General features: G+C 69.8%; 44 protein-coding genes and 4 tRNA genes. 29 read left to right on the plus strand and 19 right to left on the minus strand.

All coding sequences use genetic code 11. The features are described 5' to 3' along the window. The first annotated feature begins 445 nt into the window (after positions 1-445). Entirely contained in the window at positions 446-1,354 is a 909-nt protein-coding gene (locus HHX35_RS21190; RefSeq protein WP_182900488.1) for an RNA polymerase sigma-70 factor, read from the plus strand. 21 nt (positions 1,355-1,375) lie between these two features. Here HHX35_RS21190 and HHX35_RS21195 read toward each other — a convergent pair whose 3' ends face one another. Both HHX35_RS21195 and HHX35_RS21200 read right to left on the minus strand, forming a co-directional pair. Beyond that, entirely contained in the window at positions 1,376-1,933 is a 558-nt protein-coding gene (locus HHX35_RS21195) for an EF-hand domain-containing protein (protein ID WP_220505704.1), read from the minus strand. A gap of 137 nt (positions 1,934-2,070) precedes the next feature. Beyond that, the gene (locus HHX35_RS21200; protein WP_182900490.1) at positions 2,071-7,584 is read right to left on the minus strand and encodes a metallophosphoesterase; all 5,514 of its coding nucleotides are present in this window, start codon (positions 7,582-7,584) and stop codon (positions 2,071-2,073) included. 423 nt (positions 7,585-8,007) lie between these two features. Between HHX35_RS21200 and HHX35_RS21205 the strand changes: the two genes are divergently transcribed. The 5 genes from HHX35_RS21205 to HHX35_RS21225 all read left to right on the plus strand — a co-directional run bounded on the left by HHX35_RS21205 (position 8,008) and on the right by HHX35_RS21225 (position 20,245). Further along, on the plus strand, positions 8,008-15,582 hold the full coding sequence (locus HHX35_RS21205; RefSeq protein ID WP_182900491.1) for a type I polyketide synthase: 7,575 nt from the start codon (positions 8,008-8,010) through the stop codon (positions 15,580-15,582). A gap of 65 nt (positions 15,583-15,647) precedes the next feature. Next, the gene (locus HHX35_RS21210) at positions 15,648-16,610 is read left to right on the plus strand and encodes a 3-oxoacyl-ACP synthase III family protein (protein ID WP_182900492.1); all 963 of its coding nucleotides are present in this window, start codon (positions 15,648-15,650) and stop codon (positions 16,608-16,610) included. A 4-nt stretch (positions 16,611-16,614) separates the two neighbouring features. After that, entirely contained in the window at positions 16,615-18,330 is a 1,716-nt protein-coding gene (locus tag HHX35_RS21215; RefSeq protein ID WP_220505705.1) for a fatty acid CoA ligase family protein, read from the plus strand. After that, positions 18,327-19,316 carry an NAD-dependent epimerase/dehydratase family protein gene (locus HHX35_RS21220; RefSeq protein WP_182900493.1) on the plus strand — a complete coding sequence of 330 codons (990 nt, stop codon included), beginning with the start codon at positions 18,327-18,329 and terminating at the stop codon, positions 19,314-19,316. The genes HHX35_RS21215 and HHX35_RS21220 overlap by 4 nt, the downstream gene beginning before the upstream one ends. Beyond that, positions 19,313-20,245: an alpha/beta fold hydrolase gene (locus tag HHX35_RS21225; RefSeq protein WP_182900494.1), complete on the plus strand. Its 933-nt coding sequence runs from the start codon at positions 19,313-19,315 to the stop codon at positions 20,243-20,245. The genes HHX35_RS21220 and HHX35_RS21225 overlap by 4 nt, the downstream gene beginning before the upstream one ends. Here the strand turns inward: HHX35_RS21225 and HHX35_RS21230 are convergent. Together HHX35_RS21230 and HHX35_RS21235 are read right to left on the minus strand one after the other, a co-directional pair. Next, positions 20,210-21,358 (minus strand): low temperature requirement protein A, encoded by a 1,149-nt coding sequence (locus HHX35_RS21230; RefSeq protein WP_182900495.1) that lies wholly within the window; start codon positions 21,356-21,358, stop codon positions 20,210-20,212. The two genes, HHX35_RS21225 and HHX35_RS21230, sit on opposite strands and share 36 nt — an antisense overlap. A gap of 107 nt (positions 21,359-21,465) precedes the next feature. After that, positions 21,466-22,263: a hypothetical protein gene (locus HHX35_RS21235; RefSeq protein ID WP_182900496.1), complete on the minus strand. Its 798-nt coding sequence runs from the start codon at positions 22,261-22,263 to the stop codon at positions 21,466-21,468. An 88-nt stretch (positions 22,264-22,351) separates the two neighbouring features. Here HHX35_RS21235 and HHX35_RS21240 point away from each other — a divergent pair, with 88 nt between their 5' ends. The 8 genes from HHX35_RS21240 (at position 22,352) to HHX35_RS21275 (ending at position 30,488) form a co-directional block, all read left to right on the plus strand. Then, positions 22,352-22,672: a PadR family transcriptional regulator gene (locus tag HHX35_RS21240; protein WP_182900497.1), complete on the plus strand. Its 321-nt coding sequence runs from the start codon at positions 22,352-22,354 to the stop codon at positions 22,670-22,672. Next, entirely contained in the window at positions 22,669-23,580 is a 912-nt protein-coding gene (locus tag HHX35_RS21245; protein ID WP_182900498.1) for a hypothetical protein, read from the plus strand. The genes HHX35_RS21240 and HHX35_RS21245 overlap by 4 nt, the downstream gene beginning before the upstream one ends. Positions 23,581-23,614: 34 nt before the next feature. Then, complete coding sequence (locus tag HHX35_RS21250; RefSeq protein WP_182900499.1) at positions 23,615-24,511, plus strand: hypothetical protein; 897 nt, start codon at positions 23,615-23,617, stop codon at positions 24,509-24,511. After that, entirely contained in the window at positions 24,512-26,236 is a 1,725-nt protein-coding gene (locus tag HHX35_RS21255) for a peptidoglycan-binding protein (RefSeq protein WP_182900500.1), read from the plus strand. After that, entirely contained in the window at positions 26,229-26,903 is a 675-nt protein-coding gene (locus HHX35_RS21260; RefSeq protein ID WP_182900501.1) for an ABC transporter ATP-binding protein, read from the plus strand. The genes HHX35_RS21255 and HHX35_RS21260 overlap by 8 nt, the downstream gene beginning before the upstream one ends. 1 nt (position 26,904) lies before the next feature. Then, complete coding sequence (locus HHX35_RS21265) at positions 26,905-28,083, plus strand: ABC transporter permease (RefSeq protein WP_182900502.1); 1,179 nt, start codon at positions 26,905-26,907, stop codon at positions 28,081-28,083. Between the two features lie 300 nt (positions 28,084-28,383). Continuing rightward, the gene (locus tag HHX35_RS21270; protein ID WP_182900503.1) at positions 28,384-29,919 is read left to right on the plus strand and encodes a S8 family serine peptidase; all 1,536 of its coding nucleotides are present in this window, start codon (positions 28,384-28,386) and stop codon (positions 29,917-29,919) included. Between the two features lie 365 nt (positions 29,920-30,284). Next, a complete protein-coding gene (locus tag HHX35_RS21275; RefSeq protein WP_139577431.1) occupies positions 30,285-30,488 on the plus strand; it encodes a cold-shock protein in 204 nt (67 codons plus the stop codon). Between the two features lie 301 nt (positions 30,489-30,789). Here the strand turns inward: HHX35_RS21275 and HHX35_RS21280 are convergent, their stop codons facing one another. Beyond that, entirely contained in the window at positions 30,790-31,098 is a 309-nt protein-coding gene (locus tag HHX35_RS21280) for a hypothetical protein (RefSeq protein WP_182900504.1), read from the minus strand. 440 nt (positions 31,099-31,538) lie between these two features. Beyond that, on the minus strand, positions 31,539-32,945 hold the full coding sequence (locus HHX35_RS21285) for an alpha/beta hydrolase (protein WP_182900505.1): 1,407 nt from the start codon (positions 32,943-32,945) through the stop codon (positions 31,539-31,541). Between the two features lie 335 nt (positions 32,946-33,280). Here HHX35_RS21285 and HHX35_RS21290 point away from each other — a divergent pair, with 335 nt between their 5' ends. After that, the gene (locus tag HHX35_RS21290) at positions 33,281-33,634 is read left to right on the plus strand and encodes a helix-turn-helix domain-containing protein (protein WP_259405254.1); all 354 of its coding nucleotides are present in this window, start codon (positions 33,281-33,283) and stop codon (positions 33,632-33,634) included. 55 nt (positions 33,635-33,689) lie between these two features. Continuing rightward, a complete protein-coding gene (locus HHX35_RS21295; RefSeq protein WP_220505706.1) occupies positions 33,690-34,250 on the plus strand; it encodes a carboxymuconolactone decarboxylase family protein in 561 nt (186 codons plus the stop codon). A gap of 717 nt (positions 34,251-34,967) precedes the next feature. On the opposite strand, the gene HHX35_RS21300 is transcribed toward HHX35_RS21295, so the two are convergent. The 5 genes from HHX35_RS21300 to HHX35_RS21320 all read right to left on the minus strand — a co-directional run bounded on the left by HHX35_RS21300 (position 34,968) and on the right by HHX35_RS21320 (position 37,645). Beyond that, positions 34,968-35,044 (minus strand) — tRNA-Phe (locus HHX35_RS21300). A 20-nt stretch (positions 35,045-35,064) separates the two neighbouring features. Continuing rightward, a tRNA-Asp gene (locus tag HHX35_RS21305) sits at positions 35,065-35,139 on the minus strand. 108 nt (positions 35,140-35,247) lie between these two features. Beyond that, positions 35,248-35,320: transfer RNA gene (locus HHX35_RS21310), tRNA-Glu, on the minus strand. Next, entirely contained in the window at positions 35,321-36,892 is a 1,572-nt protein-coding gene (locus HHX35_RS21315; protein WP_310739203.1) for a metallophosphoesterase, read from the minus strand. Between the two features lie 117 nt (positions 36,893-37,009). Next, positions 37,010-37,645, minus strand: coding sequence for a TetR/AcrR family transcriptional regulator C-terminal domain-containing protein (locus HHX35_RS21320; RefSeq protein ID WP_182900507.1), 636 nt, complete (start codon positions 37,643-37,645; stop codon positions 37,010-37,012). 68 nt (positions 37,646-37,713) lie between these two features. Between HHX35_RS21320 and HHX35_RS21325 the strand changes: the two genes are divergently transcribed. From HHX35_RS21325 to HHX35_RS21340, 4 genes are all read left to right on the plus strand, one after another. Continuing rightward, positions 37,714-38,661, plus strand: a complete 948-nt coding sequence (locus HHX35_RS21325; protein ID WP_182900508.1) for an ATP-binding cassette domain-containing protein — start codon at positions 37,714-37,716, stop codon at positions 38,659-38,661. Then, complete coding sequence (locus HHX35_RS21330; RefSeq protein WP_310739204.1) at positions 38,658-39,488, plus strand: ABC transporter permease; 831 nt, start codon at positions 38,658-38,660, stop codon at positions 39,486-39,488. The genes HHX35_RS21325 and HHX35_RS21330 overlap by 4 nt, the downstream gene beginning before the upstream one ends. 12 nt (positions 39,489-39,500) lie before the next feature. Beyond that, positions 39,501-39,842: a metallopeptidase family protein gene (locus tag HHX35_RS21335; RefSeq protein WP_030512067.1), complete on the plus strand. Its 342-nt coding sequence runs from the start codon at positions 39,501-39,503 to the stop codon at positions 39,840-39,842. Between the two features lie 211 nt (positions 39,843-40,053). Next, positions 40,054-41,346 (plus strand): MFS transporter, encoded by a 1,293-nt coding sequence (locus HHX35_RS21340; RefSeq protein ID WP_182900509.1) that lies wholly within the window; start codon positions 40,054-40,056, stop codon positions 41,344-41,346. Position 41,347: 1 nt separating this feature from the next. Here the strand turns inward: HHX35_RS21340 and HHX35_RS21345 are convergent, their stop codons facing one another. Further along, positions 41,348-41,767 carry a PspC domain-containing protein gene (locus HHX35_RS21345; protein WP_139577446.1) on the minus strand — a complete coding sequence of 140 codons (420 nt, stop codon included), beginning with the start codon at positions 41,765-41,767 and terminating at the stop codon, positions 41,348-41,350. Positions 41,768-41,852: 85 nt separating this feature from the next. Here HHX35_RS21345 and HHX35_RS21350 point away from each other — a divergent pair, with 85 nt between their 5' ends. Then, on the plus strand, positions 41,853-43,010 hold the full coding sequence (locus HHX35_RS21350) for an acyl-CoA dehydrogenase family protein (RefSeq protein WP_182900510.1): 1,158 nt from the start codon (positions 41,853-41,855) through the stop codon (positions 43,008-43,010). Positions 43,011-43,172: 162 nt separating this feature from the next. After that, positions 43,173-43,247: transfer RNA gene (locus HHX35_RS21355), tRNA-Lys, on the plus strand. Between the two features lie 63 nt (positions 43,248-43,310). On the opposite strand, the gene HHX35_RS21360 is transcribed toward HHX35_RS21355, so the two are convergent. Beyond that, positions 43,311-44,615 (minus strand): tyrosine-type recombinase/integrase, encoded by a 1,305-nt coding sequence (locus HHX35_RS21360; RefSeq protein ID WP_182900511.1) that lies wholly within the window; start codon positions 44,613-44,615, stop codon positions 43,311-43,313. A 299-nt stretch (positions 44,616-44,914) separates the two neighbouring features. On the opposite strand from HHX35_RS21360, the gene HHX35_RS21365 reads away from it, so the two are divergent. Next, positions 44,915-45,751 (plus strand): HAMP domain-containing sensor histidine kinase, encoded by an 837-nt coding sequence (locus HHX35_RS21365; protein WP_182900512.1) that lies wholly within the window; start codon positions 44,915-44,917, stop codon positions 45,749-45,751. A 571-nt stretch (positions 45,752-46,322) separates the two neighbouring features. Then, a complete protein-coding gene (locus tag HHX35_RS21370; protein ID WP_259405256.1) occupies positions 46,323-47,273 on the plus strand; it encodes an STAS domain-containing protein in 951 nt (316 codons plus the stop codon). Positions 47,274-47,409: 136 nt separating this feature from the next. On the opposite strand, the gene HHX35_RS21375 is transcribed toward HHX35_RS21370, so the two are convergent. Beyond that, positions 47,410-47,661, minus strand: coding sequence for a hypothetical protein (locus HHX35_RS21375; protein WP_182900513.1), 252 nt, complete (start codon positions 47,659-47,661; stop codon positions 47,410-47,412). Between the two features lie 270 nt (positions 47,662-47,931). On the opposite strand from HHX35_RS21375, the gene HHX35_RS21380 reads away from it, so the two are divergent. Both HHX35_RS21380 and HHX35_RS21385 read left to right on the plus strand, forming a co-directional pair. Next, entirely contained in the window at positions 47,932-49,026 is a 1,095-nt protein-coding gene (locus tag HHX35_RS21380; protein ID WP_310739205.1) for a ferredoxin reductase, read from the plus strand. Positions 49,027-49,037: 11 nt separating this feature from the next. Further along, on the plus strand, positions 49,038-50,147 hold the full coding sequence (locus HHX35_RS21385) for an acyl-CoA desaturase (RefSeq protein ID WP_182900514.1): 1,110 nt from the start codon (positions 49,038-49,040) through the stop codon (positions 50,145-50,147). A gap of 109 nt (positions 50,148-50,256) precedes the next feature. Here HHX35_RS21385 and HHX35_RS21390 read toward each other — a convergent pair whose 3' ends face one another. From HHX35_RS21390 to HHX35_RS21400, 3 genes are all read right to left on the minus strand, one after another. Continuing rightward, the gene (locus tag HHX35_RS21390) at positions 50,257-51,963 is read right to left on the minus strand and encodes a SpoIIE family protein phosphatase (protein WP_182900515.1); all 1,707 of its coding nucleotides are present in this window, start codon (positions 51,961-51,963) and stop codon (positions 50,257-50,259) included. Positions 51,964-52,507: 544 nt separating this feature from the next. Next, positions 52,508-53,182, minus strand: a complete 675-nt coding sequence (locus HHX35_RS21395; RefSeq protein ID WP_220505708.1) for a hypothetical protein — start codon at positions 53,180-53,182, stop codon at positions 52,508-52,510. 31 nt (positions 53,183-53,213) lie between these two features. After that, on the minus strand, positions 53,214-53,375 hold the full coding sequence (locus HHX35_RS21400) for a hypothetical protein (RefSeq protein ID WP_182900516.1): 162 nt from the start codon (positions 53,373-53,375) through the stop codon (positions 53,214-53,216). A 545-nt stretch (positions 53,376-53,920) separates the two neighbouring features. On the opposite strand from HHX35_RS21400, the gene HHX35_RS21405 reads away from it, so the two are divergent. Together HHX35_RS21405 and HHX35_RS21410 are read left to right on the plus strand one after the other, a co-directional pair. Then, positions 53,921-54,757 (plus strand): MBL fold metallo-hydrolase, encoded by an 837-nt coding sequence (locus tag HHX35_RS21405; protein WP_182900517.1) that lies wholly within the window; start codon positions 53,921-53,923, stop codon positions 54,755-54,757. Positions 54,758-54,949: 192 nt separating this feature from the next. Next, positions 54,950-55,201, plus strand: a complete 252-nt coding sequence (locus HHX35_RS21410) for a winged helix-turn-helix domain-containing protein (RefSeq protein ID WP_310739206.1) — start codon at positions 54,950-54,952, stop codon at positions 55,199-55,201. A 132-nt stretch (positions 55,202-55,333) separates the two neighbouring features. Here HHX35_RS21410 and HHX35_RS21415 read toward each other — a convergent pair whose 3' ends face one another. Continuing rightward, a complete protein-coding gene (locus HHX35_RS21415) occupies positions 55,334-55,687 on the minus strand; it encodes a hypothetical protein (RefSeq protein WP_182900518.1) in 354 nt (117 codons plus the stop codon). An 809-nt stretch (positions 55,688-56,496) separates the two neighbouring features. Here HHX35_RS21415 and HHX35_RS43625 point away from each other — a divergent pair. After that, positions 56,497-56,898, plus strand: coding sequence for a helix-turn-helix domain-containing protein (locus tag HHX35_RS43625; protein ID WP_259405257.1), 402 nt, complete (start codon positions 56,497-56,499; stop codon positions 56,896-56,898). A 297-nt stretch (positions 56,899-57,195) separates the two neighbouring features. Here HHX35_RS43625 and HHX35_RS21425 read toward each other — a convergent pair whose 3' ends face one another. After that, positions 57,196-57,402, minus strand: a complete 207-nt coding sequence (locus HHX35_RS21425; protein WP_182900519.1) for a cold-shock protein — start codon at positions 57,400-57,402, stop codon at positions 57,196-57,198. Between the last annotated feature and the right edge of the window lie 269 nt (positions 57,403-57,671).

The following is a 57,671-nucleotide window of genomic DNA, read 5'->3' on the forward strand; positions in this document are numbered from 1 at the left end:
GGAGAATGTCCGCCTGCCAGCCGCGTACGCCGCCGATGCGGGCAGCGGGAGTGGAATCGCGATACGGCAGGTATCCAGTCATGTCAGCCTCCTGGATCCGTTCGACTCGCCCGGTTTGGGCGATTACGACGGCAACCGTCCCCCCGCCCGGGATCGATAAACACGGGCGCCACCTCCGGATCTCGATTCTCGCGAAGCGAAGAGCCGTCAATCATGCTCCCGTTAAATCCCCCGAAAGAAACGACGGCAGACGGGAATGCCAGCGGAGATCAATTTCACCCGAAGGCAATTCGCAGCCTTTCGAGATAGATCCCAGGGCTGACGACTAAAGGACACGACCGGATCACCACCACCCGCGTCACGAAGCGCGATCCCCTGTCGAAGCCCCGGGCGGGCAGATGCAAAGCTGTATAGGTCCATCCGCCGGCGGAACGGGGCCATCACCATGGGGGATATCGGTGCGGGGGGCCATCGCGGCGGGACCGAAGACCTCGACCAGGCGGCGGCCACCTTCGAGAGCGTGCGGCCACGCCTGTTCGGAATCGCATACCGGATCCTGAGCAGTGCCACCGAGGCGGAAGACCTGTTACAGGACGTCTGGCTGCGCTGGCAGGCCTACGACCGCAGCACCGTGGCCGATCCGGGGGCGTTCCTGGCGACGGTGACCACGCGCCTCGCCATCAACGCCCTCCAGTCCGCGCGGGTCCGCCGCGAGAGGTACGTCGGCCCGTGGCTTCCCGAACCCGTCGACACCAGTAACGACCCTCACCTCGGCGCCGAGCGAGGCGAAGCCCTCGGCTTCGCGGTCCTGCTCCTGCTGGAGAAGCTCTCGCCCACCGAACGCGCGGCCTACGTGCTGCGGGAAGCGTTCGACTATCCCTATCGGCAGATCGCCGAGATCATCGAGGCGAGTGAGGTCGCGGTGCGGCAACTCGTCAGCAGGGCACGCAAACGCATCGTCTCCGAGCGCCGAGCACCGGTGAAGCGAGCCGACCAGCGCAGGCTGCTCACCGCCTTCGTCGCCGCCGCCCGCTCAGGCGACCTGGCCGCGTTGGAAGAGCTCCTCGCCGCGGACGTCATCAGTTACTCCGACGGCGGCGGCGCCGTACGGGCCTCGCGCATCCCCGTGATCGGCGCGTTCCGGGTCGCGAAGTACATCAGAGCGTTCGCGGACCGGTTCTGGGCCGGGGTCGAGGTGGAATGGGCCGACGTGAACGGGCAGGCGGCCGCTTTGCTGCGCCACGACGGCGAGCTGTTCACCGTCCTCACCGTCAACGCCTCCGACGAGGGCATCGACCAGGTGCTGTGGATGATGAACCCCGCCAAGATCGCCGCACTGTCCGCCGCGAGCTGACCCGGTGACGCCGGCCCTGGGCTATTCCACCGGCGCGCCGAAGACGTAGGTCCCGGGAGCGTTCGGGTCGTCGCCCGCCCAGAACTCCGTCCAGAGGGTGCGGAACTCGTCGCGGGTGAGGTGGCCGTCACCGTCCAGGTCCAGGCGCGGGAAGATCTCGTCGGTCGCCGCCGGCGTCCCGTTCCACGTCTCGACGAGCACGCCGTATTCGGAACGGGAGATGAGGCCGTCCCCGTTGAGGTCGACGGCCTCGAACATCGCGTCGGCGGTGGCGGAGACGGCGTCCGCCCTGTCGCCGAGGCCTTCCACGACGAGGAGCACCTCGTCGAGGGTGACGGCGTTGTCGCCGCCGGGGCCGGAGGCGGCACGGAGCACCGGCCACCAGCCGGTCATGACGGAGGCGAGTCGCTCCGGATCGACGGATCCGGCGACGGCCGTCCAGCGGCGGGCGAGCGCCTGGAAGTCGGCCTCGGTCAGCCGGCCGTCTCGGTCCACGTCCATCGCACGGAAAACTCCGCTGACCTTTTTCCGCTGGAACTCACTGGCCACGTCTGCCTCCGCGGTTCGGGGAGACTCCATGTTGCCAAGGCGTCACTTTTGGTGACCATACACAGTAGGTGACTAATCCGTTACAGCAATGGCGCCCGCGGCCGAAGCCGGCGGGCGCCATGCGTTCCGCGGTCACCGCAGAGGCCGTGGCCTCTCCGGCCGGTACGTCACGGAGTGACGGTCACTTGGACCGCCGGGGCCGTGCCGATCTGGACGTCCAGGACGACCGGCTTGCCGGCGAGGAGAGCGGCGCGGGCCTCGTCACGGAGGTTGAGCTTCAGATCCCTGGTCGTGCCGGGCTGCAGCGTGACCTTCTTGGTGTCGAGAGGGTGGCCGTCGTGGGAGACGTCGACCTGTTCCCGGCACTTGTCCGCACCCGCGCAGACCAGGGTGATCGTCGCCTGGGCGGGGGCGTTCCCCTTCACCTTGACCGTGGCGGTGACGGTGTCGTGGAGCACCCGCATCGCCGGGGTCTCGGGCGCCCGCGGGAGGAGCGAGGCGACGTAGCGTGCCGTGTCGCCCGAGGTGTTCAGCGCGAGGGTCGTCCCGCCCGGCTGGTTCGCGAGCACGGTCAGCGTCGCGTCGCCCTGCTCGTCGAGGGGCACCTCTCCGAGGTAGGCGATGTCGTCCTCGGCCGGAGCCGACGCCGAGGCGCCGGCCTTCAGCAGGAGGACCGACAACTGCTTGGCCCCCGCGACGGTCCCGGCGGACACCGTCACGGTGACGGTGCCGTCGTCGTTCACGACCGCCTCGTGGCGGATGCCTTCGGTCTCGGTGGCTCCGGCCGCCGACGGGACCGCGGTGGTGAACGCGACGGGCCGCGCTGCGGCCTCGACGGTCTCCCCCACGGCCGCGGTCGCCTGAGCCTCGGGTACGGGTGTCTCGGTCGCCTCGGTGGCGGGTGCCGCCGCGCCGCGCAGAACCGGTCGCCCGAGGCCGGCGTCCCACTGCCACACCGACTCGAAGTCGAAGCCGAGCTTGCCGGCCCAGAAGGCCTGTCCGGCCGCCTCGTCCCGGGTCGCGGTGGCGCCGTTGAGCGTGGCCGGGCCGGTCGCGGTCTCGGTCTGGGATTTGGCCTCGACCGTCTCGACCGCCCAGTTGTCGCTCAGCGTGGCGACGTTGTTCGACAGCACCCGGCCCAGGAAGCGGTGCGCCCAGGACGGTGCGGTGACCGTCGGGTTGAGCGCGATCGAGTCGCGGATGGTGGTGCCGGTGTAGCCGTAGCCCGCCACACCGCCGTCGTTGCGGCTGTCCGCGGTGACGGCGCCCGTGGAGAAGACCCGCTCCGTGGTGGAGCCGGCCAGGGCCACGCCGATCACGCCGCCCGCCTCGGTGGTGCGCACGTGCACGTTCGCCGTGGAGTAGGCGTCGCGCACGACGCCCTGCGAGTCGCCGACGAGACCACCCGCGCGCGAGCCCGCGGTCACGGATCCGGAGACCCACACGCGCTCGATGGTGCCGGTGCTGCTGTTGGCCAGGATGCCGGCGCGAGCGGTGGTGGTGTCCACGGTGGCGTCGAGGACCGCGAGATCGTGGACGTGCCCGGAGATCTGGGCGAACAGGCCACCGGTGGTGGAGGTCAGGCCCTTGACGGTGTGGCCGGCGCCGTCCAGTTCGCCGGTGAACGGCCCCGGCAGGCTGGTGAACGGCCTGCCGGTCAGGTCGAGGTCGGCGGCGAGCACGTAGTCGTAGGACGGATGCCGCCCCATCAGGGCCAGGTCCTCGACGCTGTCGACGACGTAGAAGCCGCGCTCGTCCGCCGGCAGCCCGGGCGCCGGGACCGGCTCGAGCGTCTCCGGCGCCATCCGCAGGGTCGGGCGCCTGGCGACGTCGTTCCACTGCCAGACGGCCGCGAAGTCCCAGCCGCGGTCCTCGTAGAAGGCCTGCTTCTGGATCTCCGCGGGCGCGACCACGTTGCCCTTCTGGTTGTCGGCCGCGGGCGGGTCGGTCAGCGACTGCCCGCTGATCGGCACGGACCGGCTGACGTGGTTGTCCTCGAGCGTGGCGGTCTGCCCGGTGTAGACGCGACCGACGATGGCGTGCGCGTAGCTCGACGCGGAGATGTTCGCGTTCAGCGCGACCGTGTGGCGCACCTGGGTGTCGGTGTAGCCGTAGGCGGCCACGCCGCCCGCGGACGCGCTGTTCGCGACGACCGCACCGGTGGCCAGGACGTTCTCGGTGACCGACCCGCCGACGGAGACGCCGACGACGCCCCCGGCGTACTGGGTCGTGGCGTGCACGTCCACCGTGGAAACACTGTCACGGACCGTGCCGAAGTGGTGGCCGGTGATGCCGCCGACGTAGCTGTTCGCGGTCAGCGACCCGTCGGCGCGAACCCGCTGGATCGTGCCGTGGTTGGCGTCGGCGACCAGACCGGCGGTGGAACGGTCGGTGGTGACGTCGCCCTGGACCACCAGGTCCTCGATCGTGCCGTGGTTGTCGGCGAACAGGCCCGGCCCCTGGTCGGCCAGGGCGGCCAGCCCGGAGACGGTGTGCCCGTCGCCGTCGAAGACGCCCGTGAAGGTGGTCGTCCGGCCGATCTGCGCACGGGCGAGCCCGGTCAGGTTCAGGTCGGCGGTCAGCCGGTAGTGACCTGCCGGGTCGTTGTCGACCTTGGCCAGGTCGTCGGGCGAGTCGATCAGATAGGGGGACTGCTCGGTGCCCTCACCGGCCAGGCCCTCGCGCAGGGTCACGGCCGGCTGCAACGGCTTTCCGGACGCCAGGGAGTCCCAGGTGAACAACTTCACCGTCGAGCTCGGCGCCACCGGCAGCGGCGTGTCGAAACGGACGTACTGCTCGCGACCGCGGTGGTCGAGCGTGACGTCGGCGGTGCGCACGTCGATCATCCGCTGCTGCGCGTTGTCGTACGTCGCGGCCATGACGGTGACCTTGTCCAGGCTGCCCGGGGAGGACAGGAGGCCCACGCCCTTCAGCTCACGGTTCTCGATCTCGGCCGAGGAGATCTTCCAGGAGCCGTGCGGCTTGGCGACCGTCACCTCGTCGACCACGCGCCCGTCGATCGTGTACGTCGACAGCCGCAGGCCGGCGTCGGTCACCTTCAGGACGCCGCCCATCTGGACGTTCTCGTCGAAGACCTTGTCGTCCCACCAGAACTTCCGGTTGTCGTAGAACTTGGGGCCGGACGACCCCATGGTCACGAACGTGGTGCCCGCGGCCTCCTCCTCGGGGGTCGTGGCCAGGCGTCCGTCGTAGATCGTGGACCGCTTGTAGACGTGGTCGTGCCCGCCGACGTACAGGTCGACGCCGAGCCGGTCGAGCACGCGCGTGACCTTGTCCCGGTCGATGTCCATGCCGCCGTCGTCGGCGTGCTGGCCGCCGTAGTAGGAGAAGTGCCCGACGACGACGTTCCACGTCGCGTCCGACGCGCGGACGTCGTCGACCAGCCAGCTCAGCTGCTCGTCCAGGCGCGTGTTGGAGTTCAGCACGGAGAAGTGGATGTCACCGCGGTCGAAGGAGTAGTTGCTCTCGCCGATCACGCCGTTGCGCGGCAGCGCGAACATGTTGGTGAAGATCGCGTTCGGCTGCCCGCCGACCGCGTCGTAGTCGGGGTCCTCGTACGTCTCGTGGTTGCCGGCCACGCCCGCGTACTGCAGGTCGAGCGGGGACAGGAAGGAGCCGGCGATCTCGGCCCACTTCTCGCCCCGGCCGCCGCGTTCGACGAGGTCGCCGACCTGGATCACGGTGCCGCCGCCCGGCGTCTCGCTCTTCAGCCGGTCGAGCACCCTTCCCGGCAGTTTGAGGTCGTCGGCGTCGCCGTCGGGCACCTGCACGTCGCCGAGGATGTAGACGGGCTCTCCCTCGGCGCCACCCGCGAGGAACCTGCCGCGTACGCCGGTCCAGGCCGGTCCGTCGGGGGCGGCGGGGGCGCGGCCGTCGCGGGCCACGCCGAACCGGAACCGGTAGGTCGTGCCGACCTTCAGGCCGGTCAGCCGGAACTCGTGCGAGCGCAGCGTCTGCCCGGTGATGGAGTGCTGGTAGACGGGCTCACCGTTGCCGATCGTGTCGACCTCGTACGGACGGTCGTTCGCGGAGGTCAGCACCTCGGCCGTGGACCAGTCGTCAGAACCCTCGGGCAGGACCTGTGCGTAGACCCGCTCGACGTCGCGGTCGGTGGTGACCGCGATGCCGGCGGAGCCGGGCTCCGCGCCCACGGACGCGTTGCCGCCGAAGCGGAAGACCCCCGCCGGGTCCGGCGCCTTCTGGGACACCTGGATCCGGAGCAGCTCCGCGTCGGTGTTGCCGAGGTTGTCGGTCGCCTTCACGACCACGAACGCGTCGTCGTACGAGCGGATCCGGAAGGCGCCGCCGGAGACCGGCACCTCGCCCGCGGAGTCGAACACCTCGTACGTGACCGCCGGCTGGGTGCCGGAGTCGTCGGTGGCCGTCGCCTGCGGCAGCGTGATCGTGTCGCCGTACCGCGCCGTGGCGGGGAAGCCGCCCGGGACGGTGATCCTCGGGGCGTAGTTCGCGCCGCGGGTGGTCTTCCCGATCCAGATCGGGGCGGAGACCAGGAAGTCGCCGTCGGCCTGGTCGGCGCGGACGTAGTAGAAGTCGCCGTCCCGGACGTCCAGCGTGGTCTTCAGCGTCAGGTCGTTGCCGCCGACCTTGCCGAAGTCGTGGGCGACGGCGCCGCCGTTGGTGAGGAGGCGCGCGGAGGTGAAGGAGTCCTTGGCGTCCGGGTCGGTGAGGCGGAGCTCGACGTCCAGGGTGGCGGTGTCGCCCGGCAGGATCGAGCCCATGAGCGCACCGTTGCCGCCGAACGCGAGGACCGCGTTGGTGTCGGCCGTCGAGTAGAGGCTGCGGTCGCGCATCGCCGCGTACAGGGCGTCCAGGGAGTGCCCCTTGGCCCACACGCCGGTGATCGACGGGTTCCCGGACACCCAGGTCGCGGAGTGCTCGTCGCCGTTCCACGTCGGGGCCAGGTGCCAGCCGGCGTCCAGCGCCTTCTGGAACTCGCCCACCGCGTCGGCGGACTTGACCTCGATGAGGTCCATCCGGTCGTCGGCGACCGGGTCGAGGCCCTTGAAGCCGAAGAAGTCGCCCTTGTCCTTCGTGGACGGGTGGTTGAACTGGCCGATCGCGTCCGGGTCCTGCTTCAGGCGGGCCAGGAACGTGAAGTAGTCGTACTTCATGTCGCCGGTGCCGAACACGTTGCCGTACCCGTCGACGCTGCCCTTCTCGGTCGCCCGCGCCGTCACGTGCCAGTCGGTGTCGAACACGTTGATGTGGCCGGTGCCGTCGTACCAGGTGTTCTCGATCGCCGGGACCGCGACCAGGTCTTTCTGACCGGCGTTGAATTGTGCGGCGCTCTCGTGCAGGTAGCGCCACTCGGCGGAGTCGGCGTCCCGCCAGTCGTCGACGAAGTCGTCGCCGTTGCGGATGTCCCACATGACGTCGTGCTCGGTCACCGCGAAGAAGTCGGCGCCGGTCTCGTCATGGACATGTTCGTAGGCGTCCGGCGGCAGTTCGGCGCCGTCGCTCACGGAGGTGTGCGCGTGGAACTCGCCGGTGTACAGGGATTTGCCGAGGTAGGTCGGGCGATCCTCGCCGGCCGCCGCGGCCGGGGAGGCCGGTGCGGAGACCAGTGCGCCGGCTGCGAGCGCGATCGCCGAGATCGCACCGGGCCAGATGAGTGTTCGTGGTGCGCTGCTGCGCGTCATGTCTCTGCCGTTTCACGTGGTTCTAGCGTGCCGATCACAGAAATCACGGCAGGTGAAACGATCAGCGTCGCTCGCGTGTAGCGAAGGTGAAGCGGCAAAGAAACCTGACAATTCTCACATTTCGGATGCCCAGGACAAAGCGCTGAGCGCCGGACAGTCTCGTCACGGTCTCACCGGTCCAGCAGCCTGCTCGGCTGTGGAAACCGACGCGCCAGGCACTTCTGCGCAGGTTTTCCACATACCGCACATAACATCCTTCTCTTGGATAAATACGCAGAGTGCCTATTCATATACGAGGAGTTGTGATGGCATAGTGCCCGATCCGCCTAGCTCTGTGCCAGGCGCGCTAGGTGGACCCTGGCCGAGACAGCAAGCCGACCGGCGAAGCGCCGAGTCGTGGTGGACCTGAGCAGGAAGGGCGACATGAGCGCGGACGACCCGACAGCGGAGCAGGCATGGCCGGAGCACGCGGCGGCGGTGGTGGGCGTGGGCTGCCGCCTGCCCGGTGGGATCGTGAACCTGGACGGGCTGTGGCAGGCGTTGCGGCAGGGCGCCGATCTGGTCGGCCAGATCCCGCCGAGCAGGTTCGAGGCCGATCGGTTCGTCGACGACACCATGCCGAGGCCGAACAGGAGTTACACCCGGGCCGGGGGCTTCCTCGACGAGGACATCACCGCCTTCGACGCCGCCTACTTCGGCATCTCCCCCAAAGAGGCCGCCTCGATGGACCCGCAGCAGCGGTTACTCCTGGAGATGGCGGTCGAGGCCCTGGACGACGCGGGCATCGATCCGGCGGTGCTGGCAGGCACGGATACCGGTGTGTTCATCGGCATCTCGGATCCCGCCTACGGCACGATGCAGGCGTTCGAGCCGGGCGCCATGGGCCCGTACTCGATGTCGGGGGGAACCCTGTCCATCGCGGCCAACCGGCTGTCGCACTTCTTCGACCTGCGCGGTCCGAGCATGAGCATCGACACCGCGTGCTCCTCGTCGTTGACGGCCGTGGAGCGGGCCTGGCGGTCCCTCGCGGAGGGATCCAGCCGGGTGGTGCTGGCCGGCGGGGTCAACCTGCTGCTCAGCCCCGGCCCCTTCATCGGTTTCAGCCAGGCGTCGATGTTGTCGCCGACCGGCCGATGCCGGGCGTTCTCCGCCGACGCCGACGGGTTCGTACGCGCGGAGGGCGGCGGCGTGGTGGTGCTCAAGCGCCTGGCCGACGCGATCGCCGACGGGGACCGCATCCACGGCGTCATCGTCGGCGCCGCCGCCAACAACGACGGCCACACCATGGGGCTGGCGTTGCCGAACGCCGAAGCGCAGGAGGCCCTGTTACGGCAGGTGTACACCACGGCGGGCATCAGCCCCGACGAGATCGTGTACGTGGAGGCGCACGGCACCGGCACCCAGGCCGGCGATCCGGCCGAATGCCAGGCGCTGGGGCGGGCGCTGGGCCGCCGGCGCACGCGCGGAGTCCTGCCCATCGGCTCGGTGAAGTCCAACCTGGGGCACCTGGAGCCCGCCTCCGGCATGCCGGGGCTGTTCAAGGCCCTGCTGGTGCTCCGGCACCGGATGATCCCGCCCTCGTTGCACGCCACCACGCTCAACCCCCGTATCGACTTCGACGCCCTGGGGCTGAGCGTCACCGTCGAGCCGCGACCGCTGGGCGAAGCAGGCGAGCGGCCCGTGGCCGGAGTCAACTCCTTCGGGTTCGGAGGCGCCAACGCCCACGTGGCGCTGGCCGCACCGCCCGTGCCGCCACCATCCGCCCCCAGGGCGGCGGGGAACGAACCGGCGGCACCCTCCGCAGGAGCGCTGCCCGTCGTCGTGTCCGCGCGGAGCCGGTCCGCGCTGCGGGAGGCCGTGGAACGGACCGCCGCGCACCTGACGTCACTCGGTGAACGGGATTTCTACGATGTGGCCTACACCGCGACCCGACGGCGCGGCGGCCACCGGCATCGCGCCGTGGTGCTGGCCGACACCGCCGCGGCGGCGGCGCGGGCGCTGGCGAGTCTGGCGGACGTCCCGGATCCGACCGGTCCCGCCGGTGAGTCCGGGCTCGGAGCCGGGGACGCGGTGGTGGCGGAGTCGGAGACGGTGGAGCACGGGCGGGTGGCGTTCGTGTTCTCCGGCAACGGTTCCCAGTGGGCCGGAATGGGCGCCGATCTGCTGTCCGACGAGACCTTCCGCACGGCCGTGGAAGCGGTCGACGACGAACTGTCCGATCTGCTCGGCTGGTCGGTGCTCAAGGAACTGTCCCTGCCTGCCGGCCAGTCACGGCTGTCGGCGACCGAAGTGGCGCAGCCGTTGCTGTTCGCCGTCCAGGTCGGCCTGGTGGAGATGCTCAAGGCGGCGGGCGTACGGCCGGGAGCGGTGCTCGGCCACAGCGTGGGCGAGGTCGCCGCCGCCTACACCGCCGGCGCCCTGTCACTGAGCCAGGCGGCACAGGTGATCTCCGCGCGCGGCATGGCGCAGTCGGTCACGCGGGGGCGGGGCCGGATGGCCGCGCTCGGGCTGCCCGAGACCGCGGCCAGGCAGATCCTGGCCGGTTACCCGCAACTGGAGGTCGCGGCGGTCAACTCCGACCGCGACGTCACGATCGCCGGACCGGACGGGTCGCTGAAGTCACTGGGTGAGGACCTCTCCTCGCGCGAGATCTTCTTCCGTGAGCTGGACCTGGACTACGCCTTCCACAGCGGCGCCATGGATCCGGTGCGGCAGCCCCTGGCCGAGGGACTCGCCGGGCTGCGGCCCTGCCCGGCGCATGTCCCCCTGGTGTCCACGGTGACAGGCGGCCTGGTCCGGGGGACGGAGCTGGACGCGGCGTACTGGTGGCGGAACGTCCGAGAGCCGGTGCGGTTCGCAGCGGCGGTCGAGCGGGTGCTCGGCGACGGCTTCGACGTGCTGCTGGAGATCGGCCCGCATCCGGTGCTGCGCTCGTACCTGCGCCGCATAAGCGGCACCGCGCGGGTACGCGCGGCCGTCGCGGCCACCTTGCGCCGGGACGAGCCAGGCCCGGTGCGCGTCCGCCGCGCGGTCGCCGAACTCGTCGCGGCCGGTGCGCGGCTCGCCTGGGATCGGTACTTTCCCCACCCCGGCGCGGTGCGATCGCTGCCGGCCTACCCCTGGCAGCGCGAACGGCACTGGATCGGAGGCCCGCACACCTGGGTGCAGACCAACGTCGACACGACGATCCGGCATCCGCTGCTGGGACAGCGGATGCCGGTGCTGGACCCCACCTGGCAGGGGGAGATCGACCGGGTACGGGTGCCCTGGGTGGCCGACCACCGGGCCGGCGGTGCCGCCGTCATGCCGGCCACCGGCTACGTGGAGATGGCCATCGCCGCCGCCCGGCTGGCCATACCGGACGCCGCCGAGGCGGTGGAGGTGGACAGGGTCGACATCAGCCGGGCCATGGTGGTGCCGTCACAGGCCGCCGCCGATCCGGTATACGTGCAGACGTCGCTCTGCGCCGAGACCGGGGTGGTCACCGTGGCCAGCGCCGGCCGACAGGCGGAACAGCCCCGTGAGCACTTCCGGGCCCGGGTACGGCCGCTGCTGCGCCGGATCCCGCCGCCGCTGGACGTGGCCGCGCTGCGCGCTCGCATCGGCACGCGCGTGGACGTGCCCGGCTACTATGCGCGGGCCGCCGAAGGACACATGGTGTGGGGGCCGGAGTTCCAGGTCCTGACCGAGCTGTGGATGGGCGAGCGGGAGGTGCTGGGCGGCTACTCGTGCCCCGAGCAGGGGCAGGGGCGCTACCAGATGCACCCGGTGGTGCTGGACAGCGCGCTGCAGGCCGGCGTGCTGTGGCTGGTGGAGTCGCTGCGATCGGGCCGCGGCTACATGCCCGCCGCGATCGGCTCCGTCCGCCTGTGGGGAACGCCCGCGGCACAGGGGCTCGTGCACGTACGGGAACGTTCCAGCAGTGCCGAGGAGGTCTGCTGGGACATCGTGGTCGCCGACGACGACGGCCGGATCGCCGCCGAAGTGGAGGGCTGCCGGCTACGCCGGATGCCCGGCGTCCACATCACCCCGGTCACCCGTTACGAGACGGCGCTGCGGGCCGCGCCCCGCGTCGGCACGCCCGCCGAGCCGTGGCCGGCCCCCCGCCCCGGGCAGATCCTGTCCGGCGCGGCCGAGCAGATCGACCGGCTGCGCTCGGCGTGGCACGAGCTGGACTACCCGCGGTACGCGGCGCGGCTCGAAGAGGTCTTCGCCCACACGCTGGCCGGCGCGCTCGGTGAGCTGACCGCCGAGCGGTCGATCGGCGTCGAGGAACTGATCGAGGCGTTCCCGGGGGCGCACCACCGGCGGATGCTCCATGCGGCCCTGCCGCTGCTGGAACAGCACGGACTGCTGGAGCGGCCGGTCGAGGGCGGCCTTCGCCTGATGCCGACGGGTACGGACCCGCACGACCTCCACCGTGACCTCCTCACCCGGGGAGCCGCCTTCGCCGCCCAGAGCGCCCTGTCCATACGCGTCGGCCGGTGCCTGCCCGAACTGCTCGCAGGCCGGCGTGCCGGCTCCGACGTCCTGGTCTCCGGCGGCGGCCATGAGCTGATGGAGCAGTTTCACGACGTCGGACCGGTCAACCTGTTCACCAACCGGATCGCCCGGGCGCTCGTCGAGCAGATCGTCCGGCGATGGCCGGCCGACCGGCCGCTGCGCGTCCTGGAAGCCGGTGCGGGAACGGGCGGCACCAGCGCCATGCTGTTGCCCGTCCTGCCCGCCGACCGCACCCGCTACCTGGTCACCGACCTCGCCGAAGCGGCGTTGACCCGGCTGCGGCAGCGCTTCGCCGGCTTCGACTTCGTCGATTACGCCGTGCTCGACCTGGACACCGACCCGGTGGAGCAGGGACTGACCGCGGGCGGATTCGATCTCGTGATCGCGGCGAACAGCCTGCACCTGGCCCGTGACCTGCCCGCCGCGCTGCACCACCTGTCCACCCTCCTGGTTCCCGGCGGCCAGTTGCTCATCACCGAACCGCACCGGGTGGGGACCCTGCTGCCGTTCCTCGGCATGCAGGAGGAGTTCTGGGACTTCACCGACCGGCACCTGCGCCCCCGCTCGCCGCTGCTGTCCCGGGAAGAATGGCCGAAGGCGCTGGGAGAGGCCGGCTGTACCGAGGTCGTCCAGACCGGCGACGACGAACTCGCGGCCGGCGACTTCTCGGTGATGCTGGCCACCGCTCCTGCCGCCGCCGGGGGCGCTCCGGCCACCGCGCACCCCGTACCGGACGCCGCCGGCACGTGGATCCTCGCCGGTGAGGACGGCACCGACGCTCTGACCGCCGAGCTGCGGGCTCTGCTGCGAACCCGTGGCGGCGACGTGCTCCACTCGCCGCTCAGCGACGATCCCGACCACTGGACCGATCACTTCCCGCCCACCGCCCAGACGGTCACGATCGCGGTCGTCCTTGGCGGAGCGGACGACAGCGAGCTGCGCGGAGCCGACGACACCGATCCGAAGACGACCGTCGAGCAGATCACCCGGCGGGCCGCGGCGCTTCGGGCCGTCGCACTGGCGTGCGAGCAACTGCCCGAGCACGTCGCGACCACGGTGTGGCTGGTGGCCCGCCCCTGCGCCGCGCTGCCGGAGCCCCGCCTCACCGACGTCCGGCTCCACCCGGAGGACGCGGCGACCTGGGGGACGATGCGCTCGCTGAGCAACGAGCAGCCGCGGCTCGCGATACGCAGGCTCTGCCTGCACCCCACCGGTGACGCCGCACAGGACGCCGCTCGCCTGGCGGCGGAGCTGCTCGCCCCTGACGAGGAGGACGAGATCCTGCTCACCCGTCGAGGGCGTTTCGTGCCGCGGCTGCTGGAGTCAGGCGAGCACGCCCGCAGCCTGCCCGTCGGCTCGGGCGGCGCCTACCGGCTCAAGGTGTGCGATCCGGGGCTGTCTTACACCCTGACCTGGGAGGAGATCCCGATGCCGCAGCCCGGGCCTGACGAGGTCGTGGTCGAGGTGCGGGCGATCGGGCTGAACTACCGCGACGTGATGCGCGCGGTGAACCTGCTGCCCACCGAGGCCGTCGAAGCGGTCTTCGGCGGGCACGAACTGGGCCTGGAGTGCGCCGGGATCGTCACCGCCGTCGGCGCCGCCGTCACCGGGACGCGGCCCGGTGACCGGGTGATGGCCGCGGGACCCGTTGGATTCGCCAGTTACGCGAGGGTCAAGGCATGGGCGGCCGTCACCCTTCCCGAGGGGATGACCTTCACCGAAGCCGCCACCATGCCGATGGCGTTTGCCACCGCGCATCATTCGCTGGGGTACTGCGCACGGGTCAAGGCGGGTGAGACGATCCTGGTCCACGGTGGCGCCGGTGGAGTCGGCCTGGCCGCGCTGCAGTACGCCCGGCACCACGGAGCCCGCGTGATCGCGACCGCCGGCACTTCCGCCAAACGCGACCTGCTGCTCGCGATGGGAGCCGACCACGTCCTGGACTCGCGCAGCCTGCGTTTCGCCGAGCAGGTCAAGGAACTGACCGGGGGCCAGGGAGTGGACATCGTGCTCAACTCGCTGGCCGGTGACGCCGTCAACCGGGGCGTGGAATGCCTGCGGCACGGCGGCCGGTTCATCGAGCTCGGCAAACGGGACATCTACCAGAACAGGTCCCTGCTGCTGCGCCCGTTCTCCGACAACATCGCGTTCTACGGCGTGGACGTGGGCACTCTCATGTGGAAGGCGCCCGAGTTGATGGCCGACAGCACGGCGCAGGCCGCCCCCCTCTACCGCTCCGGGCGGTTCCGGCCGCTGCCGCACACGGTGTATCCGGCCGCCCGCGTCGCCGACGCCTTCGCCATGATGCGCCATTCCCGGCACATCGGAAAAGTCGTTGTGTCCTTCGACCCACGCGACGAACCGGTCACCGTTCAGCCCCAGCAGACGGCGCCGCGCCTGGAACCGGAGGGGACCTACCTGGTCACGGGCGGCCTGGGCGGGTTCGGCGCGGCGACGGCTCGCCGCCTCGCCCAGCGGGGTGCCCGCCACCTGGCCCTGGTCGGTCGCAGGGGCGCCGAGGCACCCGAAGCTCCCGCTCTGCTGGAGGAACTGGAGAGATCGGGGGTGGAGGTCCGCGCGTACGCGGCCGACGTGGCCGACCGCGACGCCATGCGGCGGATCCTGCACGACCTGGACGCCGGCGGCCACCCGCTGCGCGGCGTCGTACACGCGGCCATGCACCTCGACGACGGCCCGCTTGCCGACCTCGGCGACGACCGGATCCGCGCCGTCCTGCACCCCAAGGTCGCCGGCGCGACGGTGCTGGACGAACTGACCCGGGATCGTCCCCTCGACCTGTTCGTCATGTACTCCTCCCTCACCACCATCGGCAACATCGGTCAGACGTCGTATGTCGCCGCGAACCTGTTCCTGGAGGCGCTGGCCCGGCAGCGGAGACGGCGGGGCCTGCCCGGACTGACGGCCTGCCTGGGCGCGCTCGCGGAAACCGGGGTGCTGACCCGAGGCAGGCAGGGAGAGGCACTGGCCAAGGCCGGGATCCCGCCGATGTCTCCCGCCCGGGCGCTGGACGCCGTGGAGGACATGCTCGGCGAGCACGCCGACGTCGCCATGGTGGGCCGCTGCGACTGGGGCCGGTTGCGGCAGGTCCTGCCCAGCCTGCAGCGCCCGTGGCTGTCCCCGGTGCTGCCGCCCGGTACGGAGCAGCAGGGGCCCGACCTGCTGTCGCTGCTGGCGGAGATGAGCTACGAGCAGCAGTACGCGTACATCACCGAGCACATCACCCGGTTGTTGTCCACCGTCCTGCTCATCCCGGCCGACCAGATCGCCGAAGACCGGCGGCTGGACGAGTACGGACTGGACTCCCTGATGGCCACCGAACTGCTGACCTCCATCCGCGGCCAGTTCGGCATCGACATCCCGCCCATGGAACTGATGCGCGGCGGCGGCACCGTCACCGACATCGCTCACAGCATGCTCATCCGCCTCGGGCTGCGCGGCGAACGGCAGCCCGCCGGTGTGAGCCGACAGAAGTGAGGACTGCATTGACCCACCCGCACACCCGAATGGCGGGGGTGGCCGCCCATCTGCCGGAGACCACAATGAGCACGGCTGAGCTGGAAGACCGGCTCGCCGATCGCAACCCCACCCTTGATCTGCCCCGAGGGCTGATCCACGACCACAGTGGAGTCCGGCGCCGGCACATCGCCCTCCCTCACGAGAAACCGTCCGACCTGGCGGCGCACGCCGCCCGCCGGGTCCTGGAGGACAACGGCCTACAGGCCGCCGACCTCGACCTGCTCATCTACGCGGGAGTGTCCTCCGACGCCGTAGAGCCGGCCACCGGACACGTCGTCGCCGCCAAGATCGGGGCCTGCTGCCCGGTGTTCGACGTACGCAACGCCTGCAACAGCGTGCTGAACGCCATCCAGGTGGCCGACGCGCTGATCTCCGGCGGCCGTCATCGGCGGATCCTCGTCTGCTGCGGAGAACTGCCCACCGCCGGCACACCGTGGACCCTGGCCGACGCCGAGGAGTACGTCACCGTCGCCGCGTCTTACACCGTCTCCGACGCCGGCGCCGCGTTGCTGCTGGAGGCCGGCGCCGAACCGGGGGTGCTCGCCCACCGGTTCTCCGCGTACTCCGCCGGATGGCAGGCGGCGGTATCCGCGGTGGACAACCTCACCAGCGACCCGTGGGCGGGCCGGCCCGCCATCGGGCCGCTCATCGTCGACTCCGTCGAGTTGGTGCGCGGCATCGAGAACATCGATTACGCCGTCTTCCACAAGCCCCTCGCCGATCTCGGGCTGACCTGGGACGACTTCGCGGCCATCTGCGTGCACCAGGCGACGCTGCCGACGCTGTGGTGGTTCTGCGACCAGGTGCGCATACCTCAGGGCAAGGTCGTCGTCACCATCGCCCAGCACGGCAACCTCGTCGCGGCGACGCTGCTCGTGCAACTGGCGCGGGTGGTCGCCTCGGGACGGGTGCGGCGCGGCGACCTGGTCGCCCTGGTCGGCCTGGCCAGCGGGGCCAGTGCCGGAATCGTGGTCGTGCGGTGGTGATCCGGTGACCGCACAGGCGACCCCTCCCAGCGAATCCGGGCCGAGCGGCTCCGGCCCGGGCGAGCCGGCCGGCGAACTGATCGTCCGCGCCGAGCGCTGGTTCCGGGAGCAGCCCGACGTGATCGCCTGCCAGGTCGGTGGCCGCACCCCGGCGGCCGTCACCTACGGGCAGATGTCGCGGTCGGTGGACCGCACCGTCGCGGTCCTCGCCGGGGCCGGGATCCGCCCGGGGATGCGTACCGGCCTGCTGGTGCCGCCGGGTCCGGACCTGGGCGCGCTGGCCGTCGCCCTGGTGCGGCTTCGCGCGGTACCGGTGCTGGTCGATCCCGGGCTGCCGCTCGACGCGATCAAACGCTGTCTGCTCCAGGCAGCGCCCGAGGCGTTCATCGCGATTCCCGCCGTGCAGCTGGCCAGGAGGCTGCTGGGCTGGACTCCTGACGTCCGCGTGTCCATCACGGTCCCCTCGCGGCGACCCCGCGGCTCGGCGTGCCCGTCAGACACAGGGCCGTCGGGCGAGCCGGGCCGGTGGCACCCCGCCGGGCCCCCTGCCGGCCCCGACGACCTGGCGCTGATCGCCTACACCTCCGGATCCACCGGCCCGCCCAAGGGCGTGCCGCTGCGTCACCGGCACCTGGCCGCGCAGCTCGACCTGCTGGGCGCGCTGGGCACGGTGGAACCGGGAACGCCGGTGTTGTCGACGTTCGCGCCGTTCGCCCTGGGAGCGGCGGCGTTCGGGGCGACTGTGGTGATCCCGGACATGGACCCGCGGCGTCCGGTGCGGGCCGACCCGGCCGCCCTGGTCGCCGACATCCGGCGATATCGCGTGGCCGGGATGTTCGCCGCTCCCGCGCTGCTGGACCGGCTCGCGCGTCACTGCGCCGCCCGTGATCTGGTACTGGACACGCTTTGCGACGTGGTGTCCGCCGGGGCGCCGCTGCCGATGCCGGTGATGGACCGCCTGCGCGGCTGCCTGCGCGACGACGCGCGGATGCTGTCGGTGTACGGCGCCACCGAGTGTATGCCGGTGGCCGCGATCGAGAGCCGCCTGCTCGCCGAGCACGCCGAGGCCACCGCCGCCGGGGCGGGCACCTGCCTGGGTCCTCCACTCCCGGGCACCGAGGTACGCGTCATCGCCGTCAGCGATGACCCCATCGAACGATGGAGTGAGGATCTGGTCGTGCCGCCCGGGACCATCGGGGAGATCACCGTGGCCGCCCCTACCGTCAGCGACCCCTACCTGGACGATCCGGAGGCCACCGCGCTGGCCCGGATCGGCGACGGGGACCGCACCTGGCACCGGATGGGTGACGTCGGCCGGTTCGACGAGCAGGGAAGGCTCTGGTTCGCCGGACGCAAATCGGAACGGGTCCGCACCGTCGGCGGCGACCTGTACACCGACCAGGTCGAACCCGTCTTCGCCGCCGTGCCGGGGGTCCGCCGCACCGCACTGGTCGGCGTCGGTCCCGCCGGCGCCCAGCGTGCGGTCCTGATCGTGGAGTGCGAATCGGGATCCCGGGGCGGCTCTCGTGTGAAGGCTCGTATGAAGGCTCGCGTGAAGGCCGAAATCCTGGACGTGGCGGCCTGCCGACCGCACACCGCCGAGCTTCGGGAGGTGCTGTTCCACCCGGGATTTCCGGTCGACGCCCGGCACAACAGCAAGATCCGCCGGCACGAGCTCGCCGTGTGGGCCGCGCGACGCGTACGGGCGGGCAGACGATGAGGGTCCTGGTGACCGGGGGCGGCGGCTTCCTGGGCGAGGCCGTCTGCCGTCGGCTGGCCGCCCGCGGTGACGACGTGCACGCTCTTCAGCGACACCGCAGCCCCGTGCTGGCGGCTCTCGGGGTCACCCAGCACCTGGCCGACGTACGTGACCGCGCGGCGGTGCTGGCCGCCGTCGGCGCATGCGAGGCGGTCGTGCACTGCGCCGCGAAGGCCGGCGTACATGGACGGGACCGGGACTACGAGGAGATCAACGTGACAGGGACGCGGAACGTGCTGGACGCGTGCGCGCGTCACGGGGCACGCCTGGTCCACACGTCCTCGCCGAGTGTCGTCCACGACGGGCGGGACCTGGAGGGAGTGGACGAGTCCGTGCCCTATGCCCGCCGTTTTCCCGCCGCCTATCCGCGGACCAAGGCCGAGGCCGAACGGCTCGTCCTCGCCGGTGCCACGGCGGGGCGGGTGACAGCGGTCGCGTTGCGTCCGCATCTCATCTGGGGGCCAGGGGATCCGCATTTCCTGCCCAGGCTGGTGGCACACCGCCGCCTGCTGTGGCTGCTCGGCGAGACCGACAAGACCATCGACACGGTCTACATCGACAACGCCGCCGACGCCCACCTGCTCGCTCTCGACCGGTTACGTCCCGGCTCACCGCCGACCGGCCGGGCCTACTTCATCACCCAGGGCCGGCCCTGCGGTTTCGGGGAATGGCTCAACCTGCTGCTGCGCGCCGCCGGGCTGCCTCCGGTGACACGCCGGGCACCGGTCGAACCGGTCCTGCGGGCGGCCCGGCTGCTGGAGCAGGCTCGCCGGCTGCCGTGGGTGCGGCACCTGCCACCGCTGATGTTCCTGGTGGAGCAGGCCTCGACGGCGCATTGGTTCGACATCTCCGCGGCCCGTCGCGATCTCGGCTACGAGCCCCGGGTGAGCATGGCGGAAGGACTGGCCCGGCTCACCGCCCACCTGTCCGCGGAGAACGCCCGGTGACCGAATTCCCGGACTACCCGTTCACCTCCCGGTGGTTCGCCCACCCGCGTCGTGACGGGCTGCGCCAGCACTACCTGGACGAAGGGGCGGGCCGGCCGGTGCTGTTCCTGCACGGGAACCCTTCCTGGAGTTACCTGTGGCGGCGGCCCATCCTCGCGCTGCGCGAGGAGTTCCGTTGCGTCGCCCCTGACCACATCGGCATGGGCCTGTCGGACAAGCCGGGAACCGACCGTTACCCCTACGACCTGGCCGCCCGCGTGGACGACCTGGACGCCTTGATCGATCACCTCATCACCGGCGGCGTCGCCCCCGAACACGGGTGGACACTCGTCCTGCACGACTGGGGCGGGCCGATCGGCATGGCCTGGGCCTGCCGCCACCCCGGCCGGGTCGCCCGCCTGGTCGTGCTGAACACCGCGGCCTTCCCCAACCCGCGCGGCGAACACGTACGTCCTCTGCTGCGGCTGCCGTTCCGGGTGCTGCGCGACACCCGGCTGGGAACCCGCCTGTTCCTCCGCCACAACCTCTTCGCCCGCGGCGCCACCTGGCGTCCACTGGGAGTCCGGCGCCGGATGCCCGCTCCGGTGCGCTCGGCGTTCCTGGCCCCTTACGACCGGCCCGAGCACCGTGTGGCCGTCCAACGCTTCGTTCAGGACATCCCGTTGCGCCCCGGCGACCCTTCCTGGCCCGTTCTGCAGGCCACCGGCACGTCGCTGGCGCAGTTCGCCGACCGGCCCATGCTGATCGCCTGGGGACTGAGCGACCCGGTCTTCGACCGCGCCGTGCTGAGCGAATGGCGACGGCGTTTCCCCGCCGCCCGGACTCTCCTGTATCACGGCGCGGGCCACTACCTGCTGGAGGACGCCCACGCCGACCTCGTCCCCGCTATCCGCTCATTCCTGCGCACCCCGCCTCGTACCGATGGCTGACACGTACTCCCACACGTCGACGGCGACGACCACCACGACCAGCAGGCACAGCGCGCCCAGAGCGGGGACGAGCCGGGCGACCGGCAGCAGCGCCGGCATGAGCACGGCCCCGGCCAGCCGGATCCGGGGCACCGAGCGCGAGATGCGCCATCCCGTGTAGGCGAGGGTGGCGACGAAGAGCGCGCAGCCCCCGAACAGCAGGACGGCCGGCGTGCCGCCCAGGTGGCGGCCCGGCCAGTGCACGGCCTCCCCGACGCCGTACGCCACGCAGACGATGCCCCCGATGAGACCGAAGTGCGCGTACGTGAGGACCTGCCGCACGGTGTCCGCGGGCACCCGCGAGGTCTCGACCGCGTGGTGCACGGCGTCGGCGGCGAACTCGAAGTACATCCACCACAAGCCGCCGACCAGCACGAACGCGACGGCCACGGCCACGCCCACGCCGGTGTCCAGCGCGCCGTGGGCCGCGGCGGGGGCGCCGAGCGCGACGACCGACTCGCCGAGCGCGATGATCAGCAACAGGCCGAACCGTTCGGACAGGTGCGCCGGATGGAACCGGACGACCCGGCCCACCCGCCTGCGGGTCAGCGCCGGCGCGGCGACGTCGACCACGGCCGCCGCCGTCCACAGCGCGACCTGCCGGCCGCCGCCCAGCGCCGCCCCGGCCAGCCGCAGCGGCGCGGCCACGAACACGGCGACGCTGAACGGGTTGGCGAACCACCCACGGGTGCGGGCCACCAGGACCAGCAACAGCGTCCGGACCGCGAGGTAGGAGACGGCGAACAGCATCGCCCGCTCGCCGTACGCGCCGGGGATGGCCAGCGTCATGAGCAGGCTGCCGAGCCCGGCGGCCAGGATCCCGAAACGGTCGAACGCGTTGTCGACGTCGCGGGTGTTCGTGTGAACCGACGTGCTCACCCAGACCCAGTAGATCGGGACGAAGAGCACCAGTGCCCGGCCCAGCCCGGCCAGGGAGTGGTCCGCGTGTAGCGAGGCGGACAGCTGCGTGACGGCGAAGACGAAGACGAGGTCGAAGAACAGCTCCGCCCAGGTGACCCGCTTGCCCGCCGGCGTTCGCGCCGCGTGATCGGCCGCCGGGGCGTCCGCGGTCACGAGCCGGAACCGGTCCGAAGCGAGCGGACATATCTCATGATCAGCAAATATAGCCGTCTTCGCCCGCGGATCGTGGTCACCGTCACCAGCGTCCGCGGTCAGTACATCTAGCCCTTCCCGCCCGGCGCCGGGGAGGCCGGTGACTGTTCGTCTGGCAGCAGATACCGCCAGGAGAGCACGAAGGTCGTCCCCGAGCTGGTCGCGAAGAGCGACCGGCCGTACTTCTGCTCGGCGGGGACCGCCTTGGTGATCGCACTCACCGCCGCCCCCTCGACGTCCTTCTGCCAGACCGGGTCCACCACGCCGGAAGGCTCCGGAACGCCCTCGGGCCAGGGCGCCGGTTTGCCCTCCGCCGACTCGGCCCCTTCGGCGACCACCCGGACGCGGGTGGCGACATAGTCGGCGCCCTCCGCGGCGGCCCGGGTCGCTAGGCCCTCCATCAGCTTCTTCGCGTCCACCAGCTGCTTCGGGTAGAAGTCCGCGAGCTGTTCCAGGGCCGGAACCCGGACCTCCAGCATCTTCCCGTCCTTCCCCCGTACGCCGAGGACGGTGTCCGGCACGTCCGTCACCGACGGAGCGCCCGGCTTCGGCTCCGCGGTCGGCGGCTGCCCCGTCAGGTATTCCTCCATCCGCGCGACCACCTCGCCCGCCTCGGCATCGGTGAGCTTCATCTGCTTGCTCGCGTCGGCGATCACCAGGCCGTCGCCGTACAGCACCAGCCTCGGCGGACGCAGCGCGTTCATGGTCGCGGTCACGAAGCCGCCTTCCGCGCCCCACAAGGCGACCGGCTTCGCCGGCCCGTCGGCGGCCGCGGCCGCCGACGTGTCCGGTTCCACTCCTCCGCAGGCCGCGGTCAGCGCCGTCACCGCCGTCACCGCCATCAGCAGGATCATTCGCAGTCTCATGCCTCGAACACGTAAGCACCCTCGCCCTGGTTCACCCTCTGGAGGCGCGGCGTTGCTGACGCTTCGTTGAACGGAATAATGTCGGCGCATGCCAAGGGGAACCTCAGAAGTCAGTGAGCCGATGTACTTCGTGCTCACCGCCCTACGCGCCGGCCCGCTGCACGGCCATGCGATCAGCAAGTCGATCAAGGAGCTGTCCCGAGGCCGGGTCCAGCCGTCGGTCGGCACCCTCTACGGCATCCTGGAGCGCCTGAACGAGCGAGGCGTGATCACCGTGGACAGAGAGGAGACGGTCAACGGCCGCAGCCGGCGTTACTTCCGGATCACCGACGAGGGCCAGGCGCTGGTGGAAGCCGAGGCCAGGCGCATGCACGAGGCCGCCCAGCTCGTGCTGCGCCCCACCACATGACCACCACCGCTCCCGAGTCGACGACCGCCCTCGAACGTCGCTATCGCAGGCTGCTGCTCGCGTATCCGCGGAAGTATCGTGCGGCGCACGGCGACGAGCTGCTCGACGTCCTGCTGGAGTCGGCCGAGCCCGGCAGGACGGTCCCGGTGCCCAGGGAGGCGTGGGGGCTGCTGGCGGGCGGCGTGCGTAGCCGCATCGCCCACCAGGCGACGGGCAACGCGTGGGCCGACGGCCTCCACCTGGGCATCACGGCCGTAGCGGCGGCGAACCTGGCGGCGCTGCTCCCCTACCTGGGCGCGATGCCGTGGTGGACGCTGCTGTCGGCGCTGGCGCTGCTCGCTATCCTGCGCGGACGGCCGCTGCCGGCGTTCCCGTTCACCCTCGTCACCGGCGTGAAGGCGGTCGCGGTGGCGGGAGGCCGGCAGGCGTTCGACCTGACGCTGGTGCCGGTGGACCCGTCGTTCCTCACCGACCGCCCCCTGTTCGCGGACAGCAGCCCCTTCGCCGTGGCCTCACGGTACGCGGTGGTGCTGCTCGGGTTGCTGGTGCTCGCATCGAGAAGGCAGGAGGCGCCACGGGTCCGGTCATGGTGGTGGTACGCGGCCGCCGTGGCCGTCGCGTGGGCAGGTCCTCGGTGGATGGAGGAAATCACGGGGTTCCCGCTCAGCCTGAGCAGGCTGGCGGTGGAGACGGCGGCGTTCGGGCTGGCCGCGACGGGCTGCTATCTGACCCGTGACCACCGGTGGGCGCTCGCGTCGGGCATCTACCTGCTGGTGACGTCGGTCGAGCTGGCCACGCACGCCGAGCAGCTGACCAGGCAGCACCTGGCCTACTGGGGCGTGCTGGCCGTGCTGCTGCTCGGAGCCGCCTGCGCACCTTTCCGACAACGGCGGCATTGTCTGGATTGACCATGCTTCGTTAAACGGAGTATGTTCTCTCGCCATGACGAGGAAGACGCTGCCTTCTGCGTTGCTGGCCTTGGCCGTCCTTTGCGGCTGCGGGGGCGCCGCGAAGACCGCCGCCACACCCGCACCCGGCACGGCGGCCAAGGACAAGAAGCACCGACTCGAAGCGGCCAAGGCCGACTGCATGAAGCAGAAGGGCTTCAAGTACGTCCCGTACGTGTATCCGGAGCGGAAGGGCACCGAAGAGGGGCGCCGTCGAGAAGCGGGCGATTATCAGGCGATGCGGAAGTATCGCGAAAAATACGGGTTCGGCGTCTTCGCCATGCACGTCTACCCCAAAGAGATGCGCAACCCGCAGGTCAAGCCAGACAACCCCGGCGAGGTCGACCCCAACTGGAAGATCCAGTCCTCACTCTCCAAGGCGCAGAATCAGGCGTACCGGAAGGCGATGGAAGCATGTGAGATCACGACAGCCAACCAGCTCTTCGGCCTGAAGCTGCGACCGGGCACGAGCTACTTCCAGGAGGCGGGCGAGGCATCGAACCGGGCCGTCAGGACCACGGTCAACAGCGACCCCGAGCTGGTGGAGCTGGCCACCGCCATGGCCACATGCCTGAAGGGCAGGGGCTACGCGATCGCGGACACCACGCCCGCGGCCATGGAGCGCCGCGGCTGGACAGAGTTCGCCGCCCAGGAGGACAAGCTGGGCAGGGCACAGATGGACGACGTGCCCGACGTCGCACCTCCCCCGAAGGAGGACGAGGTGCCGATGATCCACTCGCCGACGCTCACCCCCGAGCAGGCCCGGCCGTACCTGACCAAGGAGATCAAGGCGGCCCTCGACGACCTGGAGTGCGGCAAGGACTTCTACCCCGCCTACCTCCCGAAAGAGGCGGCGATCAGAGGACGGGTCAACGAGCAGTACGGCATCTGAATGAAGCCGCGCAGGCTCCTCGCCGGCGTCGTCGCCGGTGTCGTGCTCGTCGCCGGGGCGGGGTGGGCGGTGAGCACGCGGTTACGCTCCCCCGCCGACGAGGCGGCCCGCCGGGCCGCGCCCAAGGCCTCGCTGGTCACCGCCGCCGTCGAGCGCCGCACGCTGGTCAGCACCGTCGTGGTCAGCGGCACCCTGGAGTACGGCTCGCCGCTGCCGATCAGCCTGGCCGGCGTGGTCGGCGGCACGACCGAGCTCCAGCGGGCCACCCGGGCGCCGCGCCGGGGCAGGCTCAAGGAGGGCGCGGTGCTGATGGAGGTCAACGGCCGCCCGGTGTTCGCGCTGCGCGGCTCCGTGCCGATGCACCGGACCATCGCTCCCGGCACCAAGGGGGACGACGTCCGGCAGCTCCAGCGGGCGCTGCGCCGGCTGGGGTACGGCGCTCCCGTCACGGGCGTGTTCGACGGGGCCACCATCGCGGCGGTCACCCGGATGTACACGAAGAAGGGATACGAGGCCCAGCGGCCCACGCCGGCGGACCGGCAGCAGTACGACACGTTGCGGAAGGCCGTGCAGACCGCCCGGGAGACCCTGGCGACCGAGCGGCAGAACCTGGACCGGGGACGTGACGTGCGGCCGCTGACGATCAGGCTCGCCAACGCCAAGGCGGACCTGGCGTCGGCCGAGCGGGCGCTCGAGGAGGCCGAGTCTCAGCAGCTGACGCCCGAGGACGAGGGCAGGCTGGCGGCGGCGGACGCCGCCGTGCGCGCGGCGGAGGAGAAGCTCGCGCAAGCCGAGCAGGAGCTGGACACGGCCAGGAACCCGGCCACCTCGGCCACCACCGCCACGCCTCAGCCCGCCGCGGCACCGGGGCCCACCGCCTCCGCCGACACGAGCCTGCTGGAGCTGCGGGTCGAGAACGCCAGGGCCGATCTGGCCGCGGCCCAGGAGGCGCGAGGACGGACTATGGAGGAGGCGCGGCAGGCCAGGGACAAGCGGCTCGAGGAGTCGCGCAGGGCCGTGCGTTCCGCGAAGGAGGCCAGGGCCACGGCCGAGCAGGCGCTGCGCCAGGCCAGGCAGCTCTCCCCCACCAGGCTCAAGGTGGCCGACGCCCGGAAGGACGTGGTGGCGGCCAAGGAGATGCTGGCCGAGTTCACGCGTACGTACGGGACCTCCGTTCCGCCCGGCGAGGTCGTGTTCCTGCCGAAGCTGCCGGCGCGGGTGGAGAAGGTCTCGGTGAAGCCGGGCCAGCAGGTCGAGAGGGAGATCGCCACGGTGACCGGCTCGGCGTTCGCCGTGACCGGGTCGGTCGAGGCGACGGAGTCCGACCTGCTGCGGGTGGGCATGGAGGCGAGCATCGAGCTCGACACCGGCAAGACGTGCGAGGCGACGCTCACCGCCGTCGGCGACCAGGCCAGGATGCCCGGCGCCGAGGCGCCACCCGACGGGGCGCAGCCGGTCCTGCTCACACCCGTCTCGATGAAGGGGCTCAAGGCGGGGACCGCGGTGACGGCGCGGGTGACGGTGGGCGCGACCAAGGAGCCGGTGCTGGTCGTGCCCGTGGCGGCCGTGGTCACCGCGGCCGACGGCAGGGCGCGGGTGCAGGTGGAGTACGCCACCGACAGGACCAGGGAGGTCGAGGTCCGCACGGGCCTGACCGCCGACGGGAACGTCGAGGTCACCGGCGCGCTCAAGGAAGGCGACCGGGTGGTGGTCAGCGGTGCCTGAGGCGGTGATCTCGCTGGTGGACGTCGTCAGGGAGTTTCCCGCACAACCCCCGGTCCGGGCGCTCGACGGCGTCACGCTCCGGGTCGGCAGGGGCGACTACCTGGCCGTCGTGGGCCCGTCGGGCTCCGGCAAGTCCACACTCCTGAACGTCCTGGGCCTGCTCGACCGTCCCAGCTCAGGCAGCTACCGGCTCGACGGCACGGAGACCACGACCTTGCGCGACGGCGCGAGGACCAGGTTGCGCGGCGACCGGATCGGCTTCGTGTTCCAGGCCTTCCACCTGCTCTCCCACCGCAGCGTGGTGGAGAACGTCATGCTCGCCGAGGTCTATCGGAAGAAGGGACGCGGGGGCAGGCGGGAGAGGGCCCTGGCGGCGCTGGAGCGAGTCGGCCTCGGCCATCGGACGGGATTCACGCCCGATCGGCTGTCCGGGGGCGAGCGCCAGCGTGCGGCCATCGCCAGGGCCCTCATGGGCGATCCGTCGCTGCTGCTGTGCGACGAGCCCACGGGCAACCTCGACAGCCGCAACACGCAGGCGGTGCTGGACCTGTTCGACGAGCTGCGGCAGCAGGGTCTGACGATCGTGGTCATCACCCATGAGCAGGAGGTCAGCGAGCGGGCCGGGCGGCGGGTCCGGATCACCGACGGCGTGCTGGTGGAGGAGTGACATGCACGTACGCGACCTGATCGAGGAGTCCGTGGCCGGCATGCTCGCCAGGCCGGTGCGCTCGGCGCTCACGACTCTCGGGACGGTGCTCGGCATCACCACGCTGGTCGTCACGCTCGGCGTGGCCGCCACCGCGGGCAACCAGATCGTCGGCCGCTTCGACGCGCTGGTGGCCACGGCCATCACGGTCGAGGTGCCCGAATCGCCGAACGCGCCGCTCGTCGAGTGGGACGCTATCGACCGTCTGACCAGGCTGCGCGGCGTTGAGTCCGCGGCGGCGGTGGCCGAGTCGAAGGACGGCGCGAACGTGCCGGTGCGCTCCAACGACATCGTCGACCCGACGCGGGTCACCACGCAGTCGCTGACCGTGCTGGCCGCGACGACCGGGCTGCCCGAGGCGGCGCGCGGCAGGATGGTGCGGGGCAGGTTCTACGACATCGGCCACATCCGGCGGCATGACCGGGTGGCGGTGATCGGCGACCAGGCCGCCAAACTGCTCGGCGTCACCCGGCTCGACCGGGCGCCGGCGATCTTCATCGGCAAGCACGCGTACACGGTCATCGGGATCCTGGGGGACCTGCGCCGCGAGCGCGATCTGAGCACCGCCGTGCTCGTGCCGCCCACCGTGGGCAGGCGGTTCGGGCTGCGGGACGTCACCAGGGTGCTGGTCAACACGAGCCTGGGCGCCGCCGAGCTGATCGCCCGTCAGGCGCCCACCGCACTCAGCCCGGGAAACGGCGACATGCTGCGGGTGGTCGCCCCGCCCAGCCCGACGAGGGCGCGTGACCGGGCGGAGGACGACGTCAACGCGCTCTTCCTGATCCTCGGCCTGGTCTCGCTCGTCGTCGGCGCGGTCGGCATCGCGAACGTCACGCTCGTCACGGTGATGGAACGCGTACCGGAGATCGGCCTGCGCCGCTCACTCGGTGCCGCCAGGCGGCACATCGCGGCCCAGTTCCTGCTGGAGTCGACGCTGATCGGCCTCACGGGCGGCGTGATCGGCGCCGCCGTGGGCATCGTCACCGTCGTCGCGGTGTCGGCCGCCAGGCAGTGGACGCCCCTCCTGGACCTGCGGCTGGCGGTGGCGGCCCCGGTCGCGGGGGCAGCGGTGGGGCTGCTGGCCGGACTCTATCCGGCCCTGAGGGCGGCCGGGATGGAGCCGGTGGAGGCGCTCAGGTAGCGCTGTGGACAGCGGACAGGAACCGCACGAGCACACCGCCTGATCCCCGGTCTCGGCACGAAGCGCTTTGCGCGTTCGATCGCCGGACAGCAGGGTGGTCCGGCCAGCAGAGTGGTCCCGGCCAGCAGGGTGGTCCGGCCAGTCTTCCGCGTTGGTGAACTCTTGAACAGTTCACGATCGAGCTGTTACCGTCACCAACCAACTCTAACGGCTTGATTCGGGGCGATTTCGGGCTTACGGAATCGGGGCCAGCCAGACCGCGGCAATGGTGCCGCGGTCTCACCGTTCTAGGAGCAACGCATGCAGCATGCCCTGCCCAAGCGACGCCTCGCGGCCACCGCCGCGGCGTTCGTCATGGTGGGTGCCGCCTTCCTCGGAGGCGCGACCGACTCGGCCAGCGCGGCCACCACCGACGAGCCGACGTCGACACCGGTCAACGTGGACATCCCCGACGGGATGCTCATGAGCTACGTCGTCAACGCCCGGATCGCCAACCCCGGCCAAACTCGTCTCGTCGAGCGCGCGGTCGAGGCCGCCGGAGGTGTCGTCGTCCAGTCCTGGCCCGAGATCGGCGTGGTCGTCGCCCACTCCGACCGCGCGGCCTTCCGCGTGAACGTCACCGCCAAGGGTGGCAACGCGGTCGCCTCCGTCGGCGCCACCCGCACGGCCGGGGTCTCCGAGGGGACGCCGGCCGACCTGGCCCCGCCGTGGGGCCCCGGCGCCAACGGATACAAGAAGGGTGCCAAGAAGCCGGTCAACGGCGACATCCCGTCCGACCCGCAGCCTGGCGAGAGCCTCGACCCCAACGAGGGCGCCCAGTGGGACATGCAGATGATCAAGGCCCCGCAGGCGCAGGCGATCTCCGACGGCAACCGCAACGTCCTCGTGGGGGTGCTCGACAGCGGCATCTCGCCGACACACCCGGACCTCAAGGCCAACATCGACGTCGCGAACTCGGTCAACTGCAGTGACGTCGGCCGTCCGGACCAGACGCCGTTGGCGTGGCGCCCGACGACGAGCGACCACGGCACGCATGTCGCCGGCACCATCGCCGCCGCCCGCAACAACGTCGGCATCGTCGGCGTCGCGCCGAACGTGCGCCTGGCGTCCGTCAAGGTCGTCAACGACGACGGCTACATCTACCCGGAGTACGCCGTCTGCGGCTTCATGTGGGCGGGCCTGAAGCACATGGACGTCACGAACAACTCCTACTACGTCGACCCGTTCGAGTTCTGGTGTGACGACCAGCCCGACCAGGCCGCCAGCAAGGAGGCGGTCCGGCGCGCCGTGGAGTGGGCCACCACGCAGGGCGTCGTCAACGTCGCCGCGGCGGGCAACTCCAACTACGACATGGCCAACAAGACCGTGGACACGGGCAGCCCCAACGACGCGCCGAAGCCGACCGTGCGTACGATCAACAGCGGCTGCAACGACATCCCGGCCGAGCTCGACGGTGTCGTGACGGTCGCGTCCCTGCAGCGCGTGGGCACCACGCTGGACAGCGTCCGGTCGTCCTTCTCCAACTACGGCCTCGGCAAGATCGACGTCGCGGCTCCCGGCTCGTCGATCTACTCGACGACGTGGAACACCCGGACGGGGGTCGACGGCTACGGCACCAAGAGCGGCACGTCGATGGCGAGCCCGCACGTCGCCGGCGTCATGGCGCAGATGAAGTCGGCGCACCCGTCCTGGTCGCCGGCCACGATGCTCAGCGAGCTAAAGGCGCGGGCCGTATCCAAGCCGTGCCCGCAGAACACCGCGGCCTGCACCGGCACGGACGACGACAACAGCTTCTTCGGCGCCGGTGTCGTCGACGCCCTCGCAGTCGTCAGGTGAACTGACCCTGGTGTCACCTGAGTGACACCACCGCTCTGGGCCTGCACCGTCATGACGGTGCAGGCCCATCGCCATACCGCGCCAGGAGTCGGACGGTGCGAGGAGCGGGCCCCGGGCCGGTGACGGGCAGGGGCCTTCGGGGGGCGCGTGCGGGTTTTGCGAAAGAGTGGCGCGGGAACGGCGTTGCGGCGTGTAGTGTCGGAGCAGAGGTTGTGTCGAAGTCCCAGTATGCGTTAAAGCGCTTGCTGAGTTTATGACAGCGGGCGTTACCGTATGGAGCCGAGGCTTTCCCAAGGCGGTCGGTCGCAGCAGCCCGAGGATCACATCCGTGGCCCTCGAGATCGTCTCATCAAGGAGAAAGCATCATGGCTCAGGGAACCGTCAAGTGGTTCAACGCCGAAAAGGGCTTCGGCTTCATCGCCCCCGACGACGGCACCCCGGACGTCTTCGTCCACTACTCGGCCATCGACGCCGGCGGCTACCGCTCGCTGGAGGAGAACCAGCGGGTCGAGTACACCGCGGGCCAGGGCGCCAAGGGCCCGCAGGCCGAGCAGGTTCGCCCGCTCTAAGCAACGCTTCACCGGCGATGCCGGGCGCACTGAGACGTGGCCCGTCATCCGACGGCATAAGGCCCCGGGCTCCTCACGGAGTCCGGGGCCTCGTCATGCGAACGCACGATCTTCATCGGCCGAGATCCGCTGGGGACGACCCGCCGCAACACCGCCCGGCCAACCCGGCGAACATTCATGGTCACCCCACCAGCCGGCCGTGAGCACAACCAGGATTTCAACCTGGTGGGCGGCGACATCACACCGATGAACCGGGGCCTTACCGGCTATGCGGCACCAGGTCGTGCTGTCGTCCGCCGGCTCAGCGGTTGGTCCACAGGTGCCAGAACCAGTCGCCCTCGGAGCAGGTGTAGTGCTCCCAGTGGCCTCGGTCGATCCCTCCCTGGCCGGCTGCCACACAGCTGGAGTGGCTCGTGAACCAGTCGCGGTACACATCGTCTCCGGCGGGCCGCTGGGCGGCGCCGCCGTCCTGAAGCGCGGCTACGCCCGGCGGCAGTTGCGCCGGCAGGGTGGCCGCCGTGGCGGGCAGGGCGACGGTGCCGACTGCGAAGACCAGGGCGGCGGCGCCGGCCAGGCGGCGGGCGAGAGCGGGAACGCTGGACAGCGTCAAGAAAGCCTCCTCGGCAGTTGTGGTGTCACCCCCAGATCTTGATGCAACTTTCCGTTACTGAACAACTACCCAAAGTGACATAGTCGGCTGTCGGCTGGCCGGCTTCTGTTCACCCGCGCCGGGATCCGGCCCACGCGAGCCACGAGACGTCGCCCATCCCGTGATCAGCCACTGTCCGTGCTCGCCGCCGCGGCGCTCACCCTCCGCGCCTCCCCGGCCACCACCACCTGTGGAACGCGGATTACTGGTGCGCGCCGGGAGTGTCAGCGGCCCGGCTGGTGCCGGCGTGCTGACGTGCCGGCACGCCGGCCTGTGGGCTACTGCTGCCGGTCGGGCCAGGGGCCGATCGCCGCCTGGGAACCTCGTACGTCGTGGCCGGATTTGCGGTCCTAGGTGGGTACGGAATGGGATCACATGGTTTCCGCCGGGCTTGTCGGCATCTACGAGCCGATCGGGGAGGAGTGCCGGCCGACGACGAGGCGGCCGGGCCGGTAGCGGACGAAGGCGGCCCCGCCGAGGTTCAGCGACAGAGCGGAGCGCTGCAGGACGGCGGGTTCGGCGACGTCGCCCCAGCGGCCGGTCGTGACCCGCCTGTCGATCGCCCGCACGCCCGCGACGATCTCCGCGGTGGTGAAGGCGCAGTGGCCCTGGCGCGCGACGTACGCCTGCCGGAGCAGCCGGTCGTCGCCGGCCGCCCGGACCCGTTCGGCGAACGCCGCCTCCTGCTGCACCGGGACGAGCTGATCGGCGATGGTGTGCAGGTTGAGCAGCGGCACCGCGAGGCTCTGACCGGCGGTGGAGGACGCCTCCAGCCTGCGCCGCGCCCCCGGGTCGGCGTGCAGGTTGGCGCCGCGGGTCAGGGTGGCCAGGTCGGCGCGCAGGTCGAGACCGGCCTTGCGATACAGCGCCCGCACCTGGCCGGCGTGCTCGGAGTCGCGCAGCAGCGCCGCGTAGTCGAGCCCGGCGTTCCAGGACGTGTTGCCCCCGGCGGACTGCTCGATGGACCAGCGGCCGTTCTCGATGAACCCGAGCACCCCTTGGGAGAGCCAGGCGAACTGCTGGGCCTCCTGCCCCTCGGGATCGCCGGCCGCCGGCGGGTTCTGGCCGGGCGCCCAGTCGCTCTGGTTGAGATAGGCGGCGGCGAGCGCGATCCTGGCCCGTCCCTGCGGGGTGGCCTGCGCGGCGATCACGGCGTCGGTCAGCCGCTGCGCCGTCGCGGCGGCGTCCGCGGCGTCGGCGAACCCGGTGAGCCGCACATCCTGGCCGGGCATCAGCAGCGAGGCGATCGTGTACTCGGCGTCGTACTGGTAGTCGTCCAGGTCGACGCCGCCCGCGACGAGGCCGCACAGCCCGAGGGCCCCGTCGACGCGGCCGGCTCCGTCGCGGGCGATCTGGGCGTTGACCAGGCCGCCCATGGACAGCCCGACCGACAGGGTGCGGGACGGTCGGCCGACCGTTCGGCCGAAGGCGTCGAGGGTGGCGAACTGGTCGCGTTCGGCGCTGTTCAACGCCCACCACGAGCCCTGCGGGTCGAACGAGGAACCGGCGACCGCGTAACCCTCCGCGAGAAGGGCCGTGCGAGCCTCGTCGGAAGGTGCATTCTGCGCGACGGCCGGACCATAGCCGTGGCTGAACAGCAGGAGCGTGCCGTTCCAGTCGGCGGGCACGTCGGCGATCCAGGTGGCGCCGTCGGCGAGGGTGCCGGACAGGTGTGAGGGGGTGGTGGCCGCAGCGGTGGTGCCGGTCCGAGTGTCCGTCGCGGCCCCGGCCGTTCCGGTCAGGGTGGCCGCGGCGAGGGCGAGAGCGCCCGCGACGGCGGCGGGAATGCGAAGGAGGCGTCGAGGCACGAAAGCGCTCCGTTCCCGGGAGAGGGGGGGTGTCCTGTGAACGCGGAACACCTCGAAACTATGGCAGTATTTTTACCGCCGTCAAGACAATGCCGAATGTCCCTTGCCCCCCACGAGCGGACCGGGCGAGCGTCGATCAGGAGTCGGGAACCAGGACGGCGACGGCATCCGATGACGTCCCGCGCACGCTACGGGAAGCGCCCATCGCCGCCGGAGTCACCGTCGATTCAGCGGTGAGCGCGCACACCGGGAAGTGGAGCGCTTCGGAAATCGAATCGATAGGGCGCACGATAGTGTGTCGGATATCGAAGCAACAAGAGGGGACGGAACGACGGATGGCGGCACCCAGGCCGGGACGGGCGGTCCGAGGGTCGAGCACCGGCCGGCCACTGATGGCCGCCCTCGACCTGTTCGGCCGCAGGTGGAACCTGCGGATCGTCTGGGAACTGCGACACGGGCCGGTCGGGTTCCGTGCGTTGCAGGAGCGCTGCGACAACATGTCCTCCAGCGTGCTGCGGCAACGACTGACCGAGCTGCTCGACGCCGCCCTCGTCGAGCAGCTTCCGGACACCACCTACGCCCTCACCGAGCTGGGCCACGGCGCCCACCGCGCGCTGCGCCCGCTCGTCCGGTGGTCCGCAGAGTGGGCCGCGACCCTCTCCGCCACCGGTTCCGAAGACGCCCGCTAGCGCTTCTGATATCGAAGCGCTAGCGTCATTCGGAGTGTGCGTTGAGGGAGGCGTCATGGCACGGATAACTCCACTGGAACCGCCCTTCACGGCAGACGTGGCGGCCCAGCTCGCCGCGATGATGCCGCCCGGGCAGCCACCAATCGGCCTGTTCCGTACCTTCGCCAAGAACCTGCCGATGGCGGAGGCGATGACCCACTGGGGCCGCTACGAGCTCGGTCGCCGCCTGTCCCTGACGCTGCGCGAACGGGAAATCGTCATCCTGCGCACGTGTGCTCGCTGTAGCTGCGAGTACGAGTGGGGTGTACACCTGATGGTCTTTGCCGATCGCGCCGGGCTGGGCCGGTCCGAGATCAGCTCGCTCACCCGAGGGTCAGCCGGCGACGCGTGCTGGACGGCACCGCGCGACCGGGCGCTGATCCGGGTCGCTGACGCGTTGCACGATGCCGGCGATGTCGACGACCAGTTGTGGCGGTCCGCTCGTGAGGTGCTGGACGAGCCGCAGCTACTCGACGCTTTCCTGCTGTGCGGGTGGTACCACGCGATCAGCTTCGCCGCTCGGGCAGCCCGCGTCGACCTGGAGCCCGGTGCTCCCCGCTTCGCCGACTCCGCCTAGCGCCTACGCTGGATGACCTGCGACGCCCGGCCGATCGGGCGACGCCGCGAGTCGTCACTGCAAGAGGCGTCCTGAACACCACTCAGGGCGCCTCTTGCGCCCACCTCAACTCATCGACTCTTCGGGTCCGCGAGGCCGCCGAACGATGCGGCTAGTCAAAGGCAGGCCGTCAACTCGCTTCATCTCAGCGGAGCGTCGCCATACTGAAGCCCCGTCTCCTGCCTTCGGGATCTCAACAGCCGAACAAGGCTCTTTAACGCGTCATAGGCCGTAGAGCCAGCGATACCAGAGCCAATCCACTCCGCGACGTGAAGAACTACCTGGAAGCTGGAGCTACCGGCTCCCATTCGAATGACCCCTGCCGAAACTCCAGGTTGCTAGGGACGGGCTCGTCGCCCCGCCACCTGAGGCGACCGCCCTCACGTATGAGCCACTCTCGGGTCCAAGCCGGCCCTTCAAGGTCAGGATCATCAAATTCGACAGCCCACACCTCACTAGGCGGGACAGAAGGGTGTGAGGTGAGTTGTACCTCGACCCTCATCGATACAACGCTGTCTTGGAGCGGAGCCGCAACCTCGGAGAGGTAAGCGTCACCCGTCGTCTCACTGATGGAGCGAGAGTAACGCCGGGCATGGACAGCTCACGGGGCGTTGTCGTCAGAGCTCAACAAGAACGCCCCGGCCGTGATCGGCTCGGGGCGTTTGGGCTGTTCAGAGCTGGTGGTCAGGGGCAGGGTCGAACTGCCGACCTTCCGCTTTTCAGGCGGACGCTCGTACCAACTGAGCTACCTGACCTCGGCGGCTGCCGCCGTACGCGGTCCTGACGGGACTTGAACCCGCGACCTCCACCTTGACAGGGTGGCGAGCACTCCAAACTGCTCTACAGGACCTTTATATCCGGGGGCTTTCGCTTCCCCGTGTTGTTCGGCTCGTCTAGCTTACCAGCTTCCGGGAGGTCTTCGACCTTCCGTCTTCCGGTGCGCTCGACGCGCTCCACGTGCCCCCAACGGGATTCGAACCCGTGCCGCCGCCTTGAAAGGGCGGTGTCCTAGGCCGCTAGACGATGGGGGCTCAAGGCTTTCGCCCTGTTCCGTGACGCCTTCCGTCGGAGACCTCTGAAGCATAGGGGACGTTTGCCCCTGATGCCAAAGCGGCCGGCGACGGCGAGCCGCTGCCGGTTGCCGTCGGCGACGGCGCCTGCGGCGACTCGGGAGAAATTGTACGACCAGGGTCCGGCTCGATATGACGCTCACACTGGATCCACTGCTCGCCGAGGCCGCCGACGGTGATGTCGTCCCAGGCCTCCAGGCGGTGGCTGCTCTTGCCGAAGTAGAGCACCGAGGCGGTCAGCGGGGTCGGCTCGTCGTGTTCAAGGCCGCGCAGGCCCGCGCCGCCGGTGGACCCCTGGATCATCAGGCGGGTGCCCGAGGGCAGCAGCTCGGTGGACCGCGCGTGGACGTGCCCGCTCAGCACGAGCGGCACATACCCGGACAGGCCCCGGCCCACGGTCGGGTCGTGGACGGCCACGATGTCGGCGGCGATCTTGTCCGGGGCCGAGGTGGAGGCGGACCTGGGCCGCTCGCGGGGCGCCAGCTTGGCCGCGTTGGCCCGGCCGAGGTCGAGGAGGCTCTTGCTCTCGTCGCCCGCCGCCTGCACGGACTTGTCGGGGGTGAATCTCGGGTCGCCGATGCCGTAGATGCTCAGCCCCTTGACGGTGGCGGCGGCGCCGTCCAGCACGACCGCGTTCTTCTGCTTCTCGACCGCCCGCTGGGTCGTCATGGAGTCGTGGTTGCCGCGCACGTAGACGTACGGCACATCGAGCGAGCCGATCTCCTTGACGAACTCGTTCTCGGCCTTGGTCCCATGGTCGCTGATGTCGCCGGTGTCGATGATGAGGTCGACCTTGAACTGGTCCTTCAGCGACTTGATCACATTCCAGGCCAGCGGATTGATGTGCAGGTCGGAGACGTGCAGCACGCGGATGGTCCCCGGATCCGGGTCGAAGATCGGCAGATTCGACCCCGCCTCGTACAGCTGGGACACGTTGGTCACCAGCTTGGCGAGCTGGCCGCGATATTCGGTGAACTTGGTCACGATCGACTGGGCGCTGCCGACCAGGGACGGCACGCCCGTGAGCAGCCCGGTGTACCGGGGCTCGGCGATCGAACGGGGGTTGAACGTCAGCGCGGAGACGCCGCCGAGGACGACGACCATCGCCAGCGAGCCCGCCGCGGTCCAGGCCGCCCGCGACAGCCGCCGGAAGGCGACCAGACCGGTGAGGAACCCGGCGGCGACAGCGAACAGCACCGCGCGCACGACGAGGCTCCGCAGCCCCGAGATGACGTCGTCCTCGATGGTCGTCGGCAGCCGATCGGCCCACCGGGGGTTCTTGAGAATCTCCTCCGCCACCTCCGGATGAACCGCCTCGATCGACAGGTCGAGCCGCAGCGGGCCGTTGTGGCTGTCGAAGCTGAGCGTCCCGAGGGGCCGTACGTCGATGACGGTCTCCCCGCGCCAAGACGGGGCCAGGGACATCCCGATGTCGGCGGGCCCGACCGGTGTGTCCACCTTGGCGCCGAACGCCATCCCGAGCCATCCGCCGATCACCGCCGCCAGCACGACCGCGAGCACACGGGCGGACACACGGGCGAACCGACTGCCGACCGTCCTATGGGCGAACGCCCTCAACCTCGAGTTCTCCATCCCTTCCTGACTACCCGAAGATGCGACCTTTTTGGTTACCAGAACACGGTGTTCCGGTTACCGACCGTCGGACTGAGCCTCCAGACGTGCCCGCATACCGGACAAAATCAGCGCTATACCGTGCTCGAAGGACGCGTCCGTCTGCGGGCCTTTGGTCTCGGCCATGACCGCGCGCACGTTCGGGTACGGCGCGAGGCTCTCCAGCGCCTCCTCGAACAGGGCCGGGTCGCTCGTTCCCCGTTCCTGGTCGGACTGCTCCTCGAGGACGAATCCGCCGAGGAAGCTCGCGAGCGTACCGAGACCCCACATCGCGTCCGTACGGGTGAATCCGGACCGCAGCAGCGATTCCAGGATGGTCTCGACGGCCTGCAGCGTGGCCGTGCCGGGGTGGGTGCCGGCGGTGAGGCGCGCGGTGTCGCGGTGCGACTTGAACGCGCGGCGCTGGCCCCTGCACCACTCCGCCAGCCACTCCTCCCACGACTCTCCCTCGGCGAGCGGCCGCAACGGCTCCTGTGCGGAGATCGCCTCGGCCATCTCGTCCAGCAGTTCCTGCTTGTTCCTGAAGTGCCAATAGAGGGCGGGGGCCTGCACGCCCAGCTCGGTCGCGAGTCTGCGCAGGGTCAGCTTCTCCAGCCCCACCTCGTCCAGGAGTCGGATGGCGGTCCTGACGATCGTGTCGCGTTCGAGTGCCACGGTTGACAGCTTAACGGCGTTCAATGCATCCTTAACGTTGTTAAATTTAACTGCGTTAAGGAGATGCCGTGATCCATGCGGAAGGAGTGCGCAAGCGGTTCGGCACGACCGAGGCGCTGCGGGGCGTCGACCTCGACGTGCCGCGCGGCTCGGTGTGCGGCCTGCTCGGGCCCAACGGCGCCGGCAAGACGACGATGGTGCGCGTCCTGACGACGCTGCTGCGCCCCGACGCCGGTTCGGCCCGGGTGGCCGGCTGCGACGTGGTCAGGGACGCAGAACGGCTCCGCTACCGCATCGGCCTCGCCGGCCAGCACGCGGCGCTGGACGAACTGCTGACCGGACGCCGCAACCTGGAGCTGTTCGGCCGGCTCTACCACCTGCCCCGTCGTACGGCCCGCCGCAGGGCCGAGGAACTGCTGGAGCGGTTCGGGCTGACGCAGGCGGCGAACCGTCCCGTGCGGACGTATTCGGGTGGCATGCGCCGCAGGCTCGACCTGGCCGCCAGCCTGATCGTCTCCCCGCCGGTGCTGTTCATGGACGAGCCGACCACCGGCCTCGACCCTCGCAGCCGCCTCGCGCTGTGGGACGTGCTGCGCCGGCTCGTCGCCGAGGGGACGACCCTGCTGCTCACCACGCAGTATCTCGACGAGGCCGACCATCTGGCCGACCGGATCGCCGTCATGGACGCCGGGCGGGTGGTCGCGGCCGGGTCGCCGTCCGCGCTCAAGGCGAAGGTGGGCGGCGACCGCGTGAGCGTCGCCTTCCGCGACGCCGCGGACCTGGCGCCCGGCGTCGAGGCCGTGCGCGGAGTGCTCCCGGGCGAGCCCGAGATCGACGCCGCCGAACGGCGGCTCGTCGTGCCCGTCTCGGACGGCGCCGCCTCCCTGGTCAGGGTCGCCGCGGCCCTCGACGCCGCCGGGGTCGGCGTGGAGGACCTGGGGCTGCGCCGGCCGACGCTGGACGAGGTGTTCCTGGCGCTCACGGACGCGCCCGCCAAAGAGAAGGAGGCCGCGTGATCACCCTGGAACCCCCCGCGACGAGGGCGCAACAGCTGCGCTGGGCCGTGAGCGACACGATCGTCATCGCGGGACGCAGCTACTCCCAACTGCGCACCCAGCCCGGCCAGATCGCCGCCGAGCTGGTCGCCCCGGTCATCATGACCATCCTGTTCGGGTACGTCTTCGGCAGCGCGATCAGCCTGCCCGGCGGGGGCGACTACCGGAACTACCTGATGCCCGGGATCTTCATGCAGGTCATGGCGCTGTCCGCGGTCGCCGCCGCCACGTCGGTCGCCGAGGACATGGCGCGCGGCATCATCGACCGCTTCCGCGCCCAGCCCATCGCGCGCGCCGCCGTACTGGCCGGGCGGAGCCTCGCGGACATGTCCAAGGACTGGCTGTCGCTCGCCACCATGAGCGTGTGCGGCCTGCTGATCGCGGGATGGCGTCCGCACAGCACCCCTCTGGAGACGCTCGCCGGCTTCGCGCTGCTCGCCCTGTTCGGGTACGCGATGATCTGGCTGGGCACGTACATCGGGCTGTTCGTGAAGAACGGCGCGCAGGCGGACGCCGCGACGTTCGGCTGGCTGTTCCCGATGACCTTCCTGGCCAACGCGTTCGTGCCGCTGGAGGGGCTGCCCGGGTGGCTGCGGGCGATCGCGGACTGGAACCCGATGAGCGCCGTCGTCTCGGCCGCCCGGGAGCTGTTCGGCAACCCCGGCTCGGCCGCCGCCTCCTGGCCTCTCCAGCACCCGGTGACGGCGTCCCTGTGCTGGTCGCTGCTGATCATCGCGGTGTTCGCACCGCTCGCCGTACGGCGCTACCGCACGGCCGCCTCGCGGTGACACGATGAGTCGGTGATCGACGTCCCGCTGAAGAGGTTCGAGGAGCTCGTGGCCGAGGCGCTCGACACGATCCCTCCGGATCTGGCCAAGGTCATGGACAACGTCGTGGTCGTGGTGGTGGACGACCCGCCCGAGCCCGGCCTGCTGGGGCTCTACACGGGCATTCCGCTGACCGAGCGGGGCGACTGGTATTCGGGGGTCCTCCCGGACCGCATCGAGATCTACCGGAACCCGACGCTGGAGATCTGCGAGACCGAGGACGACGTGGTCGAGGAGGTCCGGGTCACCGTCGTCCACGAGATCGCCCACCACTTCGGCATCGACGACGAACGGCTGCACGAGCTCGGCTGGTGACCGCCCTTTTTCCCAGCCTCTCCCTCATCAGGGTTTCCCCTCGTCAAGCCGGCGATCGGCGTTCGCGGGCCGCGAAATGGGACCGTCAGCGGCTTGCAAAAGTCACATCCGGCGGGCACTGTAAGTAACATGTTGACCACGCACTGTCAGACCCAGTGGCCGGGGCGGACACCGGCGGAAACGGCCGGCGGAGCGACCTCTGCGGAGTGAGATGGCGGCCACCAAGCCCGGCAGGCTGTCCGGCCGGCACCGCCGTCCCCCCGAGGTGCGGACCACCTACCGGGAGGTCGCCGCGATCCCCGAGTTCCGGGCCCTGTGGCTCGGACAGGGCATGTCGCTGCTCGGCGACCAGCTCGCCCAGGTGGCGCTCGCGGTGCTGGTCTACAGCCGGACCGCGTCGCCTCTGGCCACGGCCGCCGTCTACGCGCTGACCTACCTGCCGCCCATCCTCGGCGGGCCCCTGCTGGCCGGGCTCGCCGACCGATACCCGCGCAGGCGGGTCATGCTCTGGTGCGACGTGCTGCGCGCCCTGATGCTCGCCGCGATGGCCCTGCCCGTCACGCCGTTTCCCGTGCTGTGCGCGCTGGTCTTCTGCGTGGTGCTGCTCGGCGCGCCGTTCTCGGCCGCCCGCGCGGCGCTGCTGCCCGAGGTCCTTGAGGGCGACCGGTACGTCGTGGGGTCGGCCCTGCAGAACGTGACCAACCAGGCCGTGCAGATGCTCGGGTTCGCCGCCGGGGGCGCGGCGATCGCGGTGCTCGGGCCCTATCGGGCGCTGGCGCTGGACTGTGCGACGTTCCTCGGATCGGCCCTGGTGATCGTCGCGGGGGTGCGGCACCGCTCTGCGCCGCTGCGGGAGGACGGCGAGCGGCCGTCCGTGTGGCGGATGACTCTGTCCGGCGCGCGCCTGGTGTTCGGCGAGCGGCGGCTTCGCACGCTCGTGCTGTTCGCCTGGCTGTGCGGGTTCTACGTGATTCCCGAGGGCATCGCGGCGCCGTACGCCGCGGCGCTCGCCGACGGGAGGCTGCCCGTCCCTGTGATAACGGGTCTGCTGATGGCGGCGATGCCGACGGGCACAGTCGTCGGCGCGTTCTTCTTCGGGCGGTTCGTCACGCCGTCGGGGCGGCTGCGGAGCATGGGCTGGCTGGCCATGATGACCTGCGCGCCGCTCGTGCTGTGCGTGATCCGGCCACCGCTGGAGGGCGTGCTCGCCCTGTGGGTGCTGTCCGGCGTCGGCGGGGCCTACCAGCTCGCGGCCAACGCGGCCTTCGTCCAGTGCGTCCCGGCGTCGGGACGTGCCGCGGCGTTCGGGCTGGTGCAGTCGGGCCTGCTGGCCGCCCAGGGCGTCGGCATACTCGTCGGAGGCGCCGCCGCCCAGCGGCTCGGCCCAGAGGCTGTCGTGACGCTGGCGGGCGTGGCCGGGCTGTGTGCCGCGGCCGTGCTCGCCATGCTCTGGACCGAGTCGCGTAGGGAGATCATCGCCAAGGTCCGGGCCGCCGCTACCTGAGTCAGGCCTGCGGACCCTGGTTCTGGGAGTCGCCGTCGGAGGGCCGGCCGTACGGGTGCTGCTCGTAGCTCGGGGCCTGCGGGGGGTACGGGGTGCGGGTGGAGCGGCCCTGGTTCCAGCCCTGCTGGACGTTGTCCCACTTGGCCTTGGCGTCCTGCCAGGCGCGGCCGTCCTTGTTCTTGTCGATGAGGTCCTGGACGATGGAGGAGTTCTTGCCCTCCTCGGGGAGGAGGAGCCAGGCGACGGCGTAGACACCGACGCCGAGGCCGCCGAAGAAGCTCGCGACGGCGAGCCCGAGGCGCAGGATGTTGGCGTCGATGCCGGTGTACTCGGAGACGCCCGAGCACACCCCGGCGACGATCCTGCCGTTCCGAGTGCGGTGGAGCTGCTTGACCGAACCGTTGGTGTTCATCTCGTTCATACCTCCACAGTGCCTCTCAGGGGGGTGGGCGCACATCGGGATTCCCCCTGGCCCTACCCCGAGGAGGCCCGGATACCCTGACGCCATGGACGACCTCCTCGAACTCGACGACCAGCTCGACCCCGAGCACCGCATGATCAGGGACTCCGTAAGGGAACTCGTCTCCGGCGAGGTCCTCCCCCACGTCGGCGAGTGGTTCGAGCAGGGCACGTTCCCCGCCCGCGAACTCGCCCCGGCCCTGGGCACGCTCGGCCTCCTCGGCATGCACCTGGAGGGGTACGGCTGCGCCGGGCTCGACGCCGTCTCGTACGGCGTGGCCTGCCGGGAGCTCGAGGCGGGCGACTCGGGGCTGCGGTCGTTCGTGTCCGTGCAGGGGTCGCTGGCGATGTTCCCGATCTGGAAGTACGGCTCGGACGAGCAGAAGGAGGAGTGGCTGCCCCGGCTGGCGTCAGGGGAGGCCATCGGCTGCTTCGGCCTGACCGAGCCCGACCACGGATCCGACCCCGCCGGCATGCGCACCACCGCCAAGCAGGACCCGTCCGGCGACTGGATCCTGAACGGCGCCAAGATGTGGATCACCAACGGCTCGATCGCCGACGTCGCCGTCGTGTGGGCGCGGACCGACGAGGGCATCCGCGGTTTCGTCGTCCCCGCCTCGACCCCCGGCTTCTCGTCCGCCGAGATCCACCGCAAGCTGTCGCTGCGGGCCTCCGTCACGGCCTCCCTGTACTTCGACGACGTACGGCTGCCCGCCTCCGCGGTGCTGCCTGGCGTCGCAGGGCTGAAGGGCCCGCTGTCGTGTCTCACGGAGGCGCGGTACGGCATCCTGTGGGGTGTGGTCGGAGCGGGCCGGGCCTGCCTGGAGGCGGCCGTGGACTACGCCACCACGCGGGTGCAGTTCGGCAAGCCGATCGGCGCCTTCCAGCTCACGCAGGAGAAGCTGGCCTGGATGGCGGTCGCGCTCGGCCAGGCCGGGCTCACCGCCCTTCACCTCGGCCGGCTCAAGGACGCCGGGAAGCTGAAGCCCACCCAGATCAGCTTCGGCAAGCTGGCCAACGTCCGGGCCGCGCTCGACATCGCCCGCGAGGCGCGTACGGTGCTCGGGGCCAACGGGGTCACGTTGGAGTATCCGGTCATCAGGCACATGACCAACCTGGAGTCCGTGCTCACGTACGAGGGCACTCAGGAAGTGCATCTGCTGACTCTGGGCAAGGCGCTCACGGGCCTTGACGCCTTCCGCTGACGACCTGCGTCATGGCCCCTCGCCGGAGCCTGCCGAGACCGATGGCGGGGCGATCAGGGACAATGGCGTCGCCGAAGACGCGGTACTCTCTGTACCCTGCATCTTGGGGAGTGTTCCACGAATCACACCGCGACGCGGACGGGGTTCGCGGGGCACGACCAAGGGGTGCTAGCTCAATGGCAGAGCTGCGGACTTTTAATCCGTCGGTTCAGGGTTCGAGTCCCTGGCGCCCCACCACCTCTGACCTGGGCGTTCTCCGCAACAGGAGATCACCCGATCATGGCCTGGGACACAGATGGGTCACACCTGGGTCATCCAGCCGCATCGCCCCCTGCGCACCTTCCGAGCGGTCCCGCGCGCTGCCGACAGCACCAACCGCGCCGTCGCCCCGGCCGCCCGATGATGCAGCTCCGGCAGCACCGAGGTGTAGGTGTCGGCGGTCAACACGATGCTGGCGTGGCCGACCTGGTCCTGAACCACCGACAGATCCACGTGCGCGGCCAGCGCCAGCGTGACCGCACCATGCCGCAGGTCGTGCAACCGCACCGGCGGCAGCCCGCTCCTGCGCACCAGCTTATGGAACCGGTAGGTCAGGTAGTCCGGCGCCATCGGAGCGCCGTCGGTACGGGTGAAGACGTGCGCCGTGTCGTCCCAGGCCTCCCCGCGATGGATCTTCTCCGCCCGCCGGTCGCGTTCATGACGGCGTAGCAACCGCACCGTCTCCGAATCCAGCGCGACCGTGCGCCTGCTGGCCGCGCTCTTCGGCGGGAACGGGACCAGCTTCCCGCCAACGTGCACCAACTGCTGGACCACGGCGAGCTCGGCCCTCTCCAGGCTGAGATCCACCCAGCGCAGGCCGGCCAGTTCGCCCCGGCGAAGCCCGCGCAGCGCGGCCAGCCACCACAGCGGGAACAGAGGATCTTCGCGGACATCGTCCAGGAAGGCCACCAGCTGCGGAATCGTCCAGACCGCCACCGTGGGTCTCTCCCCGGTGGCCTTCCACGCCGCCACCCAACGGTCGGTCCATACCTGCGCTCTCGGACGTGGCGCGGCGGGCAACCTCAGAGCACGGGCGGGATTACTGTCGATCAGACCTTCCCGGACGGCCTCGTTCAGGGCGGCCCGCAGCGTGGCACGGATCCGCTCCAGTGTCGCGGTCGCCAGTGGTCTGCCGTACCGGTTCCGGCGCCCGGCCAACGCAGTGAACATCCGCCGTACATCGCAATGAGACAGTTCCGACAGCATGATCCGCCCCAGCGCCGGGACCAGGTGCAGCCGGACGTGATCCGCATACCCCTGCCGAGTTCTCGGCCGGATCCCCTGATCGGTCGCCAGCCAGTAGCGCAGCCACTGGGCCACCGTGCACCCCGTCCCGATCGGGCCGCCCTGCTCGGCTGCGATCAGCTGCCGCCCGGCTTGTTCGGCTTCGCCCGCGCTGGCAAAGCCTCCTCGCCGGGCACGCTCCCGGCGCCCCGACAGGCCCCGGATCTGCACCGCGAAGTACCAGGAGCCGTGCCCGTCCTCGAGCAGCCGCGGGCACCGCCCGCTCCGTTCGGTGCACCCACACCGCTTGTAGACCACTGCATGGCTCTCACGCATCGCCATCACCTTCCTCCCAGAGAGAGGAACGACAATCCGTCGAGCGCCGAGCGTTGATCCGCCCTCCGGTGCGGGCGCCGGTCAGGTCGTGCGCCGAGCTCGACGTACGCGACGAGGTCGACGGAGTATTGACCCGCTGTGCCGGCAATCAATCGTGGTAAACGGTTGATCGAAGGGTAGGGAGCCTACGCGGCGGGATGGTTCGTGGGGAGTATCTGATGGGCAGATCAATTCTGAGCGAGCGGCTGGAGCGCGCAAGTCCAGGGAGGGACACCAGTTCTCACAAACGGTGGTGGAATCTCGCCATGGTGCTGGCCGCCGCGGTTGCGGGCCAGGTGCTTGTCCGCCGACTGCTGCGACGCGTGCGTTCTATCTCCGGTGACCTCGCCGAGATCAACGTCAGCGATGAACGCGCCCAAATCGCTCAGCAGCATGGCCCGCAGGAGGTGACGCAGCTGGTCGACAACATCAACGTGAGCTTGGACATGCTGGACCGTGAGCGGGAGTTCACCACCAACATCGCCCACGAGATCCGCTCCCCGTTGGCCGGGATACGCGTCACGGTGGAAGAAGCGACTACTCGTCCCGGCGAAGCCGACTACCCCCGCGTGCTGGAGGTGGTACTACGTGGAGTGGATCGACTGGATGCGCTGGCCACCGCACTTCTTATGATCGCCCGTTCCCGCGCCGCCCAAGCCGACTGGGAACGGCTCGACCTGTGCGAACTGGTCAGGCAGGAGGTCGCGGACCGGAACGACCCCATCTCGATCGAAGTCATCTGCACTCCCGGTGTCGAGGTCACAGCCATGCGCACGCGGATCTGCCAAATCATCACCAATCTGCTGGACAACGCTCAGCACCACGCCACCCACCAGGTGCAGGTCCACGTCGGCCGCAGCGACGGCAATGCCCGACTGGCGGTGTCCGACGATGGCCCCGGCGTGCCGGAGAAGGACAGGGAACGCATCTTCGACCGGATGTACCAGCTCAAAGCCATTTCCCAGCGGGGCGGCCCCGGCACCGGCCTCGGCTTGGCCATCACCCGGGATATAGCGAAAGCCCACTACGGAGCCGTCTGGGTCGAGCCCTCCCCGCTCGGCGGCGCCTGCTTCATCCTCCAATTGCCCATCGCCGCCCCCTGAACCACCACGGGCGTACAGGGCAATGGCATCCAAACTGGAAACTGTTGTGATTTATCGACCTCGGACCGAACGTCTGATGTCACGGCTACACGAGAGGTTGAGACTCAGCCTGAAAATCGTTGGCCGCTGAAACCATGAGCGGTCACAGGCAGGCGGGGTGCCGGCCAGCGCGCCGGGCAGTCTCGGCCAGTTCGTTCAGGGGCCGCCGTCCAGGCGGGACAGCGGCGGGCAGGGTAGAGATCGCGAGTCCAGTCGCCTCAGGCGGCCGATAAGGGTGAGGGATGCGACGTCGCGCCCGGCGACGAATCTCACCCGTTAGTGAGGCCGCTCCGGCGAGTGGCCTCATCCACATAGAATTCCGGACGCGACAACGGTCCCCGACCCACGCACCCGCTCCTGCGTGTCCCTGAAAATAGGGGACATTTTACTTCCGGAACGGCGCCATTCCAGAAAACCAGGAGGTAGTGTTTAGGAACCGAGGATTTTTCGTGCGTTGGCACTCAGGTCGGCGTCGCCCGCGGCGATATATCAGGACGCGGTTCTTTCGAGGACCAAGACAGGCCAGGCGATCATGACACCGACGCTGCTCTCTCGTTTCACACCGCCCAGCGCCCCAGCCGGCACAGCCCCCGTCATCGGCTCTGCGGTTCGACTACGGTTGGCTCCCGTCCCTGGCCCGCGGGGCACCGTGGACGGGGCGTGGTGGCCGCATTCCCGTGACGCCACGGTGGAACTACCGGGTCTCATCGCCGCCGTCGACCAGCGACTAGGCCTGACGACACTGCGCGTCGGCGTGCACGTCGACGCATGGGACCACATCCCCCACCGTGTCCAGGCCGGCGGACGCCAGGTCAAAGTGGGCTGGTTCCACAGTGCCGATCCTCGCCTCGTCACCCTGACATTCGCGGAGGCTGAGCCTGTCATCCTGCTGGTCGTCCCGCCATACACCGCAGACGGTCCTGCCGGGGCGGCGCTCATGCTCGCCAGTCAGGGCAGGTTCGGCCCGCTCCCGGTCGACCTCCTCACCACCGCAGCCCACCACGCCATCGGTACACGGGATGCGGACGGGGAGAACGAGGGGGTGCACATCACTACGCTGCCGACGGACCTGCTCCACGGGTGCCGACACCGCCGATCGGACGCCCACCTGCCAAGCCTGCCGCCAGAGGCCCCGTCTCGTTGCCAGCCGGAGCATTCCGTCTCCATCCGCGACCCCGCGCCACTTGGCAGAGCCGACCGGTCGGCCCCGACGACCATCCGGCTGTCCGGTGAAATCGACATTTTCACCAGTCCCGACCTGCGCGAGGATCTGCTCGACGTCCTGCGTTACAGCAGAAGCCTGCTCATTCTCGACCTTTCGGGTGTGGCGGCATGCGACGCCTGCGGGTTGGGAGTCCTGGTCGGCATCCAGCGCCGCGCCAAGACGATGGGGATCACCCTCTCCCTGACCGCAGCCCGCCCGTACATGTATCGGTTACTGCGTGTAACCGGCCTGGACCGCACCATACCGATGCTGACGTAGCCGAAGGCCCGGACCCGCGACGCAGGCGGCAAGCCCCCGCCGCAGGAGAGGCGGGGCCGCGAACGAGCCCAGCCGGGGTGGGCCCGGAAGACGAAGGAAGCGTCGTTGTAGCCGCACGGGTGCCCTACGCGAGGGTTCAGAAGCTGCTGATCCGTGTCCTCGCGTAGGGAGCGAAGCGGGCTGCCACCACGTGCCTGAAGTTGACCACGTAGGTGAATGTGCCCGGCTCTCCCTCATGGGAGACCTGAAGGGACACGACGGCGCCCTGCTCCATCCAGCTGACGAGTCTCTCGGCTGCGGGCATCGTGCCGTGCACGCGGAGAATCAGTTCCTTTTCCTTGCCAACGCTCAGCAAGTAGAGCAGCCCGGTGGGAGCGTCCATGGTCATACGCTGCTCCTCATCGAAGGATTGACCGGGTCCACGTGGGTATCCCCGCAAAGCCCCCCGCGTAGCATGCGCGTCGCCGCTTCGGCGGGCCACCTCTTCCCGTAGCCGTGCTGTCACGGGCCTGCCGCCTACCACTCCGTTACCGGTCCTGGGTCGCTTGCTGTGCCCTTCGTGGCTCCGGCCTGCGGATGCCGGACGCGGGCACCGGGTACATGTCCGCACGGATGGCCCATCCGTCGACTGGATCCTCGACTGCCTCGGGAAGGCTCCGTGATCCTTACACGCGCGTCCGCATCCCCTGCGACTCTCCTGTGCCGGCTGGCGACAGCCGCGCACTGGCTGACGTCACCGCTACTTCCCGAGGACTACCTCGCGTTGATCAATCCCCTCTGGGCGGCAGGCGAGTTGTGCGGCCGGGTCGAGTCGGTTCGTGCGGAAACGGCCGATGCGGTGACCCTGGTGATCCGCCCGGGGCGAGGCTGGCTCACTCACCGTCCCGGTCAGTGGGTGCGGATCGGCGTCGATATCGGCGGGCGGCGACACTGGCGCATCTTCTCCCTGTCGTCGGCTCCGGGTAGGTCCGGTGGTTGCGTCACCGTCACGGTCAAGGCCGTGCGCGGCGGGCTCGTCTCCGACCACCTCGTGCGGAGCACGGCGCCCGGGGCGGTGCTCAGGCTGGGCCGGCCCGAGGGGACGTTCGTCCTCCCGGAGCCACCGCCCCCTCGCCTGCTGTTCGTGACCGCCGGGAGCGGAATCACCCCCGTGATGGCCATGCTGGACAGCCTCCTGGACGGTGTTCCGGCCGTGACGGGGCCGGACGTCGTGCTGGTCCATTCGGCGCCGTCACCCGGCGACGTCATCTTCGGCGGGCGGCTCCGGAGCCTGGCCGAACGGTGTCCGCGGCTACGACTGCACGAACGGCACACACGCTCTGAGGGACGGCTGCGGCCCGCGGAGCTGGCCCGGCTCTGCCCGGACTGGACCGAGCGGTCCGTCTGGGCGTGCGGGCCACCGGCGATGCTCGACGACCTCGCGGCGTACTGGACCGGGCCCGCGGACGGGCTCCATGTCGAGCGCTTCAGTCTGGTGCCGGCAGCGGCAGCGGGTTCGGGGGGACGCGTCCGCTTCACCAGGAGCGGCCGAGAAGCCGAGGCCGACGGCGAGACGACGTTGCTGGCTGTCGGCGAGAGCGCGGGGGTGCTCATGCCGAGCGGCTGTCGCATGGGCATCTGCTACGGATGCGTCGCGCGCCTTCGCTCCGGTCAGGTACGTGACATACGGACCGGCCAGGTGCACGGAGACGCAGGGGAGATGATCCAGCCCTGCGTGTCGGTGGCGGCCGGCCCGGTCGAGATCGAGCTGTGAAAGGAACAGACATGTCTGCCACATTCGATCCGGCCTCTGTCGACGCCGAAAGGTTCGGCCGCGAGCTGGACAAGATCCGCGACGAGGTGCTCGCGAGCCTCGGTGAGCGGGACGCGGCTTACATCCGGCGTCTCATCGCCGTCCAGCGCAAGCTCGAGCTGGGCGGAAGAGCGCTGCTGTTCGCCTCCTGGCTGCCTCCCGCCTGGGCCGCCGGGACGGCGGCACTCGCGGTCGCGAAGATCCTGGAAAACATGGAGATCGGTCACAACGTCCTGCACGGGCAGTGGGACTGGATGCGGGACCCGAAAATCCACTCGACCACATGGGAATGGGACACCGCCTCCCCCGCCGACCAATGGAAACACTCCCACAACTTCGTCCACCACACCTGGACGAACGTGCTCGGCAAGGACCGCGACATCGGCTATTCAGTGGTGCGGATCAGCCCGGAGCAGCCGTGGCGGCCGATCTATCTCGCACAACCGCTCTACAACGCGCTGCTGGCCCTCTTCTTCGAGTACGGCATAGCGATCTACGACCTCGAACTGGAACGCATCCCGTCGGGACGAAAGGATCCGAAAGAGGCGCTGGCCCAACTTCGCGCCGTGGCGGCCAAGATACGACGCCAGATCATCAAGGACTACCTCGCGTTCCCGCTGCTCGCCGGCCCGGCCTTCCTGCCCGTCCTGCTCGGCAACCTGACCGCGAACATGGCACGCAACGTCTGGGCACACACCATCATCTTCTGCGGCCACTTCCCTGAGGGCGCCGAGGTCTTCACCGAGGACCGACTCGAGAACGAGACCCGCGGCGAGTGGTACGTACGCCAACTGCTCGGTTCGTGCAACATCGACGGCGGACGCCTCTTCCACATCATGAGTGGCAACCTCAGCCACCAGATCGAGCATCACCTGTTCCCCGACCTGCCCAGCAACCGGTACGCCGAGATCGCACCGCGGGTCCGCGCCCTGTGCCAACGGTTCGGCCTCCCCTACGCGTCCGGCTCACTGGTCCGGCAGGCCGGCTCGGTCTGGAAGCGTGTCCTGCGGATGGCCCTGCCGGGGCCGGGTCGGCCATCGGCGGCCGAACCGCCGGCGAGTGCGCTCAAGGCCGCGGCATGAGCACGGGCGGGTCAACCTGTGGCATGAGAGAGCCCCGGGCCCGGCGAGAGTCCGGGGCCGCATGGCCGTCGGATACCGGGAACAAGCCGTAGGCCGGGCGCGTACACGATCAGGCGCCGGCGCCGCACGCGGGAAGGCGTAACGCGAGAAGAGCGACGTCGTCGGTGGTCCCGTGGGGTATGCGTCGCACGATCTCGTCGCACACGCCCTCCAGCTGGAGGTGAGCCATGGCCGCGGCCTGCGCCCGCAGCCGGGCCAATCCATTGGCCAGGTCGCTGCCGGGACTTTCGACGAGGCCGTCGGTGTAGAGCACGAGGGTGCTCCCAGCGGGCATCGGCTCGACGGCGTCGCGCCTGGTCGACTCGATACCCAGCCGGAGCCCGAGCAGCAGATCCTGCCCTTGCTCCAGATAGCGGGCATGCCCGTCAGGGGTGACCAGCAGGGGCGGCGGATGCCCGGCGTTGCTCCAGCGCAACCGCCAGGGACCATCTCCGGAGCCCTCCACACGCGCCAAGATCATCGTCGCCAAGGGCACGTCCGTGACGGCCGACATCGCCTCGTCTACCCGGTTGACGACCAGGCTGGGCGACACGCAGCGGTCCCACGCCAGCGTGCGCACCATGCTGCGCAGCTGGGCCATCTCAGCGGCGGCCCTGATGTCATGGCCGACCACGTCACCGATGACCAGGGCGGTGACGCCGTCGGGCAGCAGGAAGGCGTCGTACCAATCACCCCCGACCTGAGACCCCACCGAGGCCGGAAGGTAGCGCGCAGCCATCTCAAGGTGGCCCACCTGCGGCAGCGGAGCCAACAGGTGACGTTGCATCATTTCGGCCACCTCGCGTTGCCGGCCGAACAGGCGCGCATTACCCACCGCCAACCCCGCGCGACGCCCGATGTCGGTGACCAGCGTCACATCGGTGGCGTCGAAGGGGCGGGCCGGGCCGGTACGCGCCACGGTGAGAGCCCCCAGCACCTGCCGCTGGGTGCGTAGCGGCGTGATGATCGCCGACACCGCTCCCCGGGCCGCGAACAGCTCACGCTGTGCGGCGGCCATGCCGGAGTCAGGTTTGCGGGCTATGTCGCCCGGCCCCAGCAAGACGGTCTCACCTCGATCCAGCACCCGCGCCAGCAGGGAGCCGGGAGGCTCGGGCAGCGGGGACCCCGCCGCCTGATCAGCAGGAGGGATCACCACCACCCGCTCCACCTCGTCGTGCTCGACACGCAGATCCACCATCGCCCAGTCGGCCAACCGGGGGACGATCAGCCTGCCCAGCCGTTGCAAGGCCTCGTCTACTTCCAGCGTCTGGGTCAGCACGGACGTGATCTCGGTGAGCAGCGTCAGGCGGGCGTTGAAGTCCTCCAAGATGGCAAGATGGCCGGCCTGCTGACGAGAGAGGTTCAGCCGCTCGGTGATGTCGGTGAAGACGACGATCACCCCGAGTACCTGCCCGCCCTCCTGCACTATCGGAGCGGCCGACAAGGAGACCGGCAGCAGGCTGCCGTCACCCCGCAGGAAGGTCGACTCGTCGCCACGCGCCGGACGACCGTGCTCCAGCACTCCCATCAGCCGACAGGTGGAGCGAGGAGTCAGCCCGTCGTCAGCGCCCCTGTGCAGCAGATCGTGGGCATCGGCGCCCAGCATCTCCGCCACGGGACGGCGCAGCAACGCCCCGGCCTGCAGGTTCGCCATAGTGATAAGGCCAGCAAGATCAGTCAGATAGATACCCGCCCCCGCGCTGTCGAAGGCCGCCTGCAGCAACCTCTGGTCGGGCAGGCCGGCATGGCCATGCGCGCTGGGCAGATGCCGCCTCATCGCCGCCCTGCCTTCTTCCGGTCCATCACTGCCTACGCCCTACCCGCCGACACGCCGAGCACGCGGGGCAAAACCCGCGGCCATGTCGAGCCAGCCGGCTCCCCTGAAGAAGCCTGAGGATCCCATTTCGACGAGGCGTGGGCAATACTCGTCGAGGAGGCTGGCCCATAGTGGGTCATCCCGGCGAAACGCCGCGCTGAGCGCCTGCACCACGCTTTCGACGCGACCTACGCGCCGACTGTAATGACGGCACCAGTGTCGGCGAGTGCGCAGGGTCGTCGACGAATTCAATGGTGAAGGACGCATGGTTGCTCGGTGGTCGCTCGCGTGTACGGGTACGGCGCGGCACCCAGCGTGATTGGGCGGCAGACTCCCGGGGGCAACAGCGGACGAAATGGTAGAAGGCGGCACTAGGCGGCATTGATCAAGGGCGCTTTTAATCCGTCGGTTCAGGGTTCGAGTCCCTGGCGCCCCACCTGCGAAAACATCCCTGCGAGCATGATCGTTTGGAGCTGTTGACGGCTACGGTTGACGGCAACGTCGGTCACCTATTGGCGGCCACGTAGCGAAGGACCCCGTCAGCCGGCAACAGGTATCCCATCCAGCGCTCTTCGGGCGGGGTGCCGTTCAGTTCACGCGCATCGACGCTGCCTGACGTCTCGAAGCCGATCAAGCCGAGTCGGAACGGGACCTCCTGATAGACGCTGGTTCCGATGTCGGCCAGCCAGTCGTCGTACGTGCGCCGCCAACTGAAGACTGCCTCTCCGCCGCTCTGATCGAAGAGGTAGCTTCCGAACCGCTCGTCAATACGCTCCAGCGCGTTCACCGGTAGGTAGAAGTCGAGCCAGTCCGAGCCGCCATCCTCACGGACAGCCGTGCACCCGCACACACCCCGGTGACCCGTCGGAAGGGTGACCGTACCTCGCAGGAAACCGAATTCGGCCAGTGACGAAACGGTGCAGGCGACATCGTCCTGCTCCTCGGGCTCACGATCGCGATGGCCGTAGCAGCCCTCGATAGCGGCCGCTCGCCAGAGCGCCGACAGCGCCCCTTGAAGGCGTTCATCGCTGGTGCCGCCGATCTCGATGGCCAGTTCGTACCATTCACCGAACCAGTTCTCACGGTCGGTGAACGATGTTGGGTTGTTCACGTTGAGGACTTCGGCGAGGTGGTTGGTATTACTTTGCCGCAACAGATCATCACCTACCATCCCCGGCATCGGCGGGCGGACCCTCGTCCACTCGCTCTCTCTAAGCGAGACCTCCCAGCGCCTTTTCCAGCTTGTCGAGTGCGGTCGCCTGGTGCTCTGGCAGCACGTGGGCGTAGGTCTTCATGGTCAGCACGATCGCGCTGTGACCGAGGATCTCCAGTATGCGCTGATGATCACAAGAACGAGCGCGGTCCGCACGCACGCGTGATGGCTACAGCCCTGTAGGTATAGCGACGCGGCACCGGGCAGGTCTTACGAGACATCCCGTCATCGAGCAGGCCGGCGACGGTTCTCAGCGCCGCTCCTGCGCCGCGAAACGTTCCCACGTAAGACATCATCTCGGGCGGCGTCCGTTGGGCGCCCTTGGACGTGGTCCACTGCCTGACAGCTACCAGGAGTTGGCGGCAGCGAGGTAGGCCGCGTTCAGGCACTCGCGAACGCTCGGTGATCGCGCCGGGGATTCGGAAGCCAAGGTGCACCGCGGCGAAGCTCGTCCATGAACTCTTGCCAGAGCGCGGGGCCCGCCTTGTTCGAGCAGCTCGGCGCGCATGCACAGCGCGGAGCTCGTGGGCCGGTGGCGTAGTCCCCAGCTGCCGAGCAGCGCGAACACGCGAACACCTCGATGGCGGCGTTGGTCGGGCACCCCGGACTGCAGCTCATTCGCTTCGCCGTACTGCTTGCAATCTGCCACCGCCCGGCACTACCGTCTCGACAAGCGGTTGCAAATCACAAGCGGAAGGGGCCACCGTGCTGAGGCAGGTCGCGGACGGTGTGCTGATCCACGAGAGCGAGTTCCTCCAGAGCAACGCCGTTGTCGTGCAAGGCCGCGCCGGCGTGTTGCTCATCGACGCCGGGGTGCAGGACCACGAAATGGCCTGCCTCGCAAACGACCTGTCCGATTCGGGCCAGACCGTTGTGGCAGGCTTCTCGACGCATCCTCATTGGGATCACCTACTCTGGCACGCCCAGCTCGGTGGGGCCCCTCGTTACGGCACGGCCCGCTGCGCGGCCACTGTCCGGGATCAGCTTTCCGACCCGGGCGCGAAGGCCCGCATCACCGCCCACCTGCTCCCGACGGGCATCGCCGAGCAGGTCCCGCTGGACCTGCTCGGCCAGATCACCGCCCTGCCCGCCGAGACGGCGCAGATTCCATGGGATGGCCCTCAAGTCCGGATCATCGAGCATCAAGCGCATGCACCGGGCCATGCGGCGCTGTTCATCGAAGAACGCGGGGTTCTCGTCGCCGGCGACATGCTCTCTGACGTCTTGATCCCGATGCTCAACTTGAACGACACCGCTGACCCGATCGAGGACTACCTCGCAGCGCTGCGGCTGCTCGATGACGTGGCGGGCGACGTCGACGTCCTTGTCCCCGGCCACGGTTCAGTCGGCGGAGCTGATCAGGTGCACGCACGGATCGACCAGGATCGGGCGTACATGCATGCCCTACGTGATGCCTATGTTCCCAGCGACCCGCGCATCGGCCCATCGGCTAAGCCCGGCTGGGAGTGGGTAAGCGATGTGCACAACGGGCAAGCCCAGCGCCTCGCCGGAAGAAGCGAGCGCGACGGGACGCCCGGCTAGTCATCCGCTACACAGGCAGAAGCAGGGGCAGGGCCACGTGCCATAGCCGCCGGACCCGCCCGAGCATTCCTGCGCGGGCGGCTGGCGGGTCTGGCGAGGCTCGTCTCTGGTGGCATTCGGTCCTGCTGAGGCGAGTTCGCTAAGGGTGCTGCCCATCGCCATGGCGCGCAGTGGCTTCCTGCCGTTGCTCGCGTGGTGGAGTTCAAGGCCAATCAGCCCAGGTGGCGGCAGGTGTACGAGATCATCAAGGCTCGTATCGCCTCCGGCGAGTACAAGCCTGGCGATCGCGTCCTATCACTCGTCGCCCTGATCGAAGAGTTCGGCATCGCGAACGCCACCGGCCAGAAGGTCACGCGGGCACTCAGGGCAGACGGCTTGATCCACACCGAGCCCGGCATGGGCAGCTTCGTCACAACCCCGGAAGAGCGCGACAAGCCCGAGTGACCAGGCCCGGAGACGCGTGAGCTGACGGCAACCGTTGACAGCGACGTCGCCAGACGCCTCCGGACGCGGCTGGACTCCCCTGGACACTGCGCCCCAGTTCAGAGGCCATGTGCCCAGAGCGTTGATCAGCTTTCAATCCGCCGGTCCAGGGTTCGAGTCCCTGGCGCCCCACCACTCCGCACTCCATCTGACCAGGGGTTTCTCGGCCGCGCGTCGCCCGGTCGCGGCGGTAGCGGGCGGCGCGGACTCGGCGTCAGCGACCTTGTCGTTCAAAAGTGCGTTTAGCTGGGTGGTCCCTGTGGAGTCGTGACCGATACGGCGGCGGACAGCTTCGATGGACACGCCGGCGGTGTAGCCGGCGCGGGCGAGGTAGAGCTTGAGCAGCGTGGTGTGGCCGCGGTCGTTCAACAGCACGGCGCGCACGCTGCCGCCCTTGCCGTGGATGCGCATGTGCTGGTCGTCCAGGCGCAGGTCCAGGTCCTCCACGTACAACCTGCACGCCTTGAGGCGCGGGCGCCGTAGACGTAGGCGGTCTCGGACAAGGCCCGGTCGCTCATCCGATCCAGCGGCACGTCCCTTCGAGGCCGCCGGGTGCAGATCGCACCAGCACCTTGCCGATGTCGGCCGCTGCGGCGGGGGCGAGGCAGCGCCTTCCATGACGGTGGGGATCCGGTCCACAGGGTTGGCCTGCAGTAGGTCGTGGCGGACCGCCCATCGGCAGGAGGCGAGGGCGGCAGGAACGAGGTCCGGCGTTGGCGGCGTTCCCGCTCGTCAACGGCGTCGCCGGAAGCCTGCTGCGCCCGACACCGAAAATCTGTACTCGCGACAGTAGACATCTGTGGCCGCTGGGGCTAGTGTTTCTCACATCGTAAGGAACGGTTCTGCCGGGCGGCGGAAGTACTAGCACCACGATGAACCGCCCGGAGCAAGACGAAGTTGGGAGTCGATGGCAGAAGGTCGGACGTGACGGGCCAGTGCAGTGTTCAGAGGCCTTGATCGTGGACGCGCTGCCGCAGGTGAAGCCGGACAGTGGTCCGGAAAAAAGAGATGAAGGGAGTGTTGACGCCATCAGGATCGCCCGTAGCCGGCTGAGTCTCGCCGCTCGGGTACCGCAGTTCCACAGATAGGAAGGTGGTCTACGGTCACGCATCCGCGATCCCCGCACCACCGCCGCTCAGTACGGCGGACGCGGAAAACAATGAGCCGGTCAGATGGCCGGTAGATGGTGTTGAACTCTTCGGGGCCCCGGCGCGACAGGTGCCGGGGCCCCCTGTGCGCGTGATGGAAAGGAATGTATGGATCAACCTTGCTCGGCTGCCGAGGATGACACACTCGCTCACGGCAGGACTGCGGACACGTCCGGCTCCGGGGCTGGATTCAGGGCCGAAGACCGGTTCGAGGATCGGTTCGACGATGAGGACTACCCCGCCTACAGCATGGGCGCGGCCGCGGAGATGCTCGGTGTCAGCCCCGCGTTCCTACGGGCTCTGGGCGCCGCGAAACTGATCGAGCCGAAACGCTCCAGCGGTGGCCATCGCCGCTACTCCCGCTACCAGCTGCGGCTGGCCGCGCGCGCCCGGGAACTCGTCGATCAGGGCACTCCTGTGGAAGCCGCCTGCCGAATCATCATCTTGGAAGACCAGCTCGCCGAGGCGCTGCGCATCAACAACGCGCGCGACCGCCCGGCCGGACACTAGCACCGGTGGTGGCAAGACCCGGCGGCGTGAAGCTGACCGGGTCTTGGGTGTGCAGCCTGGCGACGTGGTTGCGCTTTTTGTCGCCCGCCTCGCATCTCCTGGGTTCACGCCTCCTACCAGGCGTGATGACGTTTCACACGCTGTCGTTTACTGGTAGCGAGGAGCTGTGCGGCTGTGGTTGACATCCCCTGCCGCCGATTCTCGTGCAGCAGCGATGCAGCAGCCGGAAACGAATCAGGGCCCGCACCCGTGAAGGTGCGAGCCCTGATACGTGGCGCTATTTGTCGGCGCTATTTGTCAGGCGGGAACGATGTTCTCGGCCTGAGGGCCCTTCTGGCCCTGGGTGACATCGAAGGCCACCCTCTGGCCATCACGCAGCTCGCGGTAGCCGCCCTGGGCGATGATGTTCGAGTAGTGAGCGAAGACGTCGGCACCGCCGCCGTCCTGCTCGATGAAGCCGAAGCCCTTTTCCGCGTTGAACCACTTAACGGTGCCGGAAGCCATGTCGATCTCCTCTTGATAGGCGTAGCCGAAATCCGCACTGTCACGAATTCCGCGTTGCCGCGATAAGCCCACACCCGGAGAAGACCGGCAAACAAAAAAATGCACCTGAGGCTACATACCGTCAGGTGCACACAAGTTCATTATGGGTACCACAACTGCAACTGGATCCAACGTAGCACACGTGAGGCGTGATACGCATACCCCGCCGCTATCCGCCTGGATGAGTCGCGTTCCGCGCGGCACCGCACCCCGCCCTCGTATCTCAGGCA

Origin of the sequence: Microbispora sp. H10830 (assembly GCF_014161375.1) — a bacterium.
In the GTDB taxonomy this organism is placed as follows: Bacteria; Actinomycetota; Actinomycetes; order Streptosporangiales; family Streptosporangiaceae; genus Microbispora; species Microbispora catharanthi.

Excerpts from the sequence above, each read along its gene's own strand:
- HHX35_RS43625 (WP_259405257.1), top strand. The coding sequence starts at position 56,497 with ATGGATCAACCTTGCTCGGCTGCCGAGGATGACACACTCGCTCACGGC.
- HHX35_RS21250 (WP_182900499.1), top strand. The coding sequence starts at position 23,615 with ATGACGAGGAAGACGCTGCCTTCTGCGTTGCTGGCCTTGGCCGTCCTT.
- HHX35_RS21190 (WP_182900488.1), top strand. The coding sequence starts at position 446 with ATGGGGGATATCGGTGCGGGGGGCCATCGCGGCGGGACCGAAGACCTC.
- HHX35_RS21340 (WP_182900509.1), top strand. The coding sequence starts at position 40,054 with ATGGCGGCCACCAAGCCCGGCAGGCTGTCCGGCCGGCACCGCCGTCCC.
- HHX35_RS21370 (WP_259405256.1), top strand. The coding sequence starts at position 46,323 with ATGACACCGACGCTGCTCTCTCGTTTCACACCGCCCAGCGCCCCAGCC.
- HHX35_RS21200 (WP_182900490.1), bottom strand. The coding sequence starts at position 7,584 with ATGACGCGCAGCAGCGCACCACGAACACTCATCTGGCCCGGTGCGATC.
- HHX35_RS21365 (WP_182900512.1), top strand. The coding sequence starts at position 44,915 with ATGGTGCTGGCCGCCGCGGTTGCGGGCCAGGTGCTTGTCCGCCGACTG.
- HHX35_RS21270 (WP_182900503.1), top strand. The coding sequence starts at position 28,384 with ATGCAGCATGCCCTGCCCAAGCGACGCCTCGCGGCCACCGCCGCGGCG.
- HHX35_RS21255 (WP_182900500.1), top strand. The coding sequence starts at position 24,512 with ATGAAGCCGCGCAGGCTCCTCGCCGGCGTCGTCGCCGGTGTCGTGCTC.
- HHX35_RS21360 (WP_182900511.1), bottom strand. The coding sequence starts at position 44,615 with ATGGCGATGCGTGAGAGCCATGCAGTGGTCTACAAGCGGTGTGGGTGC.
- HHX35_RS21295 (WP_220505706.1), top strand. The coding sequence starts at position 33,690 with ATGGCACGGATAACTCCACTGGAACCGCCCTTCACGGCAGACGTGGCG.
- HHX35_RS21425 (WP_182900519.1), bottom strand. The coding sequence starts at position 57,402 with ATGGCTTCCGGCACCGTTAAGTGGTTCAACGCGGAAAAGGGCTTCGGC.
- HHX35_RS21265 (WP_182900502.1), top strand. The coding sequence starts at position 26,905 with ATGCACGTACGCGACCTGATCGAGGAGTCCGTGGCCGGCATGCTCGCC.
- HHX35_RS21205 (WP_182900491.1), top strand. The coding sequence starts at position 8,008 with ATGAGCGCGGACGACCCGACAGCGGAGCAGGCATGGCCGGAGCACGCG.
- HHX35_RS21390 (WP_182900515.1), bottom strand. The coding sequence starts at position 51,963 with ATGAGGCGGCATCTGCCCAGCGCGCATGGCCATGCCGGCCTGCCCGAC.
- HHX35_RS21240 (WP_182900497.1), top strand. The coding sequence starts at position 22,352 with ATGCCAAGGGGAACCTCAGAAGTCAGTGAGCCGATGTACTTCGTGCTC.
- HHX35_RS21245 (WP_182900498.1), top strand. The coding sequence starts at position 22,669 with ATGACCACCACCGCTCCCGAGTCGACGACCGCCCTCGAACGTCGCTAT.
- HHX35_RS21385 (WP_182900514.1), top strand. The coding sequence starts at position 49,038 with ATGTCTGCCACATTCGATCCGGCCTCTGTCGACGCCGAAAGGTTCGGC.
- HHX35_RS21345 (WP_139577446.1), bottom strand. The coding sequence starts at position 41,767 with ATGAACGAGATGAACACCAACGGTTCGGTCAAGCAGCTCCACCGCACT.
- HHX35_RS21235 (WP_182900496.1), bottom strand. The coding sequence starts at position 22,263 with ATGAGACTGCGAATGATCCTGCTGATGGCGGTGACGGCGGTGACGGCG.
- HHX35_RS21220 (WP_182900493.1), top strand. The coding sequence starts at position 18,327 with ATGAGGGTCCTGGTGACCGGGGGCGGCGGCTTCCTGGGCGAGGCCGTC.
- HHX35_RS21195 (WP_220505704.1), bottom strand. The coding sequence starts at position 1,933 with ATGGAGTCTCCCCGAACCGCGGAGGCAGACGTGGCCAGTGAGTTCCAG.
- HHX35_RS21290 (WP_259405254.1), top strand. The coding sequence starts at position 33,281 with ATGGCGGCACCCAGGCCGGGACGGGCGGTCCGAGGGTCGAGCACCGGC.
- HHX35_RS21395 (WP_220505708.1), bottom strand. The coding sequence starts at position 53,182 with ATGCCGGGGATGGTAGGTGATGATCTGTTGCGGCAAAGTAATACCAAC.
- HHX35_RS21375 (WP_182900513.1), bottom strand. The coding sequence starts at position 47,661 with ATGACCATGGACGCTCCCACCGGGCTGCTCTACTTGCTGAGCGTTGGC.
- HHX35_RS21275 (WP_139577431.1), top strand. The coding sequence starts at position 30,285 with ATGGCTCAGGGAACCGTCAAGTGGTTCAACGCCGAAAAGGGCTTCGGC.
- HHX35_RS21350 (WP_182900510.1), top strand. The coding sequence starts at position 41,853 with ATGGACGACCTCCTCGAACTCGACGACCAGCTCGACCCCGAGCACCGC.
- HHX35_RS21210 (WP_182900492.1), top strand. The coding sequence starts at position 15,648 with ATGAGCACGGCTGAGCTGGAAGACCGGCTCGCCGATCGCAACCCCACC.